The 53,484-nt window shown below is 66.9% G+C and carries 58 protein-coding genes (1 of these 58 cut by a window edge); 9 read left to right on the forward strand and 49 right to left on the reverse strand.

Translation table 11 applies throughout. The features are described from left to right. Positions 1–51, forward strand: the end of a protein-coding gene (locus EJC77_RS03990) for a glycoside hydrolase family 13 protein (RefSeq protein WP_125610284.1). The gene continues 1,641 nt to the left of window position 1, outside the view; the window shows 51 of its 1,692 coding nt (coding positions 1,642–1,692); the start codon falls outside the window, past its left edge; the stop codon is at positions 49–51. A 65-nt stretch (positions 52–116) separates the two neighbouring features. Here the strand turns inward: EJC77_RS03990 and EJC77_RS03995 are convergent, their stop codons facing one another. The 6 genes from EJC77_RS03995 to glmS form a co-directional block, all read right to left on the reverse strand. Next, the gene (locus tag EJC77_RS03995; RefSeq protein WP_125610285.1) at positions 117–1,202 is read right to left on the reverse strand and encodes an inositol-3-phosphate synthase; all 1,086 of its coding nucleotides are present in this window, start codon (positions 1,200–1,202) and stop codon (positions 117–119) included. Positions 1,203–1,343: 141 nt separating this feature from the next. Next, positions 1,344–2,381 (reverse strand): L-glyceraldehyde 3-phosphate reductase, encoded by a 1,038-nt coding sequence (mgrA, locus tag EJC77_RS04000; RefSeq protein WP_125610286.1) that lies wholly within the window; start codon positions 2,379–2,381, stop codon positions 1,344–1,346. A 25-nt stretch (positions 2,382–2,406) separates the two neighbouring features. Then, a complete protein-coding gene (glgX, locus tag EJC77_RS04005; protein ID WP_125610287.1) occupies positions 2,407–4,524 on the reverse strand; it encodes a glycogen debranching protein GlgX in 2,118 nt (705 codons plus the stop codon). 68 nt (positions 4,525–4,592) lie between these two features. Continuing rightward, entirely contained in the window at positions 4,593–6,170 is a 1,578-nt protein-coding gene (locus EJC77_RS04010; RefSeq protein WP_125610288.1) for a bifunctional ADP-dependent NAD(P)H-hydrate dehydratase/NAD(P)H-hydrate epimerase, read from the reverse strand. A gap of 1 nt (position 6,171) precedes the next feature. After that, positions 6,172–6,519 carry a holo-ACP synthase gene (locus EJC77_RS04015; RefSeq protein ID WP_125610289.1) on the reverse strand — a complete coding sequence of 116 codons (348 nt, stop codon included), beginning with the start codon at positions 6,517–6,519 and terminating at the stop codon, positions 6,172–6,174. A 152-nt stretch (positions 6,520–6,671) separates the two neighbouring features. Beyond that, entirely contained in the window at positions 6,672–8,579 is a 1,908-nt protein-coding gene (gene glmS / locus EJC77_RS04020; RefSeq protein ID WP_125610290.1) for a glutamine--fructose-6-phosphate transaminase (isomerizing), read from the reverse strand. Between the two features lie 107 nt (positions 8,580–8,686). Here glmS and coaA point away from each other — a divergent pair, with 107 nt between their 5' ends. Together coaA and mscL are read left to right on the forward strand one after the other, a co-directional pair. Further along, a complete protein-coding gene (coaA, locus tag EJC77_RS04025; protein ID WP_205786838.1) occupies positions 8,687–9,655 on the forward strand; it encodes a type I pantothenate kinase in 969 nt (322 codons plus the stop codon). A gap of 24 nt (positions 9,656–9,679) precedes the next feature. After that, positions 9,680–10,081 (forward strand): large conductance mechanosensitive channel protein MscL, encoded by a 402-nt coding sequence (gene mscL / locus EJC77_RS04030; protein ID WP_125610291.1) that lies wholly within the window; start codon positions 9,680–9,682, stop codon positions 10,079–10,081. 85 nt (positions 10,082–10,166) lie between these two features. Here mscL and glmM read toward each other — a convergent pair whose 3' ends face one another. Further along, positions 10,167–11,528, reverse strand: coding sequence for a phosphoglucosamine mutase (gene glmM / locus EJC77_RS04035; protein WP_125610292.1), 1,362 nt, complete (start codon positions 11,526–11,528; stop codon positions 10,167–10,169). A 264-nt stretch (positions 11,529–11,792) separates the two neighbouring features. Here glmM and EJC77_RS04040 point away from each other — a divergent pair, with 264 nt between their 5' ends. Then, positions 11,793–12,428 (forward strand): class I SAM-dependent methyltransferase, encoded by a 636-nt coding sequence (locus EJC77_RS04040; RefSeq protein WP_125610293.1) that lies wholly within the window; start codon positions 11,793–11,795, stop codon positions 12,426–12,428. A 109-nt stretch (positions 12,429–12,537) separates the two neighbouring features. Here EJC77_RS04040 and rpsI read toward each other — a convergent pair whose 3' ends face one another. The 33 genes from rpsI to rpsJ all read right to left on the reverse strand — a co-directional run bounded on the left by rpsI (position 12,538) and on the right by rpsJ (position 32,506). Beyond that, positions 12,538–13,041, reverse strand: a complete 504-nt coding sequence (rpsI, locus tag EJC77_RS04045; RefSeq protein ID WP_125610294.1) for a 30S ribosomal protein S9 — start codon at positions 13,039–13,041, stop codon at positions 12,538–12,540. 37 nt (positions 13,042–13,078) lie between these two features. Next, on the reverse strand, positions 13,079–13,522 hold the full coding sequence (rplM, locus tag EJC77_RS04050) for a 50S ribosomal protein L13 (RefSeq protein ID WP_125610295.1): 444 nt from the start codon (positions 13,520–13,522) through the stop codon (positions 13,079–13,081). Between the two features lie 229 nt (positions 13,523–13,751). Next, complete coding sequence (locus tag EJC77_RS04055) at positions 13,752–14,654, reverse strand: tRNA pseudouridine synthase A (protein WP_125610296.1); 903 nt, start codon at positions 14,652–14,654, stop codon at positions 13,752–13,754. A 99-nt stretch (positions 14,655–14,753) separates the two neighbouring features. Continuing rightward, positions 14,754–15,332, reverse strand: a complete 579-nt coding sequence (gene rplQ, locus EJC77_RS04060) for a 50S ribosomal protein L17 (protein WP_125610297.1) — start codon at positions 15,330–15,332, stop codon at positions 14,754–14,756. An 81-nt stretch (positions 15,333–15,413) separates the two neighbouring features. Then, positions 15,414–16,424 carry a DNA-directed RNA polymerase subunit alpha gene (locus tag EJC77_RS04065; RefSeq protein ID WP_125610298.1) on the reverse strand — a complete coding sequence of 337 codons (1,011 nt, stop codon included), beginning with the start codon at positions 16,422–16,424 and terminating at the stop codon, positions 15,414–15,416. 153 nt (positions 16,425–16,577) lie between these two features. Beyond that, positions 16,578–16,979, reverse strand: coding sequence for a 30S ribosomal protein S11 (gene rpsK / locus EJC77_RS04070; protein ID WP_125610299.1), 402 nt, complete (start codon positions 16,977–16,979; stop codon positions 16,578–16,580). 44 nt (positions 16,980–17,023) lie between these two features. Then, on the reverse strand, positions 17,024–17,401 hold the full coding sequence (rpsM, locus tag EJC77_RS04075) for a 30S ribosomal protein S13 (RefSeq protein WP_125610300.1): 378 nt from the start codon (positions 17,399–17,401) through the stop codon (positions 17,024–17,026). A 186-nt stretch (positions 17,402–17,587) separates the two neighbouring features. Beyond that, a complete protein-coding gene (gene rpmJ, locus EJC77_RS04080) occupies positions 17,588–17,701 on the reverse strand; it encodes a 50S ribosomal protein L36 (RefSeq protein WP_011775570.1) in 114 nt (37 codons plus the stop codon). Between the two features lie 29 nt (positions 17,702–17,730). Beyond that, positions 17,731–17,952 (reverse strand): translation initiation factor IF-1, encoded by a 222-nt coding sequence (gene infA / locus EJC77_RS04085; protein WP_009358723.1) that lies wholly within the window; start codon positions 17,950–17,952, stop codon positions 17,731–17,733. 275 nt (positions 17,953–18,227) lie between these two features. Continuing rightward, positions 18,228–19,196: a P1 family peptidase gene (locus EJC77_RS04090; RefSeq protein WP_125610301.1), complete on the reverse strand. Its 969-nt coding sequence runs from the start codon at positions 19,194–19,196 to the stop codon at positions 18,228–18,230. 217 nt (positions 19,197–19,413) lie between these two features. Then, the gene (gene map, locus EJC77_RS04095) at positions 19,414–20,250 is read right to left on the reverse strand and encodes a type I methionyl aminopeptidase (RefSeq protein WP_125610302.1); all 837 of its coding nucleotides are present in this window, start codon (positions 20,248–20,250) and stop codon (positions 19,414–19,416) included. 69 nt (positions 20,251–20,319) lie between these two features. Further along, positions 20,320–20,892 (reverse strand): adenylate kinase, encoded by a 573-nt coding sequence (locus tag EJC77_RS04100; RefSeq protein WP_205786842.1) that lies wholly within the window; start codon positions 20,890–20,892, stop codon positions 20,320–20,322. Positions 20,893–20,897: 5 nt separating this feature from the next. Further along, positions 20,898–22,223 (reverse strand): preprotein translocase subunit SecY, encoded by a 1,326-nt coding sequence (secY, locus tag EJC77_RS04105; RefSeq protein WP_125610304.1) that lies wholly within the window; start codon positions 22,221–22,223, stop codon positions 20,898–20,900. A gap of 184 nt (positions 22,224–22,407) precedes the next feature. Further along, a complete protein-coding gene (gene rplO / locus EJC77_RS04110; RefSeq protein ID WP_125610305.1) occupies positions 22,408–22,890 on the reverse strand; it encodes a 50S ribosomal protein L15 in 483 nt (160 codons plus the stop codon). A gap of 3 nt (positions 22,891–22,893) precedes the next feature. Continuing rightward, positions 22,894–23,106, reverse strand: coding sequence for a 50S ribosomal protein L30 (gene rpmD, locus EJC77_RS04115; protein WP_125610306.1), 213 nt, complete (start codon positions 23,104–23,106; stop codon positions 22,894–22,896). Then, entirely contained in the window at positions 23,106–23,798 is a 693-nt protein-coding gene (gene rpsE, locus EJC77_RS04120) for a 30S ribosomal protein S5 (protein ID WP_205786840.1), read from the reverse strand. Before rpsE ends, rpmD begins: the two co-directional genes overlap by 1 nt. Positions 23,799–23,824: 26 nt before the next feature. Next, positions 23,825–24,196 carry a 50S ribosomal protein L18 gene (rplR, locus tag EJC77_RS04125; protein WP_125610308.1) on the reverse strand — a complete coding sequence of 124 codons (372 nt, stop codon included), beginning with the start codon at positions 24,194–24,196 and terminating at the stop codon, positions 23,825–23,827. A gap of 2 nt (positions 24,197–24,198) precedes the next feature. Then, positions 24,199–24,735: a 50S ribosomal protein L6 gene (rplF, locus tag EJC77_RS04130; RefSeq protein ID WP_125610309.1), complete on the reverse strand. Its 537-nt coding sequence runs from the start codon at positions 24,733–24,735 to the stop codon at positions 24,199–24,201. Positions 24,736–24,753: 18 nt separating this feature from the next. Then, positions 24,754–25,152 (reverse strand): 30S ribosomal protein S8, encoded by a 399-nt coding sequence (gene rpsH, locus EJC77_RS04135; protein ID WP_125610310.1) that lies wholly within the window; start codon positions 25,150–25,152, stop codon positions 24,754–24,756. Between the two features lie 125 nt (positions 25,153–25,277). Next, complete coding sequence (gene rplE / locus EJC77_RS04140) at positions 25,278–25,847, reverse strand: 50S ribosomal protein L5 (RefSeq protein WP_125610311.1); 570 nt, start codon at positions 25,845–25,847, stop codon at positions 25,278–25,280. Then, positions 25,847–26,206 carry a 50S ribosomal protein L24 gene (rplX, locus tag EJC77_RS04145; protein ID WP_125610312.1) on the reverse strand — a complete coding sequence of 120 codons (360 nt, stop codon included), beginning with the start codon at positions 26,204–26,206 and terminating at the stop codon, positions 25,847–25,849. Before rplX ends, rplE begins: the two co-directional genes overlap by 1 nt. Positions 26,207–26,209: 3 nt before the next feature. Then, a complete protein-coding gene (rplN, locus tag EJC77_RS04150; protein WP_125610341.1) occupies positions 26,210–26,578 on the reverse strand; it encodes a 50S ribosomal protein L14 in 369 nt (122 codons plus the stop codon). A gap of 338 nt (positions 26,579–26,916) precedes the next feature. After that, entirely contained in the window at positions 26,917–27,213 is a 297-nt protein-coding gene (rpsQ, locus tag EJC77_RS04155; protein ID WP_420820294.1) for a 30S ribosomal protein S17, read from the reverse strand. Continuing rightward, positions 27,210–27,536 carry a 50S ribosomal protein L29 gene (gene rpmC, locus EJC77_RS04160; RefSeq protein WP_125610313.1) on the reverse strand — a complete coding sequence of 109 codons (327 nt, stop codon included), beginning with the start codon at positions 27,534–27,536 and terminating at the stop codon, positions 27,210–27,212. Before rpmC ends, rpsQ begins: the two co-directional genes overlap by 4 nt. A 2-nt stretch (positions 27,537–27,538) precedes the next feature. Beyond that, entirely contained in the window at positions 27,539–27,955 is a 417-nt protein-coding gene (gene rplP, locus EJC77_RS04165; RefSeq protein WP_125610314.1) for a 50S ribosomal protein L16, read from the reverse strand. Continuing rightward, positions 27,956–28,780 (reverse strand): 30S ribosomal protein S3, encoded by an 825-nt coding sequence (gene rpsC, locus EJC77_RS04170; protein WP_125610315.1) that lies wholly within the window; start codon positions 28,778–28,780, stop codon positions 27,956–27,958. After that, positions 28,781–29,146, reverse strand: a complete 366-nt coding sequence (rplV, locus tag EJC77_RS04175; RefSeq protein ID WP_125610316.1) for a 50S ribosomal protein L22 — start codon at positions 29,144–29,146, stop codon at positions 28,781–28,783. It lies immediately after the preceding gene. A gap of 37 nt (positions 29,147–29,183) precedes the next feature. Continuing rightward, a complete protein-coding gene (gene rpsS / locus EJC77_RS04180; protein WP_003803803.1) occupies positions 29,184–29,465 on the reverse strand; it encodes a 30S ribosomal protein S19 in 282 nt (93 codons plus the stop codon). A gap of 12 nt (positions 29,466–29,477) precedes the next feature. Further along, positions 29,478–30,317, reverse strand: coding sequence for a 50S ribosomal protein L2 (gene rplB, locus EJC77_RS04185; protein WP_125610317.1), 840 nt, complete (start codon positions 30,315–30,317; stop codon positions 29,478–29,480). A 30-nt stretch (positions 30,318–30,347) separates the two neighbouring features. Next, on the reverse strand, positions 30,348–30,653 hold the full coding sequence (rplW, locus tag EJC77_RS04190; RefSeq protein ID WP_125610318.1) for a 50S ribosomal protein L23: 306 nt from the start codon (positions 30,651–30,653) through the stop codon (positions 30,348–30,350). After that, the gene (gene rplD, locus EJC77_RS04195) at positions 30,650–31,525 is read right to left on the reverse strand and encodes a 50S ribosomal protein L4, sunset domain variant (protein WP_125610319.1); all 876 of its coding nucleotides are present in this window, start codon (positions 31,523–31,525) and stop codon (positions 30,650–30,652) included. Before rplD ends, rplW begins: the two co-directional genes overlap by 4 nt. A 4-nt stretch (positions 31,526–31,529) precedes the next feature. After that, a complete protein-coding gene (gene rplC, locus EJC77_RS04200) occupies positions 31,530–32,180 on the reverse strand; it encodes a 50S ribosomal protein L3 (protein WP_125610320.1) in 651 nt (216 codons plus the stop codon). A gap of 17 nt (positions 32,181–32,197) precedes the next feature. Next, positions 32,198–32,506: a 30S ribosomal protein S10 gene (rpsJ, locus tag EJC77_RS04205; protein ID WP_003803825.1), complete on the reverse strand. Its 309-nt coding sequence runs from the start codon at positions 32,504–32,506 to the stop codon at positions 32,198–32,200. A 392-nt stretch (positions 32,507–32,898) separates the two neighbouring features. Here rpsJ and EJC77_RS04210 point away from each other — a divergent pair, with 392 nt between their 5' ends. Beyond that, positions 32,899–34,059 carry an MFS transporter gene (locus EJC77_RS04210; RefSeq protein WP_240629747.1) on the forward strand — a complete coding sequence of 387 codons (1,161 nt, stop codon included), beginning with the start codon at positions 32,899–32,901 and terminating at the stop codon, positions 34,057–34,059. A 71-nt stretch (positions 34,060–34,130) separates the two neighbouring features. Here the strand turns inward: EJC77_RS04210 and tuf are convergent, their stop codons facing one another. From tuf to rpsL, 4 genes are all read right to left on the reverse strand, one after another. After that, the gene (gene tuf / locus EJC77_RS04215; RefSeq protein ID WP_125610321.1) at positions 34,131–35,321 is read right to left on the reverse strand and encodes an elongation factor Tu; all 1,191 of its coding nucleotides are present in this window, start codon (positions 35,319–35,321) and stop codon (positions 34,131–34,133) included. Positions 35,322–35,481: 160 nt separating this feature from the next. Next, on the reverse strand, positions 35,482–37,596 hold the full coding sequence (gene fusA / locus EJC77_RS04220; RefSeq protein ID WP_125610322.1) for an elongation factor G: 2,115 nt from the start codon (positions 37,594–37,596) through the stop codon (positions 35,482–35,484). A gap of 83 nt (positions 37,597–37,679) precedes the next feature. Beyond that, a complete protein-coding gene (gene rpsG / locus EJC77_RS04225; protein ID WP_125610323.1) occupies positions 37,680–38,150 on the reverse strand; it encodes a 30S ribosomal protein S7 in 471 nt (156 codons plus the stop codon). 1 nt (position 38,151) lies between these two features. Continuing rightward, on the reverse strand, positions 38,152–38,526 hold the full coding sequence (gene rpsL / locus EJC77_RS04230; protein WP_125610324.1) for a 30S ribosomal protein S12: 375 nt from the start codon (positions 38,524–38,526) through the stop codon (positions 38,152–38,154). Positions 38,527–38,941: 415 nt separating this feature from the next. Between rpsL and EJC77_RS04235 the strand changes: the two genes are divergently transcribed. Beyond that, on the forward strand, positions 38,942–39,931 hold the full coding sequence (locus tag EJC77_RS04235) for a patatin-like phospholipase family protein (protein WP_164520312.1): 990 nt from the start codon (positions 38,942–38,944) through the stop codon (positions 39,929–39,931). Positions 39,932–40,045: 114 nt separating this feature from the next. Further along, on the forward strand, positions 40,046–40,810 hold the full coding sequence (locus tag EJC77_RS04240) for a C1 family peptidase (protein ID WP_125610326.1): 765 nt from the start codon (positions 40,046–40,048) through the stop codon (positions 40,808–40,810). Between the two features lie 158 nt (positions 40,811–40,968). Here EJC77_RS04240 and EJC77_RS04245 read toward each other — a convergent pair whose 3' ends face one another. Continuing rightward, positions 40,969–44,871: a DNA-directed RNA polymerase subunit beta' gene (locus EJC77_RS04245; RefSeq protein WP_125610327.1), complete on the reverse strand. Its 3,903-nt coding sequence runs from the start codon at positions 44,869–44,871 to the stop codon at positions 40,969–40,971. Between the two features lie 128 nt (positions 44,872–44,999). Further along, complete coding sequence (gene rpoB, locus EJC77_RS04250; protein WP_125610328.1) at positions 45,000–48,533, reverse strand: DNA-directed RNA polymerase subunit beta; 3,534 nt, start codon at positions 48,531–48,533, stop codon at positions 45,000–45,002. A gap of 388 nt (positions 48,534–48,921) precedes the next feature. Between rpoB and EJC77_RS04255 the strand changes: the two genes are divergently transcribed. Next, positions 48,922–50,142 carry an acetyl-CoA C-acetyltransferase gene (locus EJC77_RS04255; RefSeq protein WP_240629749.1) on the forward strand — a complete coding sequence of 407 codons (1,221 nt, stop codon included), beginning with the start codon at positions 48,922–48,924 and terminating at the stop codon, positions 50,140–50,142. After that, on the forward strand, positions 50,139–50,642 hold the full coding sequence (locus EJC77_RS04260) for an aminoacyl-tRNA deacylase (RefSeq protein WP_125610330.1): 504 nt from the start codon (positions 50,139–50,141) through the stop codon (positions 50,640–50,642). Before EJC77_RS04255 ends, EJC77_RS04260 begins: the two co-directional genes overlap by 4 nt. Before the next feature lie 205 nt (positions 50,643–50,847). Here the strand turns inward: EJC77_RS04260 and rplL are convergent, their stop codons facing one another. The 3 genes from rplL to EJC77_RS04275 all read right to left on the reverse strand — a co-directional run bounded on the left by rplL (position 50,848) and on the right by EJC77_RS04275 (position 53,340). Next, positions 50,848–51,225 (reverse strand): 50S ribosomal protein L7/L12, encoded by a 378-nt coding sequence (rplL, locus tag EJC77_RS04265; RefSeq protein WP_125610331.1) that lies wholly within the window; start codon positions 51,223–51,225, stop codon positions 50,848–50,850. 104 nt (positions 51,226–51,329) lie between these two features. After that, on the reverse strand, positions 51,330–51,911 hold the full coding sequence (gene rplJ, locus EJC77_RS04270; RefSeq protein ID WP_125610332.1) for a 50S ribosomal protein L10: 582 nt from the start codon (positions 51,909–51,911) through the stop codon (positions 51,330–51,332). 346 nt (positions 51,912–52,257) lie between these two features. Continuing rightward, positions 52,258–53,340 carry a GNAT family N-acetyltransferase gene (locus EJC77_RS04275; RefSeq protein ID WP_125610333.1) on the reverse strand — a complete coding sequence of 361 codons (1,083 nt, stop codon included), beginning with the start codon at positions 53,338–53,340 and terminating at the stop codon, positions 52,258–52,260. Between the last annotated feature and the right edge of the window lie 144 nt (positions 53,341–53,484).

A 53,484-nucleotide genomic window follows, 5' to 3' on the forward strand; every position in this document is an offset into this window, starting at 1 on the left:
CCGGCCGGGCACGTGATCCCGGGCGAGACGACGTTCTGGCTGGCCCCTTAAACAGGTCTCGACAAGCTCGACCACCGAATCGGTGATCGAGCCTGTCGAGATCGTTTTTTGCTTTGCTAGCGCTCCAGGTCGCCGCGGATGAAGGCCTCGACCTTTTCCTTGGCGATGTCGTCGTTGTACTGCTCCGGCGGGGACTTCATGAAGTAGCTGGAGGCGGACAGGATGGGGCCGCCGATGCCACGGTCCAGGGCGATCTTGGCGGCACGGATGGCGTCGATGATCACGCCGGCGGAGTTCGGCGAGTCCCAGACCTCCAGCTTGTACTCAAGCGAGACGGGGGCATCACCGAAGTTGCGGCCCTCCAGGCGCACGAACGCCCACTTGCGGTCGTCCAGCCAGGCCACGTAGTCGCTGGGGCCGATGTGCACGTCGTTGTCGGTCAGCGTCGCGGACGTGTTGGACGTGACGGCCTGGGTCTTGGAGATCTTTTTCGACTCGAGCCGGTCTCGCTCGAGCATGTTCTTGAAGTCCATGTTGCCGCCGACATTGAGCTGGTACGTGCGGTCCAGGATGACGCCGCGGTCCTCGAACAGCTTCGCCATGACGCGGTGCGTGATGGTGGCGCCGAGCTGGCTCTTGATGTCGTCGCCGACGATCGGGACGCCCGCGGCGGTGAACTTGTCGGCCCATTCCTTGGTGCCGGCGATGAAGACGGGCAGCGCGTTGACGAACGCGACGCCGGCGTCAATGGCGCACTGGGCGTAGAACTTGGCGGCCGCGTCGGAGCCGACCGGCAGGTAGCAGACCAGCACGTCGGCCCGGGTGTCCTTGAGCACGGCCACGACGTCGACCGGCTCGGCGTCGGATTCCAGGATGGTTTCGCGGTAGTACTTGCCCAGGCCGTCCAGGGTGTGCCCGCGCTGCACCGGCACGTCCAGGACCGGCACATCGGCGATCTTGATGGTGTTGTTCTCGCTGGCACCTATGGCGTCCGAGAGGTCGAGGCCGACCTTCTTGCTGTCGACGTCGAACGCGGCCACGAACGTCACGTCGTTGACGTGATACGGGCCGAACTCCACGTGCATCAGGCCCGGAACCTTCGTGGAAGGGTCGGCATTCTGGTAGTACTGGACACCCTGCACCAGCGATGATGCACAGTTACCGACGCCAACAATGGCAACCCGAATAGGATGACTGGACACGGAACTCCTTATTGAAATTGCAAAGGGTCCGGACTCCGGCAACGGTCACTGGTCCGGACCTGACGCCAACACGGCGCCTAAACCATAGTAGTCAACTGACGCCGATGCCGTTTTATTCCGGCCCGTTGTGGCACGGTCGCGCTATTTCTGCGCCCACCGGTTGATGTCGGACTCCACGGCGTACCGGTCAATGCCGGCCAGTTCCTCGGCGCTGAACGCCAGGTTGTCCACGGCGGCCAGGTTGTTCTCCAGCTGGGCCACGCTGGAGGCGCCGACCAGCGCGGATGTCACCGGGGTGCCCTTCGACTGCTCGCGCAGCACCCAGGCGATGGCCATCTGGGCCAGGGACTGGCCGCGTCCTGCGGCAATGTCGTTGAGCGCCCGCACCCGGGCCATCTTGTCGTCGGTCAGGTCGCTGCCGTGCAGGAAGCGTTCCTTGGCGGCGCGCGAATCGGCCGGCACGCCGCCCAGGTACCTGTCGGTCAGCATGCCCTGCGCGAGCGGGGAGAACGCGATCGCCCCGGCCCCGACCTGCTCCAGCGCCTGGTACAGGTTGGGCTCCCCATTCTCCGTCCACCGGTTCAGCATGGAGTACGACGGCTGGTGGATGAGCAGTGGCGTGCTCAGCTCCTTCAGGATGCGCGCGGCCTCCAACGTCTGCTCCGGCGTGTACGAGGAGATGCCGGCGTACAGTGCCTTCCCGGAGCGCACGGCCGTGTCGAGGGCGCCCATGGTCTCCTCCAGCGGCGTCTCCGGGTCCGGCCGGTGGCTGTAGAAGATGTCCACGTAGTCCAGGCCCAGGCGCTCCAGCGAGGCGTCCAGGCTGGCCAGCAGGTACTTTCGGGAGCCCCACTCGCCGTACGGGCCCGGCCACATGTAGTAGCCGGCCTTCGTGGAGATCACGAGTTCGTCGCGGTATGGGGCGAAGTCATCCGCCAGGTGCCGGCCGAAGTTCGTCTCGGCGCCGCCGTCCGGCGGGCCGTAGTTGTTGGCCAGGTCGAAGTGCGTGACGCCCAGGTCGAACGCGCGGCGCAGGATGGCCCGCTGCGTCTCGAACGACTTGTCGTCGCCGAAGTTGTGCCACAGTCCCAGCGATACGGCCGGCAGTTTCAGCCCGCTGCGCCCGACCCGGCGGTACGGCATGGATTCGTAGCGGTTTTCCGCGGCAACATAGGTCATGGGCCCATCCTGCCATCCGCCGGCATCAAATCCGAGCGCGCAGCACCATGGCCGATTTCGCCCGGGCGGCCACGGTGGCCCCGGCACCCCGGGGCGGGGCCGCGGGGACGGTGGCGGACGGATCGTCGGCCGTGTTGACGACCTGCTCCCACGCCGGCGCATAGCCCGCGTCGGGGAGCGTGAAGTCCACGTCGTTGTCGGCGGCGTTGAACAACAGCAGGAAGCAGTCGTCAACCACCGGCCGGCCGTGTTCGTCCGGGTCGCGGATGCCGCCGCCGTTGAGGAACACGCCGATGCTGCGGTCAAGGGCGTTGTCCCAGTCGTCCACCGTCATGGCCGCGGCGTCCGGGCGCAGCCACACAATGTCCGGCAGTGCGCCGTCCGCCCCGCGTTCGGCGGGACGGCCGTCGAAGAAGCGGCGGCGGCGGAACACCGGATGGTCGGTGCGGAGCCGCCCCAGCAGGGCGGTGAAGCCGATCAGGCCATGGTCCGCCTTGTCCCAATTGATCCAGGTCAGCGGCGAATCCTGGCAGTAGGCGTTGTTGTTGCCGTCCTGGGTCCGTCCCAGCTCGTCCCCGTGCAGCAGCATGGGCACGCCCTGGGCCAGCAGCAGCGTCACCAGGAAGTTGCGTTGCTGGCGGGCGCGCAGCGCCGTGATGGCCGGATCGCCACTGGGCCCCTCCACGCCGTGGTTGCACGAGCGGTTGTCGTCCGTGCCGTCCCTGTTGTCCTCGCCGTTGCCGAGGTTGTGCTTGTCGTTGTAGCTGACCAGGTCCGCCAGTGTGAAGCCGTCGTGCGCGGTGACGAAGTTGATGGATGCCATGGGTCGGCGGCCGGAGTGCTCGTAGAGGTCGGAGGAGCCCGTCAGGCGTGAGGCGAACTCGCCCAGCGTGGCCGGCTCGCCGCGCCAAAAGTCCCGGACGGTGTCGCGGAACTGGCCGTTCCATTCGCTCCACAGCGCCGGGAAGTTGCCCACCTGGTAGCCGCCCGGGCCGATGTCCCAGGGCTCGGCGATCAGCTTGACCCGGGAAATGACGGGATCCTGCTGCACCAGGTCAAAGAACGACGACAGTTTGTCGACGTCGTAGAACTCGCGGGCCAGGGTGGCCGCCAGGTCGAAGCGGAACCCGTCCACGTGCATCTCGGTCACCCAGTACCGCAACGAGTCCATCAGGAGTTGCAGCGGCTGTGGTTGGCGGACGTTCAGCGAGTTCCCGGTGCCCGTGTAGTCGACGTAGTACTGACGGTCGTCGTCCTGCAGGCGGTAGTAGGCGTCATTGTCGATGCCGCGGAAGGACAGCGCGGGCCCCAGCTGGTTGCCCTCGGCCGTGTGGTTGTACACGACGTCCAGGATGACTTCCAGCCCCGCCGCGTGCAGGTCCCGGACCATCTCCTTGAACTCGCGCACCTGCTCCCCCGGATCCCGGGTGGCGGCGTACTCGTTGTGCGGGGCGAAGAAGCCGATGGAGTTGTAGCCCCAGTAGTTCCGCAGCCCTTTCGAGAGCAGTGCGTCGTCCTGCACGAACTGATGCACCGGCATCAGCTCGATCGCCGTGATCCCCAGCGACTTCACGTGGCTCACCACGGCCGGGTGGGCCACCGCGGCGAAGGTGCCGCGCTGGTGCTCGGGGACGTCGGGGTGCAGCGCCGTGAGCCCCAAGACGTGCGCCTCATAGACGACCGTGCGGTGGTAGGGGATGCCGGGCGCCGCATCCCCGGCCCAGTCGAACGCCTCGTCGACCACCACGGAACGGAACACGTGCGCCGCGGAGTCGTCGTCGTTGCGCGCCAGCGGGTCGCCGAATTCATACGAGAACACGGGCTGGCCCCAGTCGACGGCGCCGGTGACGGCCAGGGCGTAGGGGTCGAGCAGCAGTTTGTGCGCGTTGAACCGCAGTCCGTTGGCCGGGTCCCACGGGCCGTCCACCCGGTAGCCGTAGTGCTGGCCGGGGCCGACGCCGGGCAGGTACCCGTGCCACACGCATCCGTCCACCTCGGTCAGCCCGACCCGGGTTTCGGTCCCCGCCGCGTCGAACAGGCAGAGCTGGACGGCCTGCGCGCCGTCGCTGAACAAAGCGAAGTTGGTGCCGCCGTCGTCGGCATGCGCACCCAACGGGTACGCTTTCCCGGGCCAGATTTCCACTGCGGCTCCCTCGTTGTCATGACATCCTGTGGTGAAATGCGCGTTGTGGCATGGCCCGGGCGGCGGCGCTAGGGACCGGTGCCGCCCCGCCTCACGATACCGGCCCACACGTCCGGGATGCGGGCGGCCAGTTGCCCGGCGTTCAGCGGCGCGTCGGGGCCCACGCGGCCCAGCCGGCCGTGCAGGGCGGCGCCGACGGCCGCCGCCAACGCCCACCTGTCGGCGGCGGCGACGCCGGGCAGCCCCCAGCCCTCCCGCTCGGCGACCATGGCCAGCAGCGCGGCCAGGATGCCGGCGAGCGTGTCGCCGCTGCCGGCCGTCGCCAGCGACGGCGTGCCGTCGCCCTGCGCGAACACGGTGCCGGTGGGTGAAGCCACCAGCGTCACGGGCCCCTTCAGCAGGACGGTGGCGCCGGTGAGCTGCACGGCGCGCCGGGCGGCGGCCAGTGTGGCGCGTTCGACGTCGGCCCGGCGCGTGGGCTGGCCCAGTCGCGTCAGCAGCGCCGCCAGTTCCCCGGCGTGCGGGGTGAGGACCAGGTGCGGGCGCGGTGCGTCGGCTCGCCCGAGCAGGTCCAGGGCGGCCGCGTCGATGACGGCGGGCAGGCCGGCGTCGATGACGTCCCGGGCGCGCCGCTGCTGGGTGGCGTCCCCGTCGATGCCGGGGCCGGCCAGCCAGGCCTGCACGTGGTGGCCTGCGACGGGCAGGTCCGCGCACACGGCCTCGGGGTTGCGGGCCTGGATGAGTGCCGCGACGGGACCGGGTCCCAGGTACCGGACCATGCCCGGGCCGCAGGCCGAGGCGGCGGCCACGGCCAACAGCGCGGCGCCGGGGTATTGCGCCGAGCCGGCCACGATCCCGGCCACGCCGCGCGCGTACTTGTGGTCGGCGGCCGCCGGCCGCGGCAGCAGGGCGGCCAGGTCCGCAGGCGTCAACCGGAGCACGTCCGGGTCGCCGAGGTGCGTGCCGATGCCGAGGTCGATGGTGGTCACGGCGCCGGCGGCCAGCGCGCCGGGCGCCACGAACAGCCCGGTCTTGGCCGCGCCGAAGGTGACGGTCCGGTCCGCGGGCAGCACGGGTTCGTGGACCTCGCCGGTGCCGGCGTCGACCCCGCTGGGCAGGTCGCAGGCGACGACGGACGGAACCGGGCGGCCGGCCCGGTGGCGGTCGCGCAGCAGGCCGGCCATGGACCGCAGCACCGTCGCGGCCGGCTCCCGTGCGGCACCGGTGCTGCCGGTGCCCAGGATGCCGTCGATGACGACGTCGGCGCGGGCCGCCTCGTTGACGAATGCGTCCACGGGTCCGGGGTCGGCAGCGCCGGTGGCAAGCTCCACGACCCGGCCGCCGGCGGCCCGGAAGGCGGCCAGCGCATCGGGGTGGGTGCGCGCGCTGGTGAGCACCGCCGTCGTCCGGGCCCCCAGCCGCGCCAGGCCGGCGGCCGCGTACAGCGCGTCGCCGCCGTTGTTGCCGGCGCCGGCGAGGACCAGCACGCGGGAGCCGTAGACCGGGGCGCCACGCTCGCGCAGCACGCGCACGACGGCGGTGCGCAGGCCGTGCGCGGCGGTGTGCATGAGCGCGGGGCCGGCCCCCGCATCGAGCAGCGGCTGCTCGGCGGCGCGCACGGCGGCGCCGGTGTGGGCGCGCAGCACGCTACCCCTCCGCGATCACCGTGGCCGTGGCGATGCCGCCGTCGTGGCTCATCGACAGGTGCCAGCGTTTGATGCCCTTGGCCTGGGCGACACCGGCGACGGTGTCCTTGACCTGGACCGTGGGTCCGTGCTCGTCCAGCCCGATCCAGCAGTCCTGCCAGTTCATGCCGGCCGGCGCCCCGAGGGCCTTGGCCACCGATTCCTTCGCCGCGAACCGCGCCGCGAGGGAACGCAGGTTCAGGCTGCGCTCGGCCGGCACGAACAACCTGTCGCGCAGGCCGGGGGTCCGCTCCAGCTGGCGGCCGAATCGCTCCACGTCCACCACGTCCACGCCAATGCCGATAATCATGGTCCCAAGCCTAGCGGCCGCGGGGCCCCGGGCGTGGGCCCACGGCGGCAAGGGCCCCGCCGCGAGGGCCCACGGCCCCGAGGGACCCGGAGCGAGCTTGCGAGCTCTGGGAGNAAGCGAGGTTGGGGAGGACGCTAGGCGCTAGCGGGCGACTACTCGACGGTGACGGACTTGGCCAGGTTGCGCGGCTGGTCGACGTCGTAGCCCTTGGCCGTGGCCAATTCGCAGGCGAACAATTGCAGCGGCACAGTGGTCAGCAAGGGGGCCAGCAGGACCGACGTCTCCGGGATGTAGAACACGTGCTCGGCGTAGGCGGCCACGGAGTCGTCGCCCTCCTCGGCGATCACGATGGTGTTGGCGCCGCGGGCACGCACTTCCTGGATGTTGGAGACGACCTTGGCGTGCAGCGAGTCGCGGCCGCGCGGGGACGGCACCACGACGAAGACGGGCTGGCCCTCCTCGATCAGCGCGATGGGCCCGTGCTTGAGCTCGCCGGCCGCGAACCCTTCCGCGTGGATGTAGGCCAGTTCCTTGAGTTTGAGGGCGCCCTCCATGGCGACCGGGTAGCCGACGTGCCGGCCCAGGAACAGCACGGAGCGGGTGTCGGCCATCGCGCGGGCCAGCTCCTTGATCTGCCCGGAATTCTCCAGGATCCGGGCGATCTTGGCCGGCGTCTTGGCCAGGTCGGCCAGGATGTCCTTGATCTGGCCCTGGAACAGGTTTCCGCGCAACTGTGCCAAATACAGTCCCAGCAGGTAGGCGGCGGTGATCTGCGCCAGGAACGCCTTGGTGGAGGCGACGGCGATCTCCGGACCGGCATGCGTGTACAGCACGGCGTCGGATTCGCGCGGGATGGTCGAGCCGTTGGTGTTGCAGATGGACACGGTCTTGGCGCCCTGCTCACGGGCGTAGCGCACGGCCATCAGCGTGTCCATGGTCTCGCCGGACTGCGAGATGGACACGATGAGGGTCTGCTCGTCGACGATCGGGTCACGGTAGCGGAACTCGTGGCTGAGCTCGACCTCGGTGGGGATCCGGCACCAGTGCTCGATCGCATACTTGGCGACCTGTCCGGCGTAGGCGGACGTGCCGCAGGCCAGCACGATGATCTTGTTGACGCTCTTGAGCAGTTCGGGGTCGATCCGCAATTCGTCCAGGGTCAGCCGGCCGCGGCTGTCCGAGCGGCCCAGCAGGGTCTGCGCGACGGCCTCGGGCTGGTCGTTGATCTCCTTCTCCATGAAGGACGGGTAGCCGCCCTTCTCCGCCGCGGCGGCGTCCCAGTCAACGGTGTATTCGCGGCCCTCGGCGGGTGCGCCGTGGAAGTCGGTGACCTCGACGGTCTCCGGGGTGATGGTGACGATCTGGTCCTGGTCCAGTTCCAGCGCCCGGCGGGTGTAGTCGATGAAGCCGGACACGTCGGAGCCGAGGAAGTTCTCGTGCTCGCCGAGTCCGACGACGAGCGGCGAGTTGCGCCGCGCGGCGACGACGACGCCGGGCTGGTCGGCGTGCGTGGCCAGCAGCGTGAAGGCGCCCTCGAGGCGCCGGCTGGCCAGTTGCATGGCCTTCGACAACGGCTGCGCTTCGGTTCCGGCGTCGGCCTCGACGATGGCGCGGTAGATGTCGCCGAGCAGCACGGCGGCGACCTCGGTGTCCGTGTCGGAGAGGAACGTGTGGCCCTTGGACGCCAGTTCGGCCTTCAGCGTGGCGAAGTTCTCGATGATGCCGTTGTGGATGACGGCCAGGCGCCCGTCGTCGGCCAGGTGCGGGTGCGCGTTCGCATCGGTCGGGCCGCCGTGCGTGGCCCAGCGCGTGTGGCCGATGCCCGTCAGCGAATCCGGCAGTGGCCGGGCCTCAATCTCCGCGACCAGATTGGCCAGCTTGCCGGACTTCTTGCGGAATTCGATGGCCCCGTCGGCGACAATCGCGACCCCCGCGGAGTCGTAGCCGCGGTACTCGAGGCGCCGCAGGCCCTCCAGCAAGACGTCGAGTGCCTGGTGATCGCCCGCCACGTTCGTTCCGGTCGCCGATGCCCTGCCCACGTAACCCACAATTCCACACATGAAAACACATCATATCGGCTACGTCTACGATAGGACATCCTACCTTCGATCGCCGGGTGGGACGGTTCCATTTCACAGCCGCCACCGAACAAGGCAGAATCTCTTAGGTGACCTCGCAACGAACCTGGCCCGGCAATGGCGACGGGACCTCCCCGTTCGTGGAATTGGACCGGCAGACCTGGTCCCGCCTGGCGGACGCCATGGAGGAACCCCTCAACGAGGATGACGTCCAGCGCATCCGCGGACTCGGTGACCAACTCAACATCCAGGAGATCCGCGACGTCTACCTGCCGCTCTCGCGACTGCTGAACCTGTATGTCGCGGCGGCCGGCCAGCTGCACAGCGCCACCACCACGTTCCTGGGTGAACGCGGCCGCCGCACCCCGTTCGTGATCGGCGTGGCCGGGTCCGTCGCCGTCGGGAAATCGACGACGGCGCGCGTCCTGCGCGAGATGCTGCGGCGCTGGCCCGACACCCCGAACGTGGAACTCGTGACCACCGACGGGTTCCTGTACCCGAACGCCGAGCTGGCACGCCGCGGGTTGATGGAGCGCAAGGGTTTCCCGGAATCGTACAACCGCCGGGCGTTGCTGCGTTTCGTCAGCGCCGTCAAGAGCGGCGCCGACGAGGTGCACGCCCCCATGTACTCGCACCTGACCTACGACATCCTGCCCGACGCCGAGGTGGTGGTCCGCCGGCCCGATGTGCTGATCGTCGAGGGCCTGAACGTGCTGGCCGCGGCGCGGCCGCGGCTGGATGGCCGCTCCGGCCTGGCCGTGAGCGACTTCTTCGATTTTTCCGTCTACGTCGACGCCAAGACGAAACACATCGAACGGTGGTACGTGGAGCGTTTCCAGTCGCTGCGCAGCCGCGCGTTCAGCAACCCGGAGTCGTATTTCCGCCGCTACGCGGACCTGTCCGACGCCGAGGCCGTGGAGACGGCCACGCGGATCTGGAAGAGCATCAATGAACCGAACCTGCTGGAGAACGTGCTGCCGACACGCGGGCGGGCCCAGCTGGTGCTGACGAAGGACGCCGACCATTCGATCCGGCGCATGCTGTTGCGCAAGGTGTGACGGCGCCTGCGGTAGCTTGTAACCATGCTCAAGGGATTCAGAGATTTCATCATGAAGGGCAACGTCGTCGATCTTGCCGTGGCGGTTGTCATTGGCGCGGCGTTTGGCGGTGTGGTTGACGCCCTCGTCAAGCACGTGCTCATGCCGCTGATCGCGGCCCTCTTCCGCTCACCCAACTTCGACAGCTTCGCCCGTATCACCATCAACGGCAACGACGTGCAGTTCGGCGTGCTGCTGACCGCCATCGTGAACTTCCTGCTCATCGCGTCGGCCATCTATTTCGTCATCGTGCTCCCCATGAACGCCATGATCGCCCACCGCAACGCGAAGCTGGGCATCAAGGACGAAGAGCCTGCGGTCGAGCCACACATCGAGTTGCTCACCGAAATTCGTGACGCGCTCCAAAACAAGGCCCACCAGAACTGATCCAGCCGACCATCGCAACGGCCACCCCGTCCGACTGGTTCGCCAGTCGGACGGGGTGGCCGTTTTTGCGTGGATCGCCCCTGCCCTACTGCGCGTGTTGCTCCAGGGACAACCGGCCCCGGACAACCTCGACCAGCTCATTGCAGACCCGTTCCGCAGTGGCCATGTCGGCGGCCTCGACCATGACGCGCACCAGCGGTTCCGTGCCCGACGGGCGCAGCAGGATCCTGCCCGTCTCCCCCAGCTCGGCCTCCGCCTTGGCCACGGCCGTCTTGACGCCGGAGTCGATGGCCGCACGCGACTTGTCGACGCCCTTGACGTTGATCATGACCTGCGGGAGCTTGCTCATGGTGGCGGCCAGCTCCTTCAACGACTTGCCCGTGCTGGCGACCTGCGCGGCCAGCTGCAGGCCGGTGAGCACGCCATCGCCCGTGGTGGCGTATTCGGAAAAGATCACGTGCCCGGACTGCTCGCCGCCGAGGCTGTAGCCGCCGCGGCCCATCTCCTCGAGCACGTACCTGTCGCCGACCGCCGTCTCCCGGGTGGTGATCCCGGCGTCCCGCAGGGCGATCTTGAGGCCGAGGTTGCTCATGACGGTGGCCACGAGGACATTGTCCTTCAGCTGCCCGGAATCGCGCAGCGCCAATGCCAGGACGGCCATGATCTGGTCGCCGTCGACGACGGACCCCTCATGGTCCACGGCCAGGCACCGGTCGGCGTCACCGTCGTGCGCGATGCCCAGGTCGGCGCCCTCGGCGCGGACGGTGGCCTGGAGCTTCTCGAGATGGGTGGAGCCCACGCCGTCGTTGATATTGAGCCCGTCGGGGTCGGCGCCGATGACGAGGACCTGGGCGCCGGCATCGGTGAAGACCTGCGGCGAACAGCCGCTCGCTGCCCCGTGCGCACAGTCGAGCACGATCTTCAACCCGTCCAGGCGGTTCGGCAGCGTGGAGAGCAGGTGGACGATGTAGCGGTCCTCGGCGTCGGCGAACCGGGTGATGCGGCCGACATCGATGCCCACGGGCCGGAAGGCGTCATGGGCCAGTTGCTGCTCGATCGCGTCCTCGACGTCGTCGGGCAGCTTCCGGCCGCCGCGGGCGAAGAACTTGATGCCGTTGTCGGGGGCGGGGTTGTGCGAGGCGGAGATCATGACGCCGAAGTCGGCGCCCAGGTCGGCGATCAGGAACGCGGCCGCGGGCGTGGGCAGCACGCCGGCGTTGTACACGTCGACGCCGGCACTCGCCAGCCCGGCCTCGACGGCCGCACTGATGAATTCGCCGCTGGCGCGCGGGTCGCGGGCCAGCACGGCCCGGGGGCGCTTGCCCTCGCTCATCTGGTCGTGGCCGAGCACAACCGCGGCCGCCTGGGCCAGCGACAACGCCAGCTCGGCGGTCAGGAGACCGTTGGCCAGTCCGCGGACACCGTCTGTTCCAAATAATCTAGACATCCGTCCCATTCTAGGTCATGGGCTTCTGGGTCATGGGCCCGGCCGGGTCCGGCACCGCTGAAGCACGCCAGGCACGCCAGGCACGCCAGGCACGCCACGGAACGCCCCTGGGTGGGCCCACGCGCCCGAGGGCCCCGACGCGAGGGCCCACGGCCCCGAGGGACCCGGAGCGAGCTTGCGAGCTCTGGGAGGGGCCGGGGACTTGCGAGCGTTGGGAGGGCGTGGGGACTAGGATCGGACAATACGTCCGTCCGGGAGGTTGCCATGCGCCAACCCAGCAACGAAGACATCGCGACCACCTTCAACAGGATCGCCGCCGGCTACGACCGGCCGATGGGCTTGTTCGAACGCCATGTGGCCGTGGGGGCCCGGGTCTGGGCCGTGTCAAAGGCCCGGGGGGCCGTGATCGAGATAGGCGTCGGAACGGGTCTCAACCTGCCCCTTTACGGGCTCGGGGTGCAACACGTGACCGGGGTGGACCTCGCCGACGGCATGCTCGCCATTGCCAGCAAACGTTTGGCGGATGCGGGCGTCGGCAGGGTTGAGCTGCGCCGGGGCGACGCGCAGGCCCTGGACCTGCCCTCGGAAAGCGCGGACACCGTCGTCTCCACCTTCACGTTCTGCACCATCCCCGACCCGCACGCCGCCAGCCGGGAGGCATACCGTGTCCTGCGCCCAGGCGGCCTCTTCGTCCTGGCCGAACACGGGACCTCCACCCGCGCCGTGGGCCGCGCCGTCTTGCGGGCCCTCGAACCATTGAGCATCCGTTTCGGGGCCGACCACCTGACCCGCGATCCCGTGCCTTACCTGACGGGGGCCGGCTTCCGCGTGACCGAAGTCCACCGGGGCGGGCCGGGCGGTGTCATCTTCCGGATACTGGCCCGCAAGGACGACGCGTAAGGGGATGCGCCGCATTGGGGCAGTCCCCTGGACGGGCCGCGGCGCGCAGGTGGATGAGGACACAGAAAGGCCGGCCGCGAATGCGACCGGCCTTTCGGGTAGCGCGAATTTAGCGCTTGGAGTACTGCGAGGCCTTGCGGGCCTTCTTCAGACCGGCCTTCTTGCGCTCGATGACGCGGGCGTCACGGGTCAGGAAGCCGGCCTTCTTCAGGGTCGGACGGTTGTTCTCGACGTCGATCTCGTTCAGGGAACGGGCAACGCCCAGACGCAGCGCACCGGCCTGGCCGGACGGGCCGCCGCCGTGGATGCGGGCGATGACGTCGTAGGCGCCCGTAAGTTCGAGGATGCGGAACGGGTCGTTGACTTCCTGCTGGTGCAGCTTGTTCGGGAAGTAATCGGACAGCTCACGGCCGTTGACGATCCACTTGCCGGTGCCGGGGATGACGCGAACGCGCGCGATGGCCTGCTTGCGGCGACCGACGGCAGCGCCGGACACGGTCAGCGGCGGGCGCTCCTTCGCGGGGGCGGCGGCGACGCCGGGGGTGCTCTCGCTGGTGTAGCTGGTGAGGACCTCGTCCTCGGCCACGGTGTTCAGCTCTTCGTTCTGAGCCACGTTTCTCCTTGTGTGTTTATTTAGGTGGTGGCCAGGACTACTGGGCGACCTGGGTGATTTCGAACGTTGCGGGCTGCTGGGCGGCGTGCGGGTGCTCGGCGCCGCGGTACACCTTGAGCTTGCCCATCTGCTGGGCGGCCAGGGAGTTTTTCGGCAGCATGCCCTTGATGGCCTTCTCCACTGCGCGAACCGGGTTTTTCTCCAACAGTTCGGCGTAGGTGACGCTCTTCAGGCCACCCGGGTAACCGGAGTGGCGGTAGGCGCGCTTCTGCTCGAGCTTGGCGCCGGTGAGGGCGACCTTCTCGGCGTTGATGATGATGACGAAATCGCCCATGTCCATGTGGGGCGCAAAGGTCGGCTTGTGCTTTCCGCGCAGCAGTGTTGCGGTCTGGCTGGCAAGACGACCCAGGACAACGTCGGTGGCGTCAATGACGTGCCACTGGCGATCGATGTCGCCGGGCTTCGGGGTGTACGTACGCACGGTTTTTGCCTTCGTTTCTTGTTCTTAGGGGGTGCCGCACGAGAAACGGCACCTGCTATCGATGCGTTTACCGGAACAGAGGTGAGGGCTCCAACACCAGTCATCCTGACACTTCCCAATGACACCCCACCGGATTGGCGGCCCTGCAACCGGGCCTCCAGCGGGCGTGCTGTATCGAGATAGGACACGCACAACGACTACCCACGATACCGTTAATGCGGCCGGAGGGTCAAAGCGGGCGGTGGTGCCCCGTGTCACGACGAGCCCGGGTCAGCTCGGCACGGGCCAGCAGCTGCACGGCGGGCGGGTAGTGCACCTCCTCGAGCACGAGCGCGTGCGGTGACGCGAGCACCGACTTGGCATCGCGTTCCCCCACGAGCAGGCGCTCATGCATCCAGCCGGGTTCCTCCAGTCCCTGCCCCACCCGCAAGGCGGCACCGGTCAGGGCCCGCACCATGTTGTGGCAAAACGCATCCGCCTGGACGGTGGCGACAATGACGCCGTCCTCCAACGTGTCGAACCGGAACTGTTGCAGTTCGCGGACGGTCGTGGACCCGTCGCGCGGCTTGCAGTACGCCCGGAAGTCCTGCAGCCCCAGCAGCGGCCGCGCGGCCTGGTTCATGAGCCCGACGTCGAGCCTGTGCTTGTGCCACAGCGTCATGCTCCTGGTCAGCGGGTCGCGGGGCACGGCGGCGTCGGCGATCCGGTAGCTGTACCGGCGCCACAATGCGGAGAACCGGGCATCGAAGCCGTCCGGCGCCTCGCACGCCGCGGTGACGGCGATCGCTCCATGGTCGTCGCCGAGCAGCCGTCCCAGCGCACCGCCAAGGCGACGCACCAGCGATTCGGCGGGAACGACGTCGTGCCCCCGCCTGACGCCGTCCCATTCGGCGCGCGTGACGTCGAGGTGGGCCACCTGGCCGCGCGCGTGGACGCCGGCGTCGGTGCGGCCGGCGACCGTGAGGCGCACCGACCGGCGGAAGATCAGTTCGAGGGCCTGCTCCAGCGAGCCCTGGACGGTGGGCAGGCCGGGCTGGATCCCCCAGCCATTGAAACGGGACCCGTCGTAGGAGATGTCAAGGCGTACTCTGAGGTTGTCGGCCGGTGCGGTGGGGATGGCAGGGGCGGGCATGGCCCCAATTCTACCGACCCACCCGGCACGGAGGATGCAACGAACCCGCCACCTGTCGTCGGTGGCGGGTTCGTTGGCGAGTGCTGGCCGTACAGGCGGTCAGGCCTTTTCGCCGTCCTCGGCTGCTTCGTCGGCGGCTGCTTCGTCGGCCACCGTCTCTGCGGCGGCTTCCTCGCCGGTTTCCTCGGCGACGGCTTCCTCAGCGGCAACCTCGGCGACGGCTTCCTCAGCGGCAGCTTCCTCGACAGCGGCTTCCTCGACCAAGGCGGCAGCAGCGGCGGCGGTGACGGCTTCCTTCACGACGGCCTGCTTCGGGCTGACGGGCTCCAGCACCAGTTCGATGACGGCCATGGGGGCGTTGTCGCCCTTGCGGTTGCCGATCTTCGTGATGCGGGTGTAGCCGCCTTCGCGGTTTTCCATGGCTGCGGCGATGTCGGTGAACAGCTCGTGGACGATGCCCTTGTCGCTGATCAGGCCGTACACGCGGCGGCGCGAGGCGAGGTCGCCGCGCTTGGCGAACGTGATCAGGCGCTCCGCGTACGGGCGCAGGCGCTTGGCCTTGGTCACGGTCGTGGTGATCCGCTTGTGCTCGAACAGGGACGCCGACAGGTTGGCGAGCATCAGGCGCTCGTGAGCCGGACCGCCTCCGAGGCGCGGGCCCTTTGTGGGGGTAGGCATAGTAGTTTCTCCTCAAGTGCCGGCCCAACGGTCCAGCCCGGTTTCCCGCGCCGGCCAATGGGCCAAAATACGTTTGTGTGCTTAGAGCTCGTCGTCGCTGTAGGCGTCGTCGTTCTCGTCGATGGCTGCGGCGCGGGCTGCAAGGTCGAAGCCTGGAGGGGAATCCTTCAGGGACAGACCGAGTTCAACCAGCTTTGCCTTTACCTCGTCGATGGACTTCGCGCCGAAGTTGCGGATGTCCATCAGGTCAGCCTCGGAGCGAGCAACGAGTTCACCCACGCTGTGGATGCCCTCACGCTTGAGGCAGTTGTAGGAACGGACCGTCAGGTCCAGGTCCTCGATCGGCAGGGCCATGTCGGCGGCGAGGGCGGCGTCCGTCGGGGACGGGCCGATCTCGATGCCTTCGGCCGCGGTGTTCAGTTCGCGGGCCAGGCCGAACAGTTCAACCAGTGTCGTGCCGGCGGAGGCAATGGCATCCCGGGGGGAGATGGCCGGCTTGGTCTCCACATCGACAATGAGCTTGTCGAAGTCGGTGCGCTGCTCGACACGGGTGGCCTCCACGCGGAAGGTCACCTTCAGGACCGGCGAGTAGATGGAGTCGACCGGGATGCGGCCAATCTCCGAATCGACGGACTTGTTCTGCGCAGCGGACACGTAGCCGCGGCCGCGCTCGATGGTCAGCTCGAGTTCGAACTTGCCCTTCGAGTTCAGCGTGGCGATGTGCAGGTCGGGGTTGTGGAATTCCACCCCGGCCGGCGGGGCGATGTCAGCGGCCGTGACGACGCCGGGGCCCTGCTTGCGCAGGTAGGCGACGACGGGCTCGTCGTGCTCGGAGGACACCGACAGCTGCTTGATGTTCAGGATGATCTCGGTGACATCCTCCTTCACACCGGGAACCGTGGTGAACTCATGCAGCACGCCATCGATCCGGATGCTGGTGACAGCGGCGCCGGGGATGGAGGACAGCAGGGTCCGACGGAGGGAGTTTCCCAGGGTGTAGCCGAAGCCGGGCTCGAGCGGTTCGATGACGAACCGGGAGCGGTTTTCGGCGACTACTTCTTCAGAGAGGGTAGGGCGCTGTGCAATGAGCACTTGGTTTTCCTTTCAGCGAGCATCCGCTATATGACGCAACACAGGTGGTGGAAATTTCGGTCAGCGATGTTAACGCCGGTGAAGTTGGCCCTCGCCGGGAGGGAACGTGTGTTCGTTCCTTCCGGCAAGGGCCAACTTCGCGACGGCAAATCGTTAGACGCGACGGCGCTTGGGCGGACGGCAGCCATTGTGCGCGCTGGGCGTGACATCCTGGATGGAGCCAACTTCCAGGCCGGCGGCCTGCAGCGAACGGATGGCCGTTTCACGTCCGGAACCCGGACCCTTCACGAAAACGTCGACCTTGCGCAGGCCATGCTCCTGGGCGCGCTTCGCAGCGGCCTCGGCGGCCATCTGGGCGGCGTACGGAGTCGACTTGCGCGAGCCCTTGAAGCCAACCTCGCCGGCCGAGGCCCACGAGATGACGGCACCGGTCGGGTCCGTGATGGACACGATGGTGTTGTTGAAGGTGCTCTTGATGTGCGCTTGGCCGAGCGCGATATTCTTTTTGTCCTTGCGACGCGGCTTGCGAACCGCTCCACGAGTCTTCGGGGGCATTATTTCTCCTACAGAAAGTTATTGGGGTGGCGGCAGCGCTATGGTCAGCGGCCGGCCTTCTTCTTGCCGGCGACGGTACGCTTCGGACCCTTGCGGGTGCGTGCGTTGGTCTTCGTGCGCTGGCCGTGCACGGGCATGCCACGACGGTGGCGGATACCCTGGTAGCTGCCGATCTCAACCTTGCGGCGAATGTCGGCGGCCACCTCGCGGCGAAGGTCACCCTCAACCTTGTAGTTGCCTTCGATGTAGTCACGCAGCTGAACGAGTTCAGCGTCGGACAGGTCCTTGACCCGGACATCGGGGGAAATGCCCGTGTCGGCCAGGACCTGCTTTGCACGGGTCTTGCCCACGCCGTAGATGTAAGTGAGCGCTACTTCCAGCCGCTTTTCGCGGGGAAGGTCTACGCCAGCGAGACGTGCCATATTCGGCTTCTCCTTGGTTCAATTCGGAGGTCCTAGGCAGTACACCCGCACATGATCGTGCGGCCCCGGCCTCCGACCGGGGGTCCGCTGGACGGACACGCGAATCGCTTCGCCGTCGACCAGCTTGTGCTGCCTTTATTTACTTGCGTGAGCAGTTGCCCGGCGTGGCCCTCGGAAAGAAGGGTTTCAGCCCTGGCGCTGCTTGTGGCGCGGGTTCTCGCAGATCACCATGACCCGCCCGTTACGGCGGATCACCTTGCACTTGTCGCAGATCTGCTTGACGCTCGGCTTGACCTTCATGGTGTTCCTTTGCGTGCTTGCAGTTGTGGTTACTTGTAGCGGTAGACGATACGACCACGGGTAAGGTCGTACGGGCTCAGCTCCACCACGACCCGGTCCTCGGGGAGGATCCGGATATAGTGCTGGCGCATTTTCCCTGAGATATGGGCAAGAACGATGTGCTTGTTGGTCAGCTCAACACGAAACATCGCGTTGGGCAGCGCCTCGGTCACAACGCCCTCGATCTCAATGACCCCGTCTTTCTTGGCCATATCCTCCGCTTTACTTTGCTTCAGCCGGCCCCGCATATCCCCGGCGGGGCGGCGAAGATCGGCTACGATTTACTACTGATTCGCTTGCCTACCGCACCGCCGGCGACCCCCGCGCCGGACACGGCCCGGCACCGGCGGCCGGCTCCAGGGGACCTGGGCGCAGACAACCAACAACCAACTCTACGCCATTGCCGGGCCAAAGTTAAATCACCGCGGCCCGTCCGGGCGTCGCCACGGCCGGATATCGTGCGGCAGCGCCGCCCCGGAACCGTTCCCTACCCGGCACCCGGATACGGTTCCCACCGGCCCGCCGGAGTCGCGACCGCGCCCGCGTGCGCGATCGCGTCGATGATGGCCAGCCGCACCGCCTCGGCCGCCGCGGACTGCAATTCGATGAGTGCGGCCACCGGCATGGCGGGGTCCCGCACCAGGCCCCGCTCCCCCGTGGCGAGCGTGAAGATCGTGTCCCCGTCCGCGAGCGTGTGCACCGGGTCCAGGGCCCGCGCCATGCCGGCGTGGGCCGCCGTCGAGGTTCGTTTCGCCTCCGCCGGTGTCAACGTCGCATTGGTGGCTACGACGGCGAGCGTCGTGTTCAGCACCTGCCCTGCCCCGGCGCCGGGCGGCGCCGTGCGGGGCCACGGCGCGCCGGCGGCGTTGACCACGGCCAGCGCTCCCACGACCGTGCCCGTGTTCGCTCCACGCAGCGGCACGCAGGAGGTTCCCACGCCGCCCTTGAACGAGGCCGCCGCGATGAGCGCACCGGTGCCGGCGCCGACGTTGCCGCGGTCGACGGCGGCGCCCGCGGGCGCGCTGCCGGCCGCCCGGGCGGCGTCGTAGCCCATCTGGGCCGTGGGCCGGGCGGTGAAGTCACCGCCCCGACCCAGGTCGAAGATCGCGGCGGCCGGCACGATGGGGACGACGCCGCCGGGCACGGGAAAGCCGCGCCCGGCTTCCTCACACCAGGCCTGTGCTCCCCCGGCGGCCGCCAGCCCGTAGGCGCTGCCGCCGGTGAGGACGACCGCGTCGACCGTGGGGACGAGCGTGGTGGGGTCGAGGGCATCGGTCTCGTGCGTGCCCGGGCCGCCGCCGCGCACGTCGACGGCTCCGACGGTGCCGGGCGGCGGCAGGACGACGGTGACGCCTGTCAGCCAGCCGTCCCCGGTGCGCTGGACCTGGCCCACCCGCACGCCGGGGACATCGGTGATCTTGCCCGTGGGGACGACCGGGCCCGCTGCGTCGCTCATGCCCCCATTCTGCTGTGCGCCGGGCCGGTGGTCGAGCTTGCCGAGACCCCGGTGGTCGAGCTTGCCGAGACCCCGGTGGTCGAGCTTGTCGAGACCCCGGTGGTCGAGCTTGTCGAGACCCCGGTGGTCGAGCTTGTCGAGACCCCGGNGTCACCTGATTTCGACAGGCTCAATCACCGGATTTCGACAGGCTCAATCACCGAAAGGACAGGCGCAATCACGAAAGGGGCACTGGCACGACGCCGAGCGGGGCCAGCCGGGATGCGCCGCCGTCGGGCGCGGTGAGCACCCAGATGCCGCCGTCGTGCACCGCCACCGAGTGTTCCCAGTGGGCTGCCCGGGCGCCGTCGGCCGTGACCACCGTCCAATCGTCCTCAAGGGTGATCGTGTCGAGCCCGCCGCGCACCAGCATGGGCTCGATGGCCAGGCACAGGCCCGCCTTGAGCTTGGGGCCGCGGTGCTTGGAACGGTAGTTCAACACGTCGGGGGCCATGTGCATGGCCGTGCCGATGCCGTGACCGACGTAGTCCTCCAGGATGCCCAGCCGCTTGCCGGGCCGGGCATCGACGTAGTCCTCGATGCCGTCGCCGATGTCGCCGACGTACTTGCCGCGGGCCATGGCGGCGATGCCGCGCCACATGGCTTCCTCCGTGACGTCGGAGAGCCGGCGGTCCTCGGGGTCCTCCGCCGATGGGCCGCCGACGATGACGGTGCGGGCGGAGTCGGAATGCCATCCGTCGATGATGGCGCCGCCGTCGATCGAGAGCACGTCGCCGGCCGCCAGCCTCCGCGGCCCGGGGATGCCGTGGACGACCTCCTCGTTGACGGAGGTGCAGATGGTGCCCGGGTAGCCGTGGTAGCCGAGGAAGTTCGAGGTCGCCCCCGCCTTGGCCAGCAGCTCCGCGAACAGGGCGTCCAGTTCGCCCGTGGTGACGCCGGGCGACGCGGCGGCGACCACCGCTTTCAGCGCCTCATCCAGGATCAGCCCGGACTGGTGCATGACGGCCATCTGGGCCTTGCTCTTGTATTCGATCCGCGGCGCTCCGAAGGCCATGGCGTTTCCCTTCCAAATGCCAGGGCTCCTCCCCCGTCACGCGGGGAAGGAGCCCTGGGCTTCAATGGCTTACAGGGCCTTGGGCCCTTCCTTGATGGCTCGCATGACGCGGTCGGTGACCGCGTCGATGTCACCGATGCCGTCGACGTCGACGACCATGTTGCGTTCGGCGTAGCGGCCGACGACGGCGGATGTCTGCTCGTGGTAGAGCGCCAGCCGGTGCCGGATGACTTCCTCGTTGTCGTCGCTGCGGCCCGTTTCAACGGCGCGGCCGTGCAGGCGCTGCACCAGTTCCTCGTCGTCCGCGGTGAGCTGGAGGACGACGTCGAGCTTCTCGTGGGTCTCGGCCAGGATGGCGTCGAGTTCGTCGACCTGCGCCGTGGTGCGCGGGTACCCGTCGAGCAGGAACCCGGTGGCGACGTCGGCCTCGGCCAGGCGGTCGCGCACCATGCGGTTGGTGACGCTGTCCGGGACGAAGTCGCCGGCGTCCATGTACTTCTTGGCCTCGACACCGAGTGGGGTTTCGCCCTTGACGTTGGCGCGGAAGATGTCCCCCGTGGAGATCGCGACGACGCCGAGCCGCTCCGAAATCCGTTCCGCCTGTGTGCCCTTGCCGGACCCGGGAGGCCCAATGATCAGCATTCTCGTCATCGCAATAACCCTTCATAGTGACGCTGTTGCAGCTGTGCATCGATCTGCTTGACCGTCTCCAGCCCGACACCGACGACAATCAACAGCGACGTGCCGCCGAACGGGAAGTTCTGGTTCGCCTGGATCAGCACCAGGGCGATCAGCGGGATCAGCGCTACCAACCCGAGGTAGAACGATCCCGGCAGAGTGATGCGGGAAATGACGTACTGCAGGTAGTCCGCGGTGGGCTTGCCTGCGCGGATCCCTGGAATGAATCCGCCGTACTTCTTCATATTGTCAGAGACTTCCTCCGGGTTGAAAGTGATCGCGACATAGAAGAACGTGAAGAAGACCACAAGCAGGAAGTACAGCAACATGTACAGCGGGTGGTCGCCACGGGTCAGGTAGGTGGTGATCCACGTGACCCAGCCCGGCGGCGTGCTGCCGTTGCGGGGCGTGGAGAACTGGGCCACCAGAGCCGGCAGGTACAGCATCGAGGAGGCGAAGATGACGGGGATGACGCCGGCCATGTTGACCTTGATCGGGATGTACGTGCTGGTGCCGCCCATGGTGCGCCGGCCGATCATGCGCTTGGCGTACTGGACCGGGATGCGGCGCTGGGACTGCTCGACGAAGACCACCAGGGCCAGCACCACCAGGCCGATGAGCAGCACCGTCAGGAACACGCCCCAGCCCTTCGTCTTCAGGATGGCGCCGAGGGAGGTGGGGAACTGGGCCGCGATGGCGGTGAAGATCAGCAGGGACATGCCGTTGCCGACGCCCTTCTCGGTGACGAGCTCGCCCATCCACATGATCAGGCCGGACCCGGCCGTCAGCGTGATGATGATCAGCAGCGTGGTGATCAGCGAGTCGTTGGGAATCAGTGGCGTGGCCGATCCGGCGGCGCCGCAGCCGGCGAAAAGCTGCCCGGAGCGGGCCAGCGTCACCAGCGTGGTGGCGTTGAGCAGGCCGAGGGCGATCGTCAGGTACCGGGTGTACTGGGTGAGCTTCCCCTGCCCCTGCTGGCCCTCCTCATGGAGTTGCTGGAACCGGGGGATCACGACGCGCAGCAACTGGATGATGATGCTGGAGGTGATGTAGGGCATGATGCCCAGCGCGAAGATGGATACCTGCAACAGCGCGCCACCGCTGAACAGGTTCACCAGCTGGTAGATCCCCTGGTTCGAGTTGGCGACGTTCAGGCACTGTTGGACGTTTCGGTAATCAACGCCCGGTGAGGGGATGAAGGCGCCCAGACGGAAGATGGCAATGATTCCCAGCGTGAACAACAACTTGCGTCGCAGATCAGGCGTGCGAAAGGCGCGGCCGAATGCTGAAAGCAAGCGTCCTCCTGGTGTGTAGTGGCAGCGTGCGGCTCCGCCAGCGGGAGCCCAAGGAAAAAGTCTAGTGGAACGGGCCGGTCACGGACGAAACCGGGGACACCGAAAGCGAAAAGACTCCTGGTGGATGGCACACAGGTCCATCCACCAAGAGTCTAGTCGCTAGGCGTACGCATGTACGTGTGCCCTAGAGAGCGGTGGTGCTTCCGCCGGCGGCCGCAATCTTCTCCGTGGCGCTGGTGGAGAAGGCGTGCGCGGCGACCTCGACCTTGACGGTGATGTCTCCGGTGCCCAGCACCTTCACGGGCTGGTTCTTGCGAACGGCGCCCTTCTCAACCAGGGACTCGACGGTGACAACGCCACCCTCGGGGTAGAGCTCGTTCAGCTTGTCCAGGTTCACGACCTGGAATTCGACGCGGAACGGGTTCTTGAAGCCGCGCAGTTTCGGCAGGCGCATGTGCAGCGGCAGCTGGCCGCCGGCGAAGCCGGCCTTGACCTGGTACCGGGCCTTCGTGCCCTTCGTGCCGCGACCTGCGGTCTTGCCCTTTGAACCCTCACCACGGCCAACACGGGTCTTGGCCGTCTTGGCACCCGGTGCGGGGCGCAGGTGGTGGACCTTCAGGGCGTGCTGCTTTTGCGCAGTCTCCTCGGTCTTCTTCTCGGTTGCCACTTCTTACTTCGCCTCCTCAACCTTGACCAGGTGCGGAACCGTGTTGATCATGCCAACGGTCGCGGGGTCAGCCGTGCGGACAACGGTGTGTCCGATGCGCTTGAGCCCGAGCGAACGAAGCGTGTCCCGCTGGTTCTGCTTGCCGCCGATGACGGACCTGGTCTGGGTGATAGCCAGCTTCTTATCGGAAGGCTGGATGTTCTTCGGTGTGGTCATTACGCACCTGCCTTCTGCTGCTGCATGCCGCGCAGCAGCACGGCCGGGGCGACCTCGTCCAGCGGCAGGCCGCGGCGAGCCGCGACAGCCTTGGGGTCTTCCAGGCGCTTGAGTGCGTCAACGGTCGCGTGGACGATGTTGATCGCGTTGGACGAACCGAGCGACTTGGAGAGCACATCGTGCACGCCAACACACTCGAGCACGGCACGCACCGGGCCACCGGCGATAACACCGGTACCGGCCGCCGCCGGACGCAGCAGGACAACGCCTGCGGCGGCCTCGCCCTGGACACGGTGCGGGACCGTCTTGCCGACCAGCGGAACGCGGAAGAAGGACTTCTTGGCCTCCTCCACGCCCTTGGCGATGGCCGCGGGAACTTCCTTGGCCTTGCCGTAGCCGACGCCGACCAGGCCGTTGCCGTCACCGACGACGACGAGGGCGGTGAAGCTGAAGCGACGGCCACCCTTGACGACCTTGGCGACACGGTTGATGGTCACCACGCGCTCGACGAACTGGTTCTTCTCGGCGTCGCGGGCGTTGTCGCGGCCCCGGCCGCCGTCACGCCCGCCACGGCCGCGGCCGCCGCGCTCGCCACGGCCGCCTTCGCCACGGCCGCCGCGGCGATCCGTGGTCTCTGCCGCGGCAGCATCGTTGGTGGCGACCGCTACGTCAGCTGCAGTTGCTTCCGACACAGTGTTCTCCTTGTTAGTGTTCTCGCTCACAGTGCCAACCCGCCTTCGCGGGCGCCATCGGCAACGGCTGCGACACGGCCGTGGTAGCGGTTGCCGCCACGGTCGAAGACGACGGCCTCGATGCCGGCGGCCTTGGCGCGCTCGGCGACGAGCTCGCCGACGCGCTTGGCCTTGGCGGTCTTGTCACCGTCGAACGAACGCAGATCCGCCTCGAGGGTGGACGCCGAGGCGAGGGTCAGGCCCTGGCTGTCGTCGATGACCTGGACGAACACGTGCCGCGAGGAGCGGTTGACGACCAGGCGCGGGCGAACAGCCGAACCCGTGATGCGCTTGCGCACACGCAGGTGGCGACGGCCGCGTGCCGCGGCCTTGGACTTGCCTTTTACGGACAGTGCCATGATTACTTACCAGCCTTTCCGACCTTGCGGCGGATGATTTCGCCGGCGTAACGCACGCCCTTGCCCTTGTAGGGGTCGGTCTTGCGCAGCTTGCGGATGTTGGCAGCAACCTCGCCCACCTGCTGCTTGTCGATACCCGAGACGGCGAGCTTGGTGGGGCCCTCCACTGTCAGGGTGATGCCAACCGGTGCCTTGACGAGCACCGGGTGGCTGAAGCCGAGCGCGAACTCGAGGTCGCTGCCCTTGGCCTGGACACGGTAACCGGTGCCGACGATTTCCAGCTTCTTCTCGTAGCCCTGGGTGACGCCAACGATCAGGTTGGAGATCAGGGTACGGGTGAGGCCGTGCAGCGAGCGGGACTCGCGCTCATCGTTCGGGCGGCTGACGGTGATGGTGCCGTCTTCCAGGGCCACGGCGATCGGGTTCGGCACGGTGTGCTCCAGGGCGCCCTTGGGACCCTTCACGGAGACGACGCCGCCGTCGATCTTGACCTCGACACCGGCGGGCACGGAAATGGGGAGACGTCCAATACGTGACATTATTCTTTCCCTTCCCTGCTACCAGACGTAGGCGAGGACTTCCCCACCCACGCCCTTCTTTGCGGCCTGGCGGTCGGTCAGCAGGCCCGAGGACGTCGACAGGATGGCGATGCCCAGCCCGCCGAGCACGTTCGGCAGGTTGGTGGACTTCGCGTAGACGCGCAGGCCGGGCTTGGAAATGCGGCGAACACCGGCGATGGAACGCTCACGGTTCGGACCGAACTTCAGGTTGATGGTCAGCTTCTTGCCCACCTCGGCGTCCTCGACGGTCCAGGAGCTGATGTAGCCCTCGGCCTTGAGGATGTCGGCGACGTGGCCCTTGAGCTTGCTGAACGGCATCGACACGGTGTCGTGGTATGCCGAGTTGGCGTTGCGCAGACGCGTCAACATGTCTGCGACAGGATCTGTCATTGTCATTTGGGCTCTAGCCCTTCCTCGTAACGGTTTCCGCCCGGTGATTGCGCCTGTCGAAATCTCGACCTAGTCGAAATCGTGGTCTCGACGAACTCGACCGCCGGTGCGCGGACCTTTTACGTAGTCGATTAATCTTCGGATTTGAACGGGAAGCCCAGCGCCTTGAGCAGCGCGCGGCCTTCGTCGTCGGTCTTGGCGGTGGTGACGACCGTGATGTCCATGCCGCGCACGCGGTCGATGGAATCCTGGTCGATCTCGTGGAACATCACCTGTTCGGTCAGGCCGAACGTGTAGTTGCCGTTGCCGTCGAACTGCTTGCCGTTGAGACCGCGGAAGTCGCGGATACGGGGCAGCGCCAGTGAGACGAGGCGGTCAACGAATTCCCACATGCGGTCGCCGCGCAGCGTGGCGTGGCAGCCGATCGGCATGCCTTCGCGCAGCTTGAACTGGGCGATCGACTTGCGGGCCTTGGTGACCATCGGCTTCTGGCCGGTGATGGCGGTCAGGTCGCGGACGGCGCCGTCGATGACCTTGGAGTCCTTGGCGGCGTCTCCAACACCCATGTTCACGACGACCTTGACCAGGCGCGGAACCTGGTTGACGTTCTGGTACTTGAATTCGTCCTGCAGCGCAGCCTTGATCTCCGCGGCGTAGCGGGTCTTCAGGCGGGGCGTGATGGAAGGTGCTTCGGCGCTCATTACAGATCCTTCCCAGAGCTCTTGGCGACACGCACGCGAACCTGGCGGGTGCGGCCGTCGCGCTCAACGGTGTCGATGCGGAAGCCGACACGGGTCGGCTTCTTCGTGGACGGGTCCACGAGCGCAACATTGGAGATGTGGATGGGTGCCTCGACGATTTCGATGCCACCGGTCTTGGTACCGCGATCGGTCTGGCCGGCCTTGGTGTGCTTCGTGACGCGGTTGACGCCCTCGACGAGCACGCGGTTGGTCTCCGTGTACACCTTCAGGACCTTGCCCTGCTTGCCGCGGTCGCCGCCGCGTTCCTGCTTGGCGCCGGTGATGACCTGAACGAGGTCACCCTTCTTGATCTTTGCCATAAGTTACAGCACCTCCGGAGCCAACGAGATGATCTTCATGAACTTCTTGTCACGGAGTTCACGGCCAACCGGGCCGAAGATACGGGTACCGCGGGGGTCCCCGTCGTTCTTGAGAATGACAGCCGCGTTCTCGTCGAACTTGATGTAGGAACCGTCCGCACGGCGGCGTTCCTTCTTGGTACGAACGATGACGGCCTTGACGACGTCACCCTTCTTGACGTTGCCGCCAGGGATTGCGTCCTTGACGGTGGCGACGATCGTGTCGCCGATGCCTGCGTAGCGGCGCCCGGAACCACCGAGAACGCGGATGGTCAAGATTTCCTTGGCCCCCGTGTTGTCGGCGATCTTGAGCCGCGACTCCTGCTGAATCACTGTTTCTCCTGTTCGTCGCGCCGGTTCTCGGGCCATGAACTGTCCATGGCGCGAGCCTTGCGGAACGGATTGATCGGGATGTCTCACAACGCGCCTGGATTTTGCCAGAACACGCCTAAATGTCCGTGCCGGCGTCCACTTTTCGCTGGCGCTTCCACGGCCGGGCGACAGTTTGAAGCGGCACGAACATTTACGAGGTTGTTGCCGCGACCCTCGACAGGGCGCAGCAACACACCATCCTAGCATGGATGGCAACCGCCCTTTAAAGCGCGACGGCGGGAGGTCACCTTACGCGTTCGAAGGTGGCCTCCCGCCGTCGTGCCTTACGGCAACAAGCCCTACTTGGCCTTTTCCAGGATCTCGACCAGGCGCCACCGCTTGGTGGCGGACAGCGGCCGGGTCTCCGAGATCAGGACCAGGTCGCCGATGCCGGCGCTGTTCAGCTCGTCATGGGCCTTGACCTTCTTGTTGCGGCGCATGACCTTGCCGTACAGGGCGTGCTTCACGCGGTCCTCGACCTCGACCACGATGGTCTTTTCCATCTTGTCCGAGACGACGTAGCCGCGCAGCTTCTTGCGCTCGCCGCGCACCGGGGCGCCGGCCCCGGACTCGTTGGTGTTCACAGACTCACTCACTTGGCGTCCTCCTCGGACTTCTCAGCCTGCTTGGCGGCCTTCTTGGCGTCCTTTTCAGCCTTCTTATCCGACTTTTCCGCCGGAACCGGCGCGGCGACGACGTCCGGGCGAATGCCCAGTTCGCGCTCGCGCAGCACCGTGTAGATGCGGGCGATGTCACGCTTCACGGCGCGCAGGCGCCCGTGGCTTTCCAGCTGGCCGGTGGCCGACTGGAAACGCAGGTTGAACAGTTCCTCCTTGGCCTTGCGCAGCTCTTCAACAAGGCGCTCGTTGTCGAACCCTTCAAGCTGCGCAGGTGCCAGATCCTTCGATCCCACTGCCATCTCTACTCACCACCTTCGCGACGCACGATGCGCGCCTTCAACGGCAGCTTGTGGATCGCCAGGCGAAGGGCCTCGCGAGCTACCTCTTCATTGACACCCGAGAGTTCGAACAGAACCCGGCCAGGCTTGACGTTGGCAACCCACCACTCCGGCGAGCCCTTGCCGGAACCCATGCGGGTTTCGGCCGGCTTCTTCGTCAACGGACGGTCCGGGTAGATGTTGATCCACACCTTGCCGCCACGCTTGATGTGACGCGTCATGGCGATACGGGCGGACTCGATCTGGCGGTTGGTCACGTAGGCCGGCGTCAGGGCCTGGATGCCCCATTCACCGAAGCTGACCGTGGTGCCGCCGGTAGCCTGCCCGGAACGACCCGGGTGGTGCTGCTTGCGGAACTTTACTCGACGTGGGATAAGCATTTAAGCCTGTCCTCCTTCTGCTGCCGGGGCAGCAGCCTCTGCGGCCGGTGCGGCTGCAGCTTCACTGCGGTCATTACGACGGCGGTCCCCACCACGGCGGTCGCCGCCGCGGCGGTCGTCGCCTTCACGGCGCGGGCCACGGCCACGGGAAGGAGCGGCGGCCGCCTGGGCGGCCAGTTCCTTGCTCGTGACATCGCCCTTGTAGATCCACACCTTCACACCGATGCGGCCGAACACCGTCTTGGCCTCGAAGAAGCCGTAGTCGATGTTCGCGCGCAGCGTGTGCAGCGGCACCCGGCCCTCGCGGTAGAACTCGGTGCGGGACATTTCCGCACCGCCCAGGCGGCCGGCGCAAGCGACACGGATGCCCTTGACGGCGCCCGTGCGCTGTGCGGACTGCATGGCCTTCTTCATGGCGCGGCGGAACGCCACACGCGAAGTCAGCTGCTCGGCGATGCCCTGGGCGACGAGCTGGGCGTCGGCCTCCGGGTTCTTCACCTCCAGGATGTTCAACTGCACCTGCTTGCCGGTGAGCTTTTCGAGCTCGCCGCGGATGCGGTCGGCCTCGGCGCCGCGGCGGCCGATGACGATGCCCGGACGGGCCGTGTGGATGTCCACGCGGACACGGTCGCGGGTGCGCTCGATCTCGACCTTGGAGATGCCGGCGCGCTCCATGCCGGTGGACATGAGCTGGCGGATCTTCACATCCTCACGGACGAAGTCCTTGTACCGCTGGCCGGGCTTGTTGCTGTCCGCGAACCAGTGCGACACGTGGTCGGTGGTGATCCCGAGACGGAACCCGTGCGGGTTTACTTTCTGTCCCACTTAGCGAGCCTCCTCTTTCTCGGGTGTGGCCACAACCACGGTGACGTGGCTGGTGCGCTTCTTGATCTGGTACGCACGGCCCTGGGCGCGCGGCTGGAACCGCTTCATCGTGGGGCCCTCGTCAACGAAGATTTCGCTGATGTACAGATCGTTTTCGTTGAACGCGACGCTGTCGCGGTCAGCCAGCACCCGGGCGTTCGCCACGGCTGACTGGACTACCTTGAATACCGGCTCCGAAGCTGCCTGGGGGGCAAACTTCAGGATCGCCAATGCCTCATTCGCCTGCTTGCCACGAATCAGGTTGACGACGCGCCGGGCCTTCATAGGCGTGACGCGCAGATGACGCGCACTTGCCTTGGCTTCCATTGCTATCCTTCTCTCGTCTTAGCCGTACGAGCAGCGCCTAGCGGCGCTTGCCCTTACGGTCGTCCTTCACATGGCCGCGGAAAGTCCGCGTGGGGGCGAATTCGCCGAGCTTGTGCCCGACCATCGACTCGGTCACGAACACGGGGATGTGCTTGCGACCGTCGTGCACGGCGATCGTGTGACCCAGCATGTCCGGGATGATCATCGAGCGGCGGGACCAGGTCTTGATGACGTTCTTGGTACCCTTTTCGTTTTCCCTGGCTACCTTGACAAAGAGGTGCTGGTCAACGAAGGGACCCTTCTTCAGGCTGCGTGGCATGTTTCCAGGCTCCTATCGCTTGTTCTTGCCAGTACGACGGCGACGCACAATGAGTTTGTCGCTCTCTTTGTTCGGGCGGCGGGTGCGGCCCTCGGGCTTGCCGTTGGGGTTGACCGGGTGACGACCACCGGAGGTCTTGCCCTCGCCACCACCATGCGGGTGGTCGACCGGGTTCATGACGACACCACGCACGGTCGGGCGGACGCCCTTCCAGCGCATGCGCCCGGCCTTGCCCCAGTTGATGTTCGACTGCTCGGCATTGCCGACCTCGCCCACCGTTGCACGGCAGCGGGCGTCGACGTTGCGGATTTCGCCGGACGGCAGACGCAGCTGGGCGAAACGGCCTTCCTTGGCGACGAGCTGGACGGACGCACCGGCGGAGCGGGCCATCTTGGCGCCGCCGCCGGGACGCAGCTCCACGGCGTGGATAACGGTACCCACCGGGATGTTGCGCAGCGGCAGGTTGTTGCCCGGCTTGATGTCGGCCTGGGGGCCGGCCTCGACGAAGTCGCCCTGCTTGAGCTTGTTCGGGGCGACGATGTAGCGCTTGGTGCCATCAACGTAGTGCAGGAGGGCGATACGCGCGGTGCGGTTCGGATCGTATTCGATCTCGGCAACGCGGGCGTTGACGCCGTCCTTGTCGTGGCGACGGAAGTCGATCAGGCGGTACTGGCGCTTGTGGCCACCACCCTTGTGACGTGTCGTGATACGACCGGTGTTGTTGCGGCCGCCCTTCTTGGGCAGGGGACGGACCAGAGACTTCTCCGGCGTCGACCGCGTGATTTCGCTGAAGTCGGCAACGCTGGAGCCGCGCAGGCCCGGCGTTGTCGGCTTGTACTTACGGATTCCCATAGTTTATTTCCTCGTTAAAGTGGTCTCCGCTTAGGAAAGCGGACCGCCGAAGATGTCGATCGTGCCGTTCTTCAGGGTGACAATGGCACGCTTGGTGTTCTTGCGCTGCCCCCATCCGAACTTGGTGCGCTTGCGCTTGCCGGCACGGTTGATGGTGTTGATCGAGTCGACCTTGACGGAGAAGATCTTCTCCACGGCCAGCTTGATCTCGGTCTTGTTCGAGCGGGGATCGACCAGGAAGGTGTACTTTCCTTCGTCGATGAGCCCGTAGCTCTTCTCCGAGACGACGGGAGCGATGATCACGTCGCGCGGGTCCTTGTTGGTGATGGCGCTCACTTGGCGTCCTCCTCAATCACGGTCTCTGAAATGGCTTGCGCCGCTTCGCCACCGGCGGGGACAAAGCCTGCGGCCTTGGCGTCCTCGACGGTCTCGAACCAGACCTCGGCCACGGTGGCGTCATACCAACGCGAACCGGGAACGTGGTACTTCATGGAGTCCTGGTTGCCCTTGATGCGGCCTTCGCCGGCGTCAACGGCGGCAGCCTTGGCGGCGCCGGCCTCTTCGACGACGATGGATTCCTCGACGAGCAGCATGCTGGAGGCGAACGCCTCGGACGCGGCCCGGCCGGTCACGAAGGTCTCGTAGGCGGTCTCGGTGAAGATGACGTCATCGGAGACCAGGACGTCGTACGTGTTCAGCTGGTCGACGTACAGCACGTGCACGTTCTCCAGGTTGCGGGTGCTCAGCGCGGCCACGTCGTTGCCGCGCTCGATCACGACGAGCGCGTTCCTGCGGCTGGTCACCTCGGCCAGGGCTGCCTTGGCGGCCTTCGTGGACGGGGTGGATCCGGCAACCAGCTCGGCGATCACGTGGATGCGGCCGTTGCGGGCCCGGTCCGACAAGGCCCCGCGCAAGGCGGCGGCCTTCATCTTCTTGGGGGTGCGCTGGCTGTAGTCACGCGGCGTCGGGCCGTGGACGACGCCACCACCGGTCATGTGCGGGGCGCGGATGGAGCCCTGGCGGGCGCGACCGGTGCCCTTCTGCTTGAACGGCTTGCGACCGGCGCCGCTTACCTCGGCGCGGGTCTTGGTCTTGTGGGTACCCTGGCGAGCGGCCGCGAGCTGGGCGACGACGACCTGGTGCAGCAGCGGCACGTTGGTCTGGACGTCGAAGATCTCTGCGGGCAGGTCAACCTTGACAGTAGCCATTTGTTTATGCTCCCTTCACGGCGGTGCGCACGAGGACGACCCGGCCGCGGGCGCCGGGAACGGCACCCTTGATCAGCAGCAGCGATTTCTCGGCATCCACGGCGTGAACCGTCAGGTTCATCGTCGTGTGGCGCACGGCGCCCATGCGGCCGGCCATGCGGACGCCCTTGAAAACGCGACCGGGGGTGGACGCGCCACCGATGGAACCGGGCTTGCGGTGGTTCTTGTGGGCACCGTGCGAGGCGCCAACACCGTGGAAGCCGTGACGCTTCATGACACCGGCGAAGCCCTTGCCCTTGGTGGTGCCGACGACGTCGATCTTCTGGCCGGCGGCAAAGATCTCAACGGAGAGCTCCTGGCCGAGCGTGTAGGAGTCGGCGTCGGCGGTGCGCAGCTCGACGACGTGGCGGCGCGGGGTGACCCCGGCCTTCTCGAAGTGGCCGGCCAGCGGCTTGGTCACCTTGCGCGGATCGATCTGGCCGTAGCCGATCTGGACGGCGGTGTAGCCGTCGACCTCCGCGTTGAGCAGCTGGGTGACGACGTTGGTGTCGGCCTGCACGACGGTGACGGGAACAAGCTTGTTGTTCTCATCCCAGACCTGGGTCATGCCGAGCTTCGTGCCCAGCAGCCCCTGAACGTTGCGGGACGTGGTCATAGTTATCTCAGCCTCCCTTACAACTTGATTTCGATGTTCACGTCGGCCGGCAGGTCGAGACGCATGAGCGAGTCAACAGCCTTCGGCGTGGGGTCGATGATGTCGATCAGACGCTTGTGCGTGCGCATTTCGAAGTGCTCGCGGCTGTCCTTGTACTTGTGCGGAGAACGAATGACACAGTAAACGTTCTTCTCGGTGGGCAGCGGCACCGGGCCGACTACCGTAGCGCCTGCGCGCGTGACCGTCTCAACGATCTTCCGAGCCGAAACATCAATGACCTCGTGGTCATATGACTTCAGCCGGATGCGGATTTTTTGTCCCGCCATGGCGTCGTGACTCTCTTTCCTGTAACGAAGCGCCCTAGAAGCAGCGGCGCTGTTGACGTAAACACTGTTTACTTACCTGTTCCACGTGGCCCTTGCGGCCACTCTCCCAACGAACTGAATCCGGACATTTCCGGGTTCCTCAATCCGCCGAAGCTCCGACCCCCGCGGTCGGGCGTGTCGCGAGTGATTCGCGCACGTACCCGCGGAATTTGCGAGGGTGGGTCATGTTTGGGCTTCAACTTGGACCCTGGCGCCGAGCATTATCTCGGCCGGGACGCGAAAAAGCGCTTGAACAACTCACCTAGTATGCCGGATATTGACGACCGATGCCAACTGCGGAGGCGGCCCCCGGCCACCGAAGCGCGTCCGGCGCGCGTGAGATGCTGTGTGCTGTGAGAAACGTCACCTCCGCATCGCCTGCCGCCGGCATCGCGGCCGTCCCGACCGTCCGCGTCGGCGGACGCTGGATCACGTTCTTCGCGTTGAGCTGGTTCGGCGTCTGGATCGCCCAGCTCACCCCCGTCCAGCTGCTGTTGCCGGTGCAGATCGAGTCGCTGCTGGCCACGACCGACTGGGTGCGCAACGTCGTCGGCTTCGGTTACATCTCCGGCATCGCCGGGGCGTTCGCGCTCGTCGCCTATCCGCTGACCGGCGCCCTGTCCGACCGCACGACGTCCCGCTGGGGCCGGCGCCGGCCGTGGATCGCCGTCGGCACGCTCGGATTCGCCGCTTCACTGCTGGTCCTCGGCGTGCAGTCGACGCTGCCGGGGGTGGGCGTGTGCTGGGTGGCGGCGAGCACGTTCTTCTGCGTGTTGACGGCGGCATTGACGACGGCAATCTCCGACCAGGTCCCGGTCAACCAGCGCGGCTACGTCTCCGGTTGGATCTCGGCGCCACAGGCCATCGGCATCATCGCCGGCATCGTGCTGGTCACGGCGCTGGGGCTGGGCACCTTCGCCGGCTACGCGCTGATGGCCGGGCTGCTCGTCCTGCTGGGGCTGCCGTTCCTGCTGCTCATCCCGGACCAGGTGCTCCCCCGCCGGCTCCTGCCGCGGCGCTCGTTCCGCTCCCTGGTCGACGGGTTGTGGATCAGCCCGCGCCGTCACCCGGACTTCGGCTGGACGCTGCTCAGCCGCGTGCTGGTCAACCTGGGCAACGCGTTGGGCACCGGCTTGCTGCTGTACTTCCTCGAGTTCGGCCTGCACGTGGCGTCCGCCGAGGACTCGCTGATCCTGCTCACGCTCGTCTACATGGTGCTCGTCATCGTCGCCTCGCTGTGGCTGGGCAGGCGCTCCGACAGGCTGGGCCTGGGCTACGGCTGCTTCCTGTCCGTCGACCAGGCACTGGCCACCCAGGTGCTACCCGACCAGTTGTCGCGCGGGAAGGACCTGGGCATCATGAACATCGCCCTGACCGTGCCGCAGGCGATCGCGCCCATGCTCGGTGCACTGCTGGTGCAGGCGACCGGCGGGTTCACGTGGCTGTTCGTGGCCTCCGGGCTGACCGCGCTGGCCGGCGCCCTTGCCGTTGGGCGGGTCAAAGGCGTCCGATGACGGCGAGGGGCGGGCACGCGAAAAAGCCCCCGGCCGGAGCCGGGGGCTTTTCGGATGATCAACCGGGAATGCTACTTGGTGATCTTGGTGACGCGGCCCGAGCCAACGGTGCGGCCACCCTCACGGATGGCGAAGCCGAGGCCCTCTTCCATGGCGATCGGCTGGATGAGCTCGACCGACATTTCGGTGTTGTCGCCGGGCATGACCATTTCCGTGCCCTCGGGCAGGGTGATGACGCCGGTAACGTCCGTGGTGCGGAAGTAGAACTGCGGGCGGTAGTTCGAGTAGAACGGGTTGTGGCGGCCGCCTTCGTCCTTGGACAGGATGTAGACGTTGGCCTCGAAGTTCGTGTGCGGGGTGATGGAGCCCGGCTTCACGACAACTTGGCCACGCTCCACGTCTTCACGCTTGATGCCGCGCAGCAGCAGGCCACAGTTCTCGCCGGCCCAGGCCTCGTCGAGCTGCTTATGGAACATTTCGATGCCGGTGACCGTGGTCTTCTGGACCGGGCGGATGCCGACGATCTCGACCTCGGAGTTGATGGCCAGCGTGCCACGCTCGGCGCGGCCCGTCACGACGGTGCCGCGGCCGGTGATGGTGAAGACATCTTCAACCGGCATCAGGAACGGCTTGTCACGGTCACGAACCGGGTCCGGCACGTTCTCGTCGACGGCTTCCATCAGGTCCTCAACGGCCTTGACCCACACCGGGTCGCCTTCCAGGGCCTTCAGGCCGGAGACGCGAATGACCGGGGCGTTGTCGCCGTCGAAGCCCTGCGAGGAGAGCAGTTCGCGAACCTCCATCTCGACCAGGTCGAGCAGTTCCTCGTCGTCGACCATGTCGGACTTGTTCAGCGCGACCAGCAGGTAGGGCACGCCCACCTGGCGGGCGAGCAGGACGTGCTCGCGGGTCTGGGCCATCGGGCCGTCGGTGGCGGCGACCACGAGGATGGCACCATCCATCTGGGCGGCACCGGTGATCATGTTCTTGATGTAGTCGGCGTGACCGGGGGCATCAACGTGCGCGTAGTGGCGCTTCTCCGTCTGGTACTCGACGTGGGAGATGTTGATGGTGATGCCGCGCTGACGCTCTTCCGGTGCGGAGTCGATGGACGCGAAGTCGCGCTTCTCGTTCAGATCCGGGAACTTGTCGTACAGCACCTTGGAAATGGCAGCCGTCAACGTGGTCTTGCCATGGTCAACGTGACCGATGGTGCCGATGTTAACGTGCGGCTTAGTCCGCTCGAACTTTGCCTTCGCCACGGGTTCCTCCTAGAACTTTTTCAGAAGACTTACTTCGACGACGCTTTTCGTCACCGAAACCGTAGCAAGTCTACTGGGGGCTTTTGATATTTACTAAATTGCTGGTAGTCCGCGTGGTGTGCCGGCGTGCTGCCGGCACACCACGCGGTCCAAGGTGCGGTTACTCGCCGCGGGCCTTCTGGATGATCTCGTCGGCGACGGCCTTCGGAACTTCCGCGTAGCTGTTGAACTGCATCGAGTACACGGCGCGGCCCTGGGTCTTGGACCGCAGGTCGCCGATGTAGCCGAACATGCCCGACAACGGCACCAGGGCGCGAATGACCTTCACACCGCTGGCATCCTCCATCGACTGCATCTGGCCGCGGCGGGAGTTGATGTCGCCGATGACCTCACCCATGTACTCCTCGGGGGTGCGGACTTCAACCTCCATCATCGGCTCGAGCAGGACCGGGTTGGCCTTTCGCGCGGCTTCCTTGAACGCCATGCGACCGGCGATCTTGAAGGCCATTTCGGAAGAGTCGACGTCGTGGGAGGCGCCGTCGAGCAGCGTCGCCTTGATGCCGACAACCGGGTAGCCGGCCAGGACGCCGTCGGCGAGAGCCGACTGGATGCCCTGGTCGACGCTGGGGATGTACTCGCGCGGGACACGGCCACCGGTGACCTTGTTCTCGAACTCGTACAGCGCACCCTCCGCGGTGTCCAGCGGCTCGAGGGCAATCTGGATCTTTGCGAACTGGCCGGAGCCGCCGGTCTGCTTCTTGTGCGTGTAGTCGAGCTTCTCGACCTTGCGCTTGATGGTTTCGCGGTAGGCCACCTGCGGCTTGCCGACGTTGGCCTCGACGTTGAATTCGCGGCGCATGCGGTCCACCAGGATGTCCAGGTGGAGCTCGCCCATGCCGCCGATCTCGGTCTGGCCGGTGTCCTCGTTGAGGTTGACGGTGAACGTCGGGTCCTCGGCGGAGAGCTTCTGGATGGCCGTGGACAGCTTCTCCTGGTCACCCTTGGTCTTCGGCTCGATGGCCACGAAGATCACCGGCTCGGGGAACGTCATGGATTCCAGCACGATCGGGTTGGCCGGATCGCACAGGGTGTCACCGGTGGTGGTGTCCTTCAGCCCGATGACGGCGTAGATGTGACCGGCGTGGATCTCGTCGACCGGCATCTCCTTGTTGGCGTGCATCTGGAAGAGCTTTCCGATGCGCTCCTTCTTCTGCTTCGTCGAGTTCAGCAGCTGCGTCCCGGAGGATGCCTTGCCGGAGTAGACGCGGATGAAGTTCAACTGCCCGAAGAACGGGTGCGTGGCGATCTTGAACGCCAGGGCCGAGAACGGCTCGTCCTCGGACGGCTTGCGCTTCAGTTCAATGGACTCGTCCTTGGGGTCGTGGCCGATCATGGCCTCGACATCCAGCGGCGACGGCAGGTAGTCGATGACGGCGTCGAGCATCGGCTGGACACCGCGGTTCTTGAACGCGGAACCACAGAACACCGGGTAGAGCTCCGAGTTGACGGTCATCTTGCGGATGCCCGCCTTCAGCTCGTCAATGGTCAGCTCTTCGCCCTCGAGGTACTTCTCCATGAGTTCCTCGGAAGCTTCGGCGACCGCCTCGACCAGGGTGTGGCGGTATTCCTCGGCCTTGGCCTGCAGGTCCGCGGGGATGTCCTGGACCTCGTAGTTGGCGCCCATGGTGACGTCACCCTTGGAGTCGCCGGCCCAGACGAACGCCTTCATGCTCAGCAGGTCGACGACGCCGACGAAGTCGCTCTCGGCACCGATCGGCAGCTGCATGACCAGCGGGCGCGCGCCCAGGCGGTTGACGATGGTGTCGACCGTGAAGTAGAAGTCGGCGCCCAGCTTGTCCATCTTGTTGACGAAGCAGATGCGCGGGACGTTGTACTTGTCGGCCTGGCGCCAGACGGTCTCCGACTGCGGCTCCACGCCCTCCTTGCCGTCGAAGACGGCAACGGCGCCATCGAGCACACGCAGGGAGCGCTCAACCTCAACCGTGAAGTCCACGTGGCCGGGGGTGTCGATGATGTTGATCTGGTTCTTGTTCCAGAAACAGGTCACGGCGGCGCTCGTGATGGTGATGCCGCGTTCCTTTTCCTGTTCCATCCAGTCGGTCGTCGAGGCGCCATCGTGCGTTTCGCCGAGCTTGTGGTTCACACCCGTGTAAAACAGGATGCGTTCCGTAGTGGTGGTCTTGCCGGCATCAATGTGGGCCATGATGCCGATATTGCGGACCTTGTTGAGGTCGGTAAGCACGTCCTGTGCCACGGTTACTCCCTAAATTTCCAGGTTCTCCAAGAGAGCGTCGGCACCTTGGCGGGGGTTGCCCGCCAAGGTGCCGGCAGTCTCTGCTACCAGCGGTAGTGGGCGAAGGCCTTGTTGGAATCAGCCATCTTGTGGGTGTCTTCCCGGCGCTTGACAGCGGCACCAAGGCCGTTGGAGGCATCCAGGATTTCGTTGCGAAGACGCTCGGTCATCGTCTTCTCGCGGCGGGCCTTCGAGTAGCCGACCAGCCAGCGCAGCGCGAGCGCCGTGGCGCGACCGGGCTTGACCTCGACCGGGACCTGGTAGGTGGCGCCACCGACGCGGCGGGACTTCACCTCCAGGCTGGGCCTGATGTTGTCCATGGCCTTCTTCAAGGTGGCGACCGGATCGGTGCCGGTCTTCTCCTGCGTGCCGGCCAGCGCACCGTAGACGATGCGCTCCGCGGTGGACTTCTTGCCGTCGACGAGGACCTTGTTGATCAGCTGGGTGACCAACGGGGAGCCGTAGACGGGATCGACAACGAGCGGCCGCTTGGGGGCCGGACCCTTGCGAGGCATATTACTTCTTCTCCATCTTCGCGCCGTAGCGGCTGCGGGCCTGCTTGCGGTTCTTCACACCCTGCGTATCGAGGGCGCCACGGACGATCTTGTAGCGGACACCGGGAAGGTCCTTCACACGGCCGCCACGCACGAGCACAATCGAGTGCTCCTGGAGGTTGTGGCCGACGCCGGGGATGTAGGCGGTCACTTCGACGCCGCCGTTCAGGCGCACGCGGGCGACCTTGCGCAGCGCCGAGTTCGGCTTCTTCGGGGTGGTGGTGTAGACGCGCGTGCAAACGCCGCGTTTCATCGGGCTGCCCTTCAGTGCGGGAGCCTTGGTCTTGGAGACCTTGGGTGAGCGGCCCTTGCGGACCAGCTGCTGAATCGTAGGCACTTTCGTGTTCTCCGTATGTTTTCGTCAGATGACTCTTGTAGCCACCCGGCACGGTCCACCCGCCGTCAATGCCTGGCATCGAGGGTGGGCGTCCTCGCCGGGAAGCCGCTTACTGGTAGTCGCATACATACGCGACTAACCAGCGCCTAGGCATGCGAAAATGTGGCATTCGTTGTACATGAACCCTACAACCCGGAACCGCGCCCGGACTCCCCGGTTTCCCGGCGACCCGCAGGCACTCTCATCCACTGCCACACTAACAATTACCACCAATTCTAGCATGGCCCGGGCACAACCCTTGACGGGTGGCTCCGGCGCGCGCATCCTCAAGATACTCCATGCCGCACGGCAGCCGGCGTGCGGTGTCGCTCATTGGGCGGCACAGCGGAGCGGCGCGATTGAATGCGGGTGTGTCATGGCGGATGCGGATTTGGTCCTCGAGGGCGGCGGGGTCAAGGGCTCCGGGCTGGTGGGCGCCGTCACGGCGCTGGCCACCCACGATGACCCGTACACATTCCACCGGGTCGCGGGCACCTCCGCGGGTGCCATCGTGGCCGGGCTGATTGCCGCCGGCATGAGCGTCGCGGAGGTCAAGGACGTCATGGACACGCTCGACTTCACCCGGTTCGAGGACGAGCAGGGGTTCATGGCGCACGTCCCCGGCGTCGGGCAGGCCTCCGGGCTGCTCCTGCACGAGGGCCTGTACGCCGGCGGGTTCCTGCACGACTGGATCAGCGGGGTGCTGGCATCCCGCGGGGTCCACACCTGGGCGGACCTGAAGGACACGGACCCCGGCAGCGCCCTCCCCCCGGAACAGCGCTACAAGCTCGTCGTGATCGTCTCCGACGTCTCCCGTGGGCTCATGCTCCGCCTCCCGTGGGACTACGAGCCGCTGCTGGGCCTGGACCCCGATGAGATGCCCGTGGCCGATGCCATCCGGGCGTCCGCGTCGATCCCGTTCTTCTTCCGGCCGTGGAAGATGCCCGCCAACACGGACGTGGCCGGGCACGACCACATCATCTGCACCGACGGCGGCATGCTCTCCAACTTCCCCATGTCCATCTTCGACCGCACCGACGACCGGCCGGCGCGCTGGCCGACCCTGGGTGTGAAACTGTCCGGCCAGTCCACCATCCGCTCCGAGGACTGGCACCCGGACAATACAAACGTCGAACTGGCCAAGTCGCTGCTGAGTACCATGATGGGCGCCCACGACCGCGTCTACGTCAACGACCCGCGCTCCGCCTCGCGCACCATCTTCGTCGACACCTCCGCCTACCGCGCCACCGACTTCCATCTGAGCTCCACGGACAAGGAGACACTGTTCAACACGGGGCTGGGCAGCGGGCAGCGGTTCCTGTCGGAATGGAACTGGGATGCCTGGAAGGCGGGGGGCTACCTGTAGACGCCGGCGACGCCGGGCATCTTGACGCCGCCGCCGGCGCGGGGGAGGCTCGGACTATCGCATGCTGTCTCGCGTCCCATCGGACGGCAGCTTGCGGAAGGAGGGTTCAACGTCATGACACGCACCGATCCCCGCTACGGCTGGGTCCCCGACTTGCCGGACCAGCGCGATTACCACTACGCCGCGCCGCCCGCCGTGGCAGCGGCCCTTCCGCCGTCAATCGACCTCACCCCCCTGTGCCCGCCGGTCTACGACCAGGGACAGCTGGGCTCCTGCACGGGCAACGGGGTCGCCGGGGTGCTGCAATTTGATGCACTCAAGGAGAAGCTGGCGGACTCGTCCACGCCGTCGCGCCTCTTCATCTATTACAACGAGCGGGTCATCGAGGGCACCGTCGGATCCGACTCCGGGGCGCAGATCCGCGACGGCATCAAGACGGTGGCCGGCACGGGCGCGTGTGATGAGACGCTGTGGCCGTACGACATCACCCAATTCGCGGTCAAGCCGCCACCGGAGTGCTATTCCGCAGCCGCCGGACGGCGGGCCATTGTCTATTCGCGCGTCAGCCAAACCCTCAGCCAGCTGAAGGGCTGCCTGGCCTCCGGCTATCCGATCGTGTTTGGATTCACCGTCTACCAGAGCTTCGAAAGCCCCGCCGTGGCCGCCACCGGGGTGGTGCCCATGCCCGCCTCGGGCGAGGGCGTGCTCGGCGGGCACTGCGTGGTGGCGGTGGGCTACGACGACGCCAGCCAGCGTTTCACGATCCGCAACTCCTGGGGCACGAACTGGGGGCTGGCCGGCTACGCCACCATGCCGTACGCGTACCTGCTCAGCACCCAGCTGGCCAATGACTTTTGGACCGTGAGGTCCACCAGCTGAGCCCCGTCAGCTGAACCCTGAGCCCCGGCACGGGGTGAGGGGACGACGACGGCCCGTCACCTTCCGGGTGGAAGGTGACGGGCCGTCGTCGTCCCCGGTGATCGAGCCTGTCGAGATCTCGACAGGCTCGATCACCGATGGGCTCGATCACCGATGGATCAGTTGCTGAAGTTGTTCCCGAGGTCGTAGTCATCCAGCGGGATGGCGCGGAACTCGGTGCCCAGCTCGGCGTTGCCGCCCACGTAGTCGAAGTCGCTGAACGCGCTCGGCCCGGTGAACAGGTTGGCCTTGGCCTCCTCGGTCGGCTCCACCGCGACACTGGTGTAGCGCGGCAGCCCGGTACCGGCCGGGATCAGCTTGCCGATGATGACGTTTTCCTTCAACCCCAGCAGCGGGTCGGACTTGCCCTCCATGGCCGCCTGCGTCAGGACGCGGGTGGTCTCCTGGAAGGACGCGGCCGACAGCCACGAATCGGTCGCGAGGGACGCCTTCGTGATGCCCATGAGCTCGTTGCGGCCGGAGGCCGGCTTCCTGCCCTCGGACACGACACGCCGGTTCTCCGACTCGAAGCGGCCGCGCTCGGCCAGCTCGCCGGGGAGCAGGTTGGAGTCGCCGGACTCGATGACCGTCACGCGGCGCAGCATCTGGCGGACGATGACCTCCACGTGCTTGTCGTGGATGCCTACGCCCTGGCTGCGGTACACGCCCTGGACTTCCTCCACGAGGTGCTTCTGCGCGGCACGGGGGCCCAGGATGCGCAGCACCTGCTTCGGGTCCACGGCGCCGACAACCAGCTTCTGGCCGACCTCGACGCGGTCGCCGTCGGTAACCAGCAGGCGGGCACGGCGCAGCACCGGGTACGCGATCTCCTCGGTGCCGTCGTCCGGGGTCAGGACCAGGCGCAGCGAGCGTTCGCTCTCCTCCACCGTGATCCGGCCGGCCGCTTCCGCGATCGGCGCGACACCCTTGGGCGTGCGGGCCTCGAAGAGTTCCTGGATACGCGGCAGACCCTGCGTGATGTCCTCGCCGCGGCTGGCCGAGACGGCACCGCCGGTGTGGAACGTGCGCATGGTCAGCTGCGTGCCGGGCTCACCGATCGACTGGGCGGCGATGATGCCGACGGCCTCGCCGATGTCCACGAGCTTGCCCGTGGCCAGCGAACGGCCGTAGCACAGCGCGCAGGTGCCCACCGTGGACTCGCAGGTCAGCACGGAGCGGACCTTGACCTCGGTGATGCCGGCCGCGAACAGCTTCGCGATCAGCACGTCGCCGACGTCGGCGCCGGCCTCGGCCAGCACGTTGCCGTCCGCGTCCCTGACCTCGGTGGCCAGGGTGCGGGCGTAGACCGAGTTCTCGACCTCTTCGTGCAACTGCAGCTCACCCATCGAATCGACGACGGCGATCGGCAGGGTCAGGCCGCGCTCGGTGCCGCAGTCGTCCTCGCGAACGATCACGTCCTGCGAGACGTCCACCAGGCGTCGGGTCAGGTAACCCGAGTTGGCGGTACGCAGGGCGGTGTCGGCCAGGCCCTTGCGGGCGCCGTGCGTGGCGATGAAGTACTCCAGCACCGACAGGCCCTCACGGTAGGAGGACTTGATCGGGCGCGGGATGATCTCACCCTTCGGGTTGGCCACGAGGCCGCGGATGCCGGCGATCTGGCGGACCTGCATCCAGTTGCCTCGGGCGCCGGAGGACACCATGCGGTTGATCGTGTTCGACGTCGCCAGCGACTCGCGCATGGCGTCGGCGATCTCGTTCGTCGCCTGGTTCCAGATGTCGATGAGCTCCTGGCGGCGCTCGTCGTCGGCGATCAGGCCCTTGTCGAACTGCGACTGCACCTTGGCGGCCTTGGCCTCGTAGCCCTCCAGGATGGCCGGCTTGGAGGCCGGCACCTCGATGTCGGAGATGGCGACGGTGATGCCCGAGCGGGTCGCCCAGTAGAAGCCGGCGTCCTTCAGGTTGTCCAGGGTCGCGGCGACGATGTGCTTCGGGTAGCGCTCGGCCAGGTCGTTGACGATGCGGGACAGCTGGCCCTTGTCGGCAACCTCCTCGACCCACGGGTAGTCGGCGGGCAGGGTGTCGTTGAAGAGAACCTGGCCCAGCGACGTGGCCACGATCGCCGGCTGGCCGGCTTCCCAGCCCTCCGGCGCTTCCCACCCGGCGTTCGGCACGAAGTCCGTCAGGCGGATCCTCACCTGGGAGTTCAGGTGCAGTTCACCGGCGTCGTGCGCCATGATCGCCTCGGCGGGGGTCGAGAACACCCGGCCCTCGCCCGCCGCACCGGCGCGCTTGGTGGTCAGGTGGTACAGGCCGATGATCATGTCCTGCGAGGGCAGGGTGACCGGGCGGCCGTCCGAGGGCTTCAGGATGTTGTTCGAGGACAGCATCAGGATGCGGGCCTCGGCCTGGGCCTCCGGGCTCAACGGCAGGTGCACGGCCATCTGGTCGCCGTCGAAGTCGGCGTTGAACGCGCCACAGACGAGCGGGTGCAGCTGGATGGCCTTGCCCTCGACGAGTTGCGGCTCGAACGCCTGGATGCCGAGGCGGTGCAGGGTTGGTGCACGGTTCAGCATGACGGGGTGTTCGGTGATGATCTCTTCGAGCACATCCCACACCTGCGGGCGGAAACGCTCCACCATCCGCTTGGCGCTCTTGATGTTCTGGGCGTGGTTGAGGTCAACCAGGCGCTTCATCACGAAGGGCTTGAACAGCTCCAGCGCCATCTGCTTTGGCAGGCCGCACTGGTGCAGCTTCAGCTGCGGGCCCACGACGATGACCGAACGGCCCGAGTAGTCGACGCGCTTGCCGAGCAGGTTCTGGCGGAACCGGCCCTGCTTGCCCTTGAGCATGTCGGAGAGCGACTTCAGCGGGCGGTTGCCCGGCCCGGTGACCGGACGGCCGCGGCGGCCGTTGTCGAACAGCGAGTCGACGGCTTCCTGCAGCATGCGCTTTTCGTTGTTGACGATGATCTCCGGGGCGCCCAGGTCAAGCAGGCGCTTGAGCCGGTTGTTGCGGTTGATCACGCGGCGGTACAGGTCGTTCAGGTCGGAGGTGGCGAAACGGCCGCCGTCGAGCTGGACCATGGGGCGCAGTTCCGGCGGGATGACCGGGACGGCGTCCAGGACCATGCCCAGCGGGCTGTTGTCCGTGGTCAGGAACGCGTTGACGACCTTCAGGCGCTTCAGGGCACGCGTCTTGCGCTGCCCCTTGCCATTCTGGATGATGTCGCGCAGGATCCCGGCCTCACCCTCCATGTCGAAGGTTTCGAGGCGCTTCTTGATCGCCTCGGCACCCATGGAGCCCTCGAAGAACATGCCGTAGCGGTCACGCAGTTCGCGGTACAGCGCCTCGTCACCCTCCAGGTCGGCGACCTTGAGGTTCTTGAAGCGGTCCCAGACCTGCTCGAGCCGGTCGATGTCGGCGTCCGCGCGCTTGCGCACGTTGGCCATCTGGCGGTCGGCCGAGTCACGGGCCTTCTTCTTCTCGGGCGCCTTGGCGCCCTCGCCCTCCAACCGGGCCAGTTCCTCTTCAAGGTCCCTGGCCACCGCGGCGATGTCGGCGTCACGGGTGTCGACCATGCGCTTCTTCTCCAGGTCATGCTCGGTCTGGAGGTTCGGCATCTCGGCGTGGCGGGCCTCGTCGTCGACGCTGGTGATCATGTACGCGGCGAAGTAGATGACCTTCTCGAGGTCCTTCGGGGCGAGGTCGAGCAGGTAGCCAAGGCGCGACGGGACGCCCTTGAAGTACCAGATGTGGGTGACCGGGGCGGCGAGTTCGATGTGCCCCATGCGCTCGCGGCGCACCTTGGCACGGGTGACCTCAACACCGCAGCGTTCACAGATGATGCCCTTGAAACGGACACGCTTGTACTTGCCGCAGTAGCATTCCCAGTCGCGGGACGGGCCGAAGATCTTCTCGCAGAAGAGGCCGTCCTTCTCGGGCTTGAGGGTGCGGTAGTTGATGGTTTCCGGCTTCTTGACCTCGCCGTGGGACCACTCGCGGATGCTGTCCGCGGTGGCCAGGCCGATCTGCATGTTGCCGAAGGAGGATTCGCTGGACATATGGGTCCTGTTCTCTCTAATTCTCTAAAGTCTGCTGGGTCGTGCGCGGTGTCGAAGAGGAGAACCGCTGGTTGAGCTTGTCGAAACCCCGGGTGGCTGGTCTCGACAAGCTCGACCGGCGAGGTTCGCTACACTTCCTCGACGGAGTTGGGTTCGGCCCTCGAGAGGTCGATGCCCAGCTCCTCCGCAGCCCGGAAGACTTCTTCATCCGAGTCACGCATCTCGATCGTGGTGCCGTCGGTGGACAGCACCTCCACGTTCAGGCACAGCGACTGCATTTCCTTGATGAGCACCTTGAACGACTCGGGGATGCCCGGCTCCGGGATGTTCTCACCCTTGACGATGGCCTCGTACACCTTCACGCGGCCGTGGATGTCATCGGACTTGATGGTGAGCAGTTCCTGCAGCGTGTAGGCCGCGCCGTAGGCCTCCAGGGCCCACACTTCCATTTCACCGAAGCGCTGGCCACCGAACTGGGCCTTGCCGCCCAGCGGCTGCTGGGTGATCATCGAGTACGGCCCGGTGGAGCGTGCGTGGATCTTGTCGTCGACCAGGTGGTGCAGCTTCAGGATGTACATGTAGCCGACCGAGACCGGGTCCGGGAACGGCTCGCCGGAGCGGCCGTCAAACAGGCGGGTCTTGCCGGAGGAGTCGATCAGGCGGTCCCCGTCACGGGTGACGTTCGTCGAGTCCAGCAGGCCGGAGATCTCCTCCTCGCGGGCGCCGTCGAACACCGGGGTGGCGACCTTCGTCTGGCCGGTCTCGCGCGGCAGGTTCGGCAGGTTTTTGACCCACTCCGGTTCGCCCTCGATCTTCCAGCCGGTCTTCGCGACCCAGCCGAGGTGCGTTTCGAGCACCTGGCCGACGTTCATGCGGCCCGGCACGCCGAGCGGGTTCAGGACGATGTCGACGGGGGTGCCGTCGGCCAGGAACGGCATGTCCTCGACGGGCAAGATCTTGGAGATGACACCCTTGTTGCCGTGCCGGCCGGCGAGCTTGTCGCCGTCGGTGATCTTGCGCTTGTTCGCCACGTACACGCGGACCAGCTGGTTCACGCCCGGGGGCAGCTCGTCGTCACTGTCGCGGTCGAACACGCGCACGCCGATGACCGTGCCGGACTCGCCGTGCGGCACCTTCAGGGACGTGTCGCGCACCTCGCGGGACTTCTCGCCGAAGATGGCGCGCAGCAGGCGCTCCTCCGGGGTCAGTTCGGTCTCGCCCTTCGGGGTGACCTTGCCGACCAGGATGTCCCCGGCCTCGACCTCGGCACCGATGTGGATGATGCCGCGCTCGTCCAGGCCGGCCAGGATCTCCTCGGAGACGTTCGGGATGTCCCGGGTGATCTCCTCGGCGCCGAGCTTGGTGTCGCGGGCGTCGATCTCGTGCTCCTCGATGTGGATGGAGGAGAGCACGTCCTCGGCAACGATGCGCTGCGAGAGGATGATGGCGTCTTCGTAGTTGTGGCCTTCCCACGACATGAACGCGACCAGCAGGTTCTTGCCCAGGGCCAGCTCGCCCTTGTCGGTGGCCGGGCCGTCGGCGATGATGCCGCCGACTTCCAGACGCTGCCCCTCCGCGGCCAGCACGCGCTGGTTGTAGGAGTTGCCCTGGTTCGAGCGCTGGTACTTCGCGATCGGGTAGGCGGTCTCGGTGCCGTCGTCGTTGAGCATGACGACCAGGTCGGCGGAGACCTCGGAGACGACGCCGGCCTTCTTGGCGATGACGACGTCGCCGGCGTCGACGGCGGCGTAGCGCTCCATGCCGGTGCCCACGAACGGGGCCTCGGACTGGACCAGCGGCACGGCCTGGCGCTGCATGTTCGCGCCCATGAGGGCGCGGTTGGCGTCGTCGTGCTCGAGGAACGGGATCAGGGCCGTGGCCACGGACACCATCTGGCGCGGGGACACGTCCATGTACTCGACCTCGTCGGCCGGGATCAGCACCGGCTCGCCGCCGCCGCCGCGCTGGCGGACCAGGACGGTTTCCTCGATGAACTTGTTGTTCGCATCCAGCGGCGCGTTCGCCTGGGCGATCACGACCTCGACCTCGTCGTCGGCCGTCAGGTAATGCACGTCGTCGGTGACAACACCGTCGACGACCTTGCGGTACGGCGTCTCGATGAAGCCGAACGGGTTGATCCGGCCGTAGGACGCCAGCGACCCGATGAGGCCGATGTTCGGGCCTTCAGGGGTTTCGATGGGGCACATGCGGCCGTAGTGGGACGGGTGCACGTCACGGACTTCCATGCCGGCACGGTCGCGGGACAGGCCGCCAGGGCCCAGCGCGGACAGGCGGCGCTTGTGCGTCAGCCCGGCCAGCGGGTTGTTCTGGTCCATGAACTGCGAGAGCTGGGACGTTCCGAAGAACTCCTTGATCGCGGCCACGACGGGGCGGATGTTGATCAGCGTCTGCGGCGTGATGGCCTCGACGTCCTGCGTGGTCATGCGCTCACGCACGACGCGCTCCATCCGGGACAGGCCGGTGCGGACCTGGTTCTCGATGAGCTCGCCCACGGCGCGGATGCGGCGGTTGCCGAAGTGGTCGATATCATCGACATCCACGCGCAGGTCGACCTCGGCGCCCTCGCGGTTGCCCTTGACCGTCTTCTCGCCGGCGTGCAGCGCGACGAGGTACTTGATCATGGCGACGATGTCCTCGACGCTGAGCACCGAGGCGTCCGGATCGCCCAGCGGCTTGTCGATGCCGAGCTTGCGGTTGATCTTGTACCGGCCGACCTTGGCCAGGTCATAGCGCTTGGCGTTGAAGTACAGGTTCTGCAGCAGCGCGTCGGCGGCGTCCACCGTCGGCGGCTCGCCCGGGCGCAGCTTGCGGTAGATGTCCAGCAGCGCGTCGTCGCGGCCGGTGGTGGCGTCCTTCTCCAGGGTGGCGCGGATCGAGTCGTACTCGCCGAACTCCTCCAGGATCTGGCCTTCGGTCCAGCCGAGGGCCTTGAGCAGGACGGTCACGGACTGCTTGCGCTTGCGGTCCAGGCGGACGCCGACCTGGTCGCGCTTGTCGATTTCCAGCTCGAACCAGGCGCCGCGGGACGGGATGATCTTCGCGGTGAAGATCTCCTTGTCACTGGTCTTGTCGGCGGCACGCTCGAAGTAGGCGCCCGGCGAACGGACCAGCTGGGAGACCACGACACGCTCGGTGCCGTTGATCACGAAGGTGCCCTTGTCCGTCATCAGCGGGAAGTCGCCCATGAACACGGTCTGCTGCTTGATCTCGCCCGTGTTGTTGTTCATGAATTCGGCCTTGACGTACAGCGGCGCCGCGTACGTGGCGTCGCGGTCCTTGCACTCGGCGACGGTGTACTTGGGGTCGGCGAACTCCGGCTCGGAGAACGACAGGGACATGGTGCCCTGGAAGTCCTCGATGGGGGAGATCTCCTCGAAGATGTCCGACAGTCCGGACGTGACCGCGACGCTGTCGTCGCCGGCCTCAACGGCCTTGTGCATCCGCTCCTGCCAGCGCGCGTTGCCGACGAGCCAGTCAAAGCTCTCGGTCTGCAGGGCCAGCAGATTCGGCACGTCGAGCGGCTCGTGAATCTTGGCGAATGAGAGGCGACTCTTCGCACCATCGGTGCTGTTTGAGTCAATAGCGGTTATAGCACTGTTTGAATTGGCGCTGGTTACATTAGAGGTGCTCGAGGCGACCAAGAGGGATCCTTCCACAGACCTGCAGGCGTGTACTTGCGCTCCCCTCGCCCGGACCCCGAAGCCGGCCACGAGGCCGTTCGGCTGTGCCCACCGCTATATGAAGGCTGGGACGTCACAGGGATACGCAAAGATCTACACTACAGGGAAAAGCGGGCGCGTGTCTACCCCACGTCGGCCGATTGCGCAAGTATGGATATCGGAGGCGCCTTGCCGGCCGGAATCGGGCCGGAATTTCGGCACCCCGGCCGGTGTTGTACTAAGGTGATGCCGGTCACGGACATTCGCGCCCGGACCATTTCGGCACGAACTCCCCCAGCGGGTAGATTCGACAACGCGGGCGGTTCGACGGCGAGCCGGCCAGGACATGCGACGTATAAGGAGCACCCCAGTGACTGAACAGAGCGGACAAGAGGCTGGACGGCCCGACGATGTGGTCATCCTTGCCGGGGCGCGCACCCCGCAGGGCCGGCTGAACGGGCAATTGGCGGGCTTCACCGCCGTCGAACTCGGCGCCAGGGCGATCGCCGGCGCGCTTGCGCGCTCCGGCGTTGACGCGGCCGACGTCGACCATGTGATCATGGGCCACGTGCTGCAGGCCGGCCAGGGCCAGAACCCGGCCCGGCAGAGCGCCATCGGCGCCGGCATCGGCTGGGACGTGCCCACCGTGACCATCAACAAGGTGTGCCTGTCCGGGCTGACCGCCGTGATCGACGCGGCCCGCATGATCCGCAGCGGTGACGCGCGCGTCGTCGTCGCCGGCGGCCAGGAATCCATGTCCCGCGCCCCGCACGTGCTGCCCGGCTCCCGCCAGGGCTGGACCTACGGCGCCATCCAGGCCCTCGACATCGCCGCCCACGACGGGCTGACCGACGCGTTCGACGGCGAATCGATGGGCCTGTCGACCGAGCGCGGCAACATCCGCCTGGGCATCGACCGCGCCGCCCAGGACGAGGTGGCGGCCGCCTCGCACCAGCGGGCCGCGGCGGCCATGGAATCCGGCGTGTTCGATGCCGAGATCGTGTCCCTCTCGGTGCCGCAGCGCAAGGGAGAGCCGCTGCTGCTGGCGAAGGATGAGGGTGTCCGTCCGCAGACCACCGTGGAGAGCCTGGCCCCGCTGCGCCCGGCATTCACCGCCGACGGGGCCATCACGGCCGGAAACTCGTCGCCGCTCTCCGACGGCGCCAGCGCGCTGGTGCTGGCCAGCCGCGGGTATGCGGAGGCGCACGGGCTCGCGTGGCTGGCCGTCGTGGGCGCGCCGGGGCAGGTGGCAGGACCGGACAATTCGCTGCACTCGCAGCCGTCGAACGCCATCAACGCGGCCCTGAAGCGGGCCGGCTGGACGACGGACGACCTGGACTTCATCGAGATCAACGAGGCCTTCGGGTCGGTGGCCGTGCAGTCGCTGCGCGATCTGGACTACCCGCTGGAGAAGTGCAACATCCACGGCGGCGCCATCGCGCTGGGCCACCCGATCGGTGCCTCCGGCGCGCGCCTGGCCGTCCACGCCGCGCATGAGCTGGCCCGCCGGGGCGGCGGCCGGGCGGCCGTGTCGTTGTGTGGCGGCGGCGGACAGGGCGAGGCGCTGCTGCTGTACCGGGACGCCGAGTGACGTCCCACGCACCCGTTCCCGGCGCGCCGGCCGGCGGCCGGGAACGGGTGCGTGCCGATGCGGCCGCGCGCGGCCTGGCGGTCGAGTTCCTGGCCCGGCAGGCCGCCAGGTCATTGCCCGAGGCCGCGGCGATCATGGGCATCGATCCGGCGGACATCGTCAAGTCGCTGGTGGTCAAGCGCAGCGACGACAGCTTCCTGTTCGCCCTGATCCCCGGCGACCGGGCCATCTCGTGGCCGAAGCTGCGGGCCGTCGTCGGCGTGAACAAGCTGTCCATGCCGGCGGCCGACGTCGCCCTCGCGGCGACCGGCTACGAGCGTGGCACGATCACGCCGCTGGGGAGCACGACGGCGTGGCCCGTGTTCGCGGACGAGGCGATCGTCGGGCAGCGGGTCGCCATGGGCGCCGGCGAGCACGGTTACAGCCTGTTCGTTGCCGCCGATGCGCTCATCGAGGCGTTCGGCGCCACCGTGGCGGACATTTCCGGGCCCGTGGCGTAGCAACCGGTGGCGACGGAGCCGGCATTTTTCGTAGGCGGCGTAAAGGAGGCCCCCAAGGCCGCCCGCGGCCGACGGGCCGGATAGCCGCCGGAAAAATGCCGGGCCGTCGCCGGGTCTCGCGCCGGGTCTCGACAAGCTCGACCACCGGCAGCGCGAAGGGACCCCGCACCAAACGGTGCGGGGTCCCTTGTAAAACGCGCGAGTGTTACTTGAGGGTAACCGTGGCGCCGGCGGCCTCGAGGGCCTCCTTGGCCTTCTCGGCGACGTCCTTGGCAGCACCTTCGAGGATGGCCTTCGGGGCGCTGTCGACCAAGTCCTTGGCTTCCTTCAGGCCCAGCGAGGTCAGGGCGCGGACTTCCTTGATGACGGCGATCTTCTTGTCACCGGCGGCTTCGAGGACGACGTCGAATTCGGTCTTCTCTTCCTCGGCCTCGGCAGCGGCACCGGCGGCCGGGCCGGCAACGGCAACGGCGGCAGCGGTGACTTCGAAGACCTCTTCGAACTGCTTGACGAACTCGGAGAGCTCGATGATGGTCAGTTCCTTGAAAGCTTCGATGAGCTCGTCGTTCGTGAGCTTGGCCATGAGTGGCGCTCCTTCTTTTCTTCAGTGGCCGTGGGTGGCCGGGTCTGTTTTCCGGGGTCCTGATGGAGTCCGGGGTGGGTCCAGGGCGCGTGCCCTGGGTGGGCCTAGGCCTCGGTGGTCTCGGCTTCGGCGGCCGGGGCTTCCTCGGCAGCAGCTTCGGCAGCCGGGGCTTCCTCGGCGGCGGGGGCCGCCTCGGCCGGGGCGCCTTCGGCAAGCTTCAGGCGCAGCGCTTCGATGGTGCGGGCAGCCGCGGCCATCGGAGCCTTGAGGACGCCGGCCACGCGGGCCAGCTGGAATTCACGCGACTCGAGGGCAGCCAGTGCCGCGACACCCGCCGCGTCCAGGGCCTTGCCTTCGAACAGACCGGTCTTGATGACCAGCTGCTTGTTCGTCTTGGCGAAATCCGTCAGGCTCTTGGCTGCCGCAATAGCGTCACCCTTGATGAACGCGATTGCGGTCGGGCCGGCAAGCTGACCCTCGAATGCGTCAACACCGGCTTCCTTGGCCGCAATGGCAGTCAGGGTGTTCTTGACGACCGAGAACTTGGTGTCCAGGCCGAGGGAAACACGCAGCTCCTTGAGCTGTGCAACGGTGAGCCCACGGTATTCGGTTAGGACTGCGGCGGTGGACTCTTTGAAATCAGTGGTGATCTCAGCCACGGCTGCCACCTTGTTCGGCGTTGCCATAACACTCCTTCCGGGAAATAGTGTCGGTCGCTTCCTGTCCCGCCCGCAGCGGCCGCAAGGCCACACCTGGACACAACAAAAACGCCCCGCGCAGATGCACGAGGCGTACGGCAGCAGTCCTGCGGCGGCGCTTGACGCCAGCCGGCCGATCCTGCGACCAAGCTCTGGTCCACCTGCGTTGGCCGCCCTTGAAAGGGACTTTCGAATGCCTTCCGACCCGGTTCCACCGCCGTGCGGCACATGCTGCACCACTGGCGTTGGGGGTGTGAAGCCATTGACCGACGGTCTTTGGTCCTGCCAGTCTACGGGACGGCACCCGCCCCGCCAAATCCGGTCCCCGATCCGGTCAGTGGTTCTCCAAGTCCTTTTGCCACTGGCCGGTCATTCCGGCCACGACGTACCCCAGGCGTTCATTGACCTCCAGCAGGTGCGCGTTGTCCGTGGCGTTCCAGACGTAGACGGTCCGGGCCTGCGGGAATTCGCGATCCAGGAGGGCCAGGTTGGCGATCTTGATGAGCAGGCCCACCTCGCGGCGCCGGTGCTGAGGCAACACGAGCGTGTCATCCTGGAACACGACCTCGGCACGCCGGCCCAGCACCGAAATCGTCGTCAGGCCCACAAGCTTGCCGGTCTCCACGTGCTCCGCCGCCGTCACCAGGGTGTGGCGCCCGTTCCCCAGGGCGAGGTCCTCCGCGGCGCGCAGCTGCTCGGCGGTCATCAACGCCTCGCCGGGATCCCCACCGTCCGGCAGCAGCTCGGCCTCCAGGCCCAGGAGATCATCGACCCACCGGTCCGGGCACTTGTCCACCCACTGGTGCACCCGGTAGGCGCCGCCGTGCGCGGCCCGGGCCGCGGCCGTCAACGCCGCCGCATGCTCCGGCGCCAGCGGGAGCCGGCAGGCGCCGAACTGCTGGACTTGTTCAAGGGTGTACCCGGCCAGGTGGGCGAACATCGCCTCACGGCTGCCGGTGGACAATTCGCCGGAACCGTTGGCCGCCCGCAGCGTTTCGCCCGGGCCGGCGGACAGCGTCGCCGCCGGATGGTTGGTCTCCACGACCACGACCTTGCGATTCTCCCCCTTGGCGAACGTTTCGGCCGCCTCGAGGAGGTTCCGCCCGATCCCATGGCCCTGTGCGGACGGCAGCACGTCCAGGGTCACATGCGCCAGGTGGGTGTTCTCGTCCAGCGGCATGGCGATACCGGCGCGGCCCACGATCGTCCCGCCAAGGCGGGCCACCAGCGTCACATACCACTCGTAGGGGTCGTGGCAAATGGAGAGCAGCTCCTCGGCCGTGTACGCCAGGTCGTCGTTGCCCCACGTGCTGACCCGGACCTGCCGGGAGACCTCGACGGCGGCGAGGAAGTCCGCCGCGTCCTCGCCCGAGAGCGCATCCGGGACACGCAGCTGCGATATGTCGACGCTCGTCATTCGATCCCCTCGATGGTGAAAGTGTGCGTTGCCGGGGCCGGGCGCTATCCCCAGCTTACAAAATCGAGTAGGAGGGGCGGGTTTCCCGCCCCTCCTCTCACACCACCGTACGTGCGGGCCTCGCATACGGCGGTTCGCTGGGTC

This window comes from Specibacter cremeus (assembly GCF_003946885.1).
GTDB lineage: Bacteria > Actinomycetota > Actinomycetes > Actinomycetales > Micrococcaceae > Specibacter > Specibacter cremeus.

What these genes read in the sequence shown, in the direction of transcription:
- mgrA (WP_125610286.1), bottom strand. Translation starts at nt 2,381, where the DNA reads ATGACCTATGTTGCCGCGGAAAACCGCTACGAATCCATGCCGTACCGC.
- EJC77_RS04015 (WP_125610289.1), bottom strand. Translation starts at nt 6,519, where the DNA reads ATGATTATCGGCATTGGCGTGGACGTGGTGGACGTGGAGCGATTCGGC.
- glmS (WP_125610290.1), bottom strand. Translation starts at nt 8,579, where the DNA reads ATGTGTGGAATTGTGGGTTACGTGGGCAGGGCATCGGCGACCGGAACG.
- mscL (WP_125610291.1), top strand. Translation starts at nt 9,680, where the DNA reads ATGCTCAAGGGATTCAGAGATTTCATCATGAAGGGCAACGTCGTCGAT.
- glmM (WP_125610292.1), bottom strand. Translation starts at nt 11,528, where the DNA reads ATGTCTAGATTATTTGGAACAGACGGTGTCCGCGGACTGGCCAACGGT.
- EJC77_RS04040 (WP_125610293.1), top strand. Translation starts at nt 11,793, where the DNA reads ATGCGCCAACCCAGCAACGAAGACATCGCGACCACCTTCAACAGGATC.
- EJC77_RS04055 (WP_125610296.1), bottom strand. Translation starts at nt 14,654, where the DNA reads ATGCCCGCCCCTGCCATCCCCACCGCACCGGCCGACAACCTCAGAGTA.
- rplQ (WP_125610297.1), bottom strand. Translation starts at nt 15,332, where the DNA reads ATGCCTACCCCCACAAAGGGCCCGCGCCTCGGAGGCGGTCCGGCTCAC.
- rpsK (WP_125610299.1), bottom strand. Translation starts at nt 16,979, where the DNA reads ATGCCCCCGAAGACTCGTGGAGCGGTTCGCAAGCCGCGTCGCAAGGAC.
- rpsM (WP_125610300.1), bottom strand. Translation starts at nt 17,401, where the DNA reads ATGGCACGTCTCGCTGGCGTAGACCTTCCCCGCGAAAAGCGGCTGGAA.
- rpmJ (WP_011775570.1), bottom strand. Translation starts at nt 17,701, where the DNA reads ATGAAGGTCAAGCCGAGCGTCAAGCAGATCTGCGACAAGTGCAAGGTG.
- infA (WP_009358723.1), bottom strand. Translation starts at nt 17,952, where the DNA reads ATGGCCAAGAAAGACGGGGTCATTGAGATCGAGGGCGTTGTGACCGAG.
- EJC77_RS04090 (WP_125610301.1), bottom strand. Translation starts at nt 19,196, where the DNA reads ATGAGCGACGCAGCGGGCCCGGTCGTCCCCACGGGCAAGATCACCGAT.
- map (WP_125610302.1), bottom strand. Translation starts at nt 20,250, where the DNA reads ATGGCCTTCGGAGCGCCGCGGATCGAATACAAGAGCAAGGCCCAGATG.
- EJC77_RS04100 (WP_205786842.1), bottom strand. Translation starts at nt 20,892, where the DNA reads ATGCTGATCATTGGGCCTCCCGGGTCCGGCAAGGGCACACAGGCGGAA.
- rpmD (WP_125610306.1), bottom strand. Translation starts at nt 23,106, where the DNA reads ATGACCACACCGAAGAACATCCAGCCTTCCGATAAGAAGCTGGCTATC.
- rplR (WP_125610308.1), bottom strand. Translation starts at nt 24,196, where the DNA reads ATGGCACTGTCCGTAAAAGGCAAGTCCAAGGCCGCGGCACGCGGCCGT.
- rplF (WP_125610309.1), bottom strand. Translation starts at nt 24,735, where the DNA reads ATGTCACGTATTGGACGTCTCCCCATTTCCGTGCCCGCCGGTGTCGAG.
- rpsH (WP_125610310.1), bottom strand. Translation starts at nt 25,152, where the DNA reads ATGACAATGACAGATCCTGTCGCAGACATGTTGACGCGTCTGCGCAAC.
- rplE (WP_125610311.1), bottom strand. Translation starts at nt 25,847, where the DNA reads ATGAGCGCCGAAGCACCTTCCATCACGCCCCGCCTGAAGACCCGCTAC.
- rplX (WP_125610312.1), bottom strand. Translation starts at nt 26,206, where the DNA reads ATGGCAAAGATCAAGAAGGGTGACCTCGTTCAGGTCATCACCGGCGCC.
- rpmC (WP_125610313.1), bottom strand. Translation starts at nt 27,536, where the DNA reads ATGGCAGTGGGATCGAAGGATCTGGCACCTGCGCAGCTTGAAGGGTTC.
- rplP (WP_125610314.1), bottom strand. Translation starts at nt 27,955, where the DNA reads ATGCTTATCCCACGTCGAGTAAAGTTCCGCAAGCAGCACCACCCGGGT.
- rplV (WP_125610316.1), bottom strand. Translation starts at nt 29,146, where the DNA reads ATGGAAGCCAAGGCAAGTGCGCGTCATCTGCGCGTCACGCCTATGAAG.
- rpsS (WP_003803803.1), bottom strand. Translation starts at nt 29,465, where the DNA reads ATGCCACGCAGCCTGAAGAAGGGTCCCTTCGTTGACCAGCACCTCTTT.
- rplB (WP_125610317.1), bottom strand. Translation starts at nt 30,317, where the DNA reads ATGGGAATCCGTAAGTACAAGCCGACAACGCCGGGCCTGCGCGGCTCC.
- rplD (WP_125610319.1), bottom strand. Translation starts at nt 31,525, where the DNA reads ATGGCTACTGTCAAGGTTGACCTGCCCGCAGAGATCTTCGACGTCCAG.
- rplC (WP_125610320.1), bottom strand. Translation starts at nt 32,180, where the DNA reads ATGACCACGTCCCGCAACGTTCAGGGGCTGCTGGGCACGAAGCTCGGC.
- rpsJ (WP_003803825.1), bottom strand. Translation starts at nt 32,506, where the DNA reads ATGGCGGGACAAAAAATCCGCATCCGGCTGAAGTCATATGACCACGAG.
- rpsG (WP_125610323.1), bottom strand. Translation starts at nt 38,150, where the DNA reads ATGCCTCGCAAGGGTCCGGCCCCCAAGCGGCCGCTCGTTGTCGATCCC.
- EJC77_RS04235 (WP_164520312.1), top strand. Translation starts at nt 38,942, where the DNA reads ATGGCGGATGCGGATTTGGTCCTCGAGGGCGGCGGGGTCAAGGGCTCC.
- EJC77_RS04240 (WP_125610326.1), top strand. Translation starts at nt 40,046, where the DNA reads ATGACACGCACCGATCCCCGCTACGGCTGGGTCCCCGACTTGCCGGAC.
- EJC77_RS04245 (WP_125610327.1), bottom strand. Translation starts at nt 44,871, where the DNA reads ATGTCCAGCGAATCCTCCTTCGGCAACATGCAGATCGGCCTGGCCACC.
- rplL (WP_125610331.1), bottom strand. Translation starts at nt 51,225, where the DNA reads ATGGCCAAGCTCACGAACGACGAGCTCATCGAAGCTTTCAAGGAACTG.
- rplJ (WP_125610332.1), bottom strand. Translation starts at nt 51,911, where the DNA reads ATGGCAACGCCGAACAAGGTGGCAGCCGTGGCTGAGATCACCACTGAT.
- EJC77_RS04275 (WP_125610333.1), bottom strand. Translation starts at nt 53,340, where the DNA reads ATGACGAGCGTCGACATATCGCAGCTGCGTGTCCCGGATGCGCTCTCG.